The 57,671-nt window shown below is 47.2% G+C and carries 52 protein-coding genes (2 of these 52 cut by a window edge); all 52 read right to left on the bottom strand.

Translation table 11 applies throughout. The annotated features are described in order from the left end of the window. Nucleotides 1-554, bottom strand: the 5' portion of a protein-coding gene (locus CYJ37_RS00575; RefSeq protein WP_101547515.1) for a helix-turn-helix domain-containing protein. 352 nt of this gene lie to the left of the window's left edge; only the first 554 of its 906 coding nucleotides appear in the window; the start codon lies at nucleotides 552-554; its stop codon lies beyond the left edge, outside the window. Nucleotides 555-574: 20 nt separating this feature from the next. Beyond that, on the bottom strand, nucleotides 575-1,366 hold the full coding sequence (locus CYJ37_RS00570) for a YmfK family protein (RefSeq protein WP_022543732.1): 792 nt from the start codon (nucleotides 1,364-1,366) through the stop codon (nucleotides 575-577). Nucleotides 1,367-1,559: 193 nt separating this feature from the next. Then, entirely contained in the window at nucleotides 1,560-1,823 is a 264-nt protein-coding gene (locus CYJ37_RS00565) for a DUF3243 domain-containing protein (protein ID WP_094767417.1), read from the bottom strand. Nucleotides 1,824-1,899: 76 nt separating this feature from the next. After that, a complete protein-coding gene (gene ymfI / locus CYJ37_RS00560; RefSeq protein WP_101547514.1) occupies nucleotides 1,900-2,622 on the bottom strand; it encodes an elongation factor P 5-aminopentanone reductase in 723 nt (240 codons plus the stop codon). 60 nt (nucleotides 2,623-2,682) lie between these two features. Next, nucleotides 2,683-3,969, bottom strand: coding sequence for an EF-P 5-aminopentanol modification-associated protein YfmH (gene yfmH / locus CYJ37_RS00555; RefSeq protein ID WP_101547513.1), 1,287 nt, complete (start codon nucleotides 3,967-3,969; stop codon nucleotides 2,683-2,685). Next, a complete protein-coding gene (gene yfmF, locus CYJ37_RS00550) occupies nucleotides 3,970-5,250 on the bottom strand; it encodes an EF-P 5-aminopentanol modification-associated protein YfmF (protein WP_101547512.1) in 1,281 nt (426 codons plus the stop codon). It lies immediately after the preceding gene. Nucleotides 5,251-5,623: 373 nt separating this feature from the next. Further along, complete coding sequence (locus tag CYJ37_RS00545; RefSeq protein ID WP_101547511.1) at nucleotides 5,624-6,691, bottom strand: GGDEF domain-containing protein; 1,068 nt, start codon at nucleotides 6,689-6,691, stop codon at nucleotides 5,624-5,626. A 152-nt stretch (nucleotides 6,692-6,843) separates the two neighbouring features. After that, nucleotides 6,844-7,803, bottom strand: coding sequence for an ABC transporter permease (locus CYJ37_RS00540; protein WP_101547510.1), 960 nt, complete (start codon nucleotides 7,801-7,803; stop codon nucleotides 6,844-6,846). Continuing rightward, nucleotides 7,804-8,853, bottom strand: coding sequence for an ABC transporter permease (locus CYJ37_RS00535; RefSeq protein WP_094767420.1), 1,050 nt, complete (start codon nucleotides 8,851-8,853; stop codon nucleotides 7,804-7,806). It abuts the gene before it with no gap. After that, nucleotides 8,846-10,381: an ABC transporter ATP-binding protein gene (locus CYJ37_RS00530; RefSeq protein ID WP_094767421.1), complete on the bottom strand. Its 1,536-nt coding sequence runs from the start codon at nucleotides 10,379-10,381 to the stop codon at nucleotides 8,846-8,848. The genes CYJ37_RS00535 and CYJ37_RS00530 overlap by 8 nt, the downstream gene beginning before the upstream one ends. 270 nt (nucleotides 10,382-10,651) lie before the next feature. Further along, entirely contained in the window at nucleotides 10,652-11,749 is a 1,098-nt protein-coding gene (locus CYJ37_RS00525) for a BMP family lipoprotein (protein ID WP_009791682.1), read from the bottom strand. A gap of 89 nt (nucleotides 11,750-11,838) precedes the next feature. Next, complete coding sequence (locus CYJ37_RS00520; RefSeq protein ID WP_009791684.1) at nucleotides 11,839-12,564, bottom strand: GntR family transcriptional regulator; 726 nt, start codon at nucleotides 12,562-12,564, stop codon at nucleotides 11,839-11,841. A gap of 407 nt (nucleotides 12,565-12,971) precedes the next feature. After that, on the bottom strand, nucleotides 12,972-15,320 hold the full coding sequence (locus tag CYJ37_RS00515; protein ID WP_022543729.1) for a DNA translocase FtsK: 2,349 nt from the start codon (nucleotides 15,318-15,320) through the stop codon (nucleotides 12,972-12,974). A gap of 269 nt (nucleotides 15,321-15,589) precedes the next feature. Beyond that, the gene (locus CYJ37_RS00510) at nucleotides 15,590-15,808 is read right to left on the bottom strand and encodes a YlzJ-like family protein (RefSeq protein WP_009791636.1); all 219 of its coding nucleotides are present in this window, start codon (nucleotides 15,806-15,808) and stop codon (nucleotides 15,590-15,592) included. Beyond that, entirely contained in the window at nucleotides 15,805-16,557 is a 753-nt protein-coding gene (locus tag CYJ37_RS00505) for a ClpP family protease (RefSeq protein ID WP_022543728.1), read from the bottom strand. Before CYJ37_RS00505 ends, CYJ37_RS00510 begins: the two co-directional genes overlap by 4 nt. A 169-nt stretch (nucleotides 16,558-16,726) precedes the next feature. Next, nucleotides 16,727-18,400: a ribonuclease J gene (locus CYJ37_RS00500; RefSeq protein ID WP_101547509.1), complete on the bottom strand. Its 1,674-nt coding sequence runs from the start codon at nucleotides 18,398-18,400 to the stop codon at nucleotides 16,727-16,729. Nucleotides 18,401-18,902: 502 nt separating this feature from the next. Then, nucleotides 18,903-19,772, bottom strand: a complete 870-nt coding sequence (gene dapA / locus CYJ37_RS00495) for a 4-hydroxy-tetrahydrodipicolinate synthase (protein ID WP_094767423.1) — start codon at nucleotides 19,770-19,772, stop codon at nucleotides 18,903-18,905. 17 nt (nucleotides 19,773-19,789) lie between these two features. Further along, a complete protein-coding gene (dapG, locus tag CYJ37_RS00490) occupies nucleotides 19,790-21,034 on the bottom strand; it encodes an aspartate kinase (protein ID WP_009791641.1) in 1,245 nt (414 codons plus the stop codon). A 29-nt stretch (nucleotides 21,035-21,063) separates the two neighbouring features. Next, nucleotides 21,064-22,113, bottom strand: coding sequence for an aspartate-semialdehyde dehydrogenase (gene asd, locus CYJ37_RS00485; protein ID WP_009791642.1), 1,050 nt, complete (start codon nucleotides 22,111-22,113; stop codon nucleotides 21,064-21,066). A gap of 259 nt (nucleotides 22,114-22,372) precedes the next feature. Then, nucleotides 22,373-22,972, bottom strand: coding sequence for a dipicolinate synthase subunit B (locus CYJ37_RS00480; RefSeq protein WP_009791644.1), 600 nt, complete (start codon nucleotides 22,970-22,972; stop codon nucleotides 22,373-22,375). Beyond that, complete coding sequence (gene dpaA / locus CYJ37_RS00475; RefSeq protein WP_022543727.1) at nucleotides 22,962-23,870, bottom strand: dipicolinic acid synthetase subunit A; 909 nt, start codon at nucleotides 23,868-23,870, stop codon at nucleotides 22,962-22,964. The genes CYJ37_RS00480 and dpaA overlap by 11 nt, the downstream gene beginning before the upstream one ends. Before the next feature lie 293 nt (nucleotides 23,871-24,163). Continuing rightward, nucleotides 24,164-24,409 (bottom strand): YlmC/YmxH family sporulation protein, encoded by a 246-nt coding sequence (locus CYJ37_RS00470; RefSeq protein WP_022543725.1) that lies wholly within the window; start codon nucleotides 24,407-24,409, stop codon nucleotides 24,164-24,166. 852 nt (nucleotides 24,410-25,261) lie between these two features. Then, nucleotides 25,262-26,500 carry a M16 family metallopeptidase gene (locus CYJ37_RS00465; protein WP_101547508.1) on the bottom strand — a complete coding sequence of 413 codons (1,239 nt, stop codon included), beginning with the start codon at nucleotides 26,498-26,500 and terminating at the stop codon, nucleotides 25,262-25,264. Nucleotides 26,501-26,593: 93 nt separating this feature from the next. After that, entirely contained in the window at nucleotides 26,594-27,547 is a 954-nt protein-coding gene (locus CYJ37_RS00460) for a polysaccharide deacetylase family protein (protein ID WP_101547507.1), read from the bottom strand. A gap of 226 nt (nucleotides 27,548-27,773) precedes the next feature. Beyond that, complete coding sequence (gene pnp / locus CYJ37_RS00455) at nucleotides 27,774-29,894, bottom strand: polyribonucleotide nucleotidyltransferase (protein ID WP_009795994.1); 2,121 nt, start codon at nucleotides 29,892-29,894, stop codon at nucleotides 27,774-27,776. Between the two features lie 240 nt (nucleotides 29,895-30,134). Beyond that, the gene (rpsO, locus tag CYJ37_RS00450) at nucleotides 30,135-30,404 is read right to left on the bottom strand and encodes a 30S ribosomal protein S15 (RefSeq protein ID WP_009795996.1); all 270 of its coding nucleotides are present in this window, start codon (nucleotides 30,402-30,404) and stop codon (nucleotides 30,135-30,137) included. 118 nt (nucleotides 30,405-30,522) lie between these two features. Continuing rightward, nucleotides 30,523-31,479: a bifunctional riboflavin kinase/FAD synthetase gene (gene ribF, locus CYJ37_RS00445; RefSeq protein WP_009795997.1), complete on the bottom strand. Its 957-nt coding sequence runs from the start codon at nucleotides 31,477-31,479 to the stop codon at nucleotides 30,523-30,525. Nucleotides 31,480-31,511: 32 nt separating this feature from the next. Next, nucleotides 31,512-32,429: a tRNA pseudouridine(55) synthase TruB gene (gene truB / locus CYJ37_RS00440; protein ID WP_101547506.1), complete on the bottom strand. Its 918-nt coding sequence runs from the start codon at nucleotides 32,427-32,429 to the stop codon at nucleotides 31,512-31,514. A gap of 91 nt (nucleotides 32,430-32,520) precedes the next feature. Continuing rightward, entirely contained in the window at nucleotides 32,521-32,892 is a 372-nt protein-coding gene (gene rbfA / locus CYJ37_RS00435) for a 30S ribosome-binding factor RbfA (protein WP_022543722.1), read from the bottom strand. A 14-nt stretch (nucleotides 32,893-32,906) separates the two neighbouring features. Continuing rightward, on the bottom strand, nucleotides 32,907-33,188 hold the full coding sequence (locus CYJ37_RS00430) for a DUF503 domain-containing protein (protein ID WP_009796000.1): 282 nt from the start codon (nucleotides 33,186-33,188) through the stop codon (nucleotides 32,907-32,909). Beyond that, the gene (infB, locus tag CYJ37_RS00425; RefSeq protein ID WP_022543721.1) at nucleotides 33,188-35,434 is read right to left on the bottom strand and encodes a translation initiation factor IF-2; all 2,247 of its coding nucleotides are present in this window, start codon (nucleotides 35,432-35,434) and stop codon (nucleotides 33,188-33,190) included. Before infB ends, CYJ37_RS00430 begins: the two co-directional genes overlap by 1 nt. 19 nt (nucleotides 35,435-35,453) lie before the next feature. After that, the gene (locus tag CYJ37_RS00420) at nucleotides 35,454-35,756 is read right to left on the bottom strand and encodes a YlxQ family RNA-binding protein (protein WP_009795854.1); all 303 of its coding nucleotides are present in this window, start codon (nucleotides 35,754-35,756) and stop codon (nucleotides 35,454-35,456) included. Then, nucleotides 35,756-36,037, bottom strand: coding sequence for an RNase P modulator RnpM (gene rnpM, locus CYJ37_RS00415; RefSeq protein ID WP_035403514.1), 282 nt, complete (start codon nucleotides 36,035-36,037; stop codon nucleotides 35,756-35,758). Before rnpM ends, CYJ37_RS00420 begins: the two co-directional genes overlap by 1 nt. 16 nt (nucleotides 36,038-36,053) lie before the next feature. Then, the gene (gene nusA, locus CYJ37_RS00410; RefSeq protein ID WP_094767427.1) at nucleotides 36,054-37,238 is read right to left on the bottom strand and encodes a transcription termination factor NusA; all 1,185 of its coding nucleotides are present in this window, start codon (nucleotides 37,236-37,238) and stop codon (nucleotides 36,054-36,056) included. Between the two features lie 42 nt (nucleotides 37,239-37,280). Further along, on the bottom strand, nucleotides 37,281-37,754 hold the full coding sequence (rimP, locus tag CYJ37_RS00405) for a ribosome maturation factor RimP (RefSeq protein WP_170939423.1): 474 nt from the start codon (nucleotides 37,752-37,754) through the stop codon (nucleotides 37,281-37,283). A gap of 338 nt (nucleotides 37,755-38,092) precedes the next feature. Next, nucleotides 38,093-42,415 (bottom strand): PolC-type DNA polymerase III, encoded by a 4,323-nt coding sequence (locus tag CYJ37_RS00400; protein WP_101547505.1) that lies wholly within the window; start codon nucleotides 42,413-42,415, stop codon nucleotides 38,093-38,095. A gap of 940 nt (nucleotides 42,416-43,355) precedes the next feature. Beyond that, on the bottom strand, nucleotides 43,356-45,062 hold the full coding sequence (locus CYJ37_RS00380; protein ID WP_009795862.1) for a proline--tRNA ligase: 1,707 nt from the start codon (nucleotides 45,060-45,062) through the stop codon (nucleotides 43,356-43,358). A 128-nt stretch (nucleotides 45,063-45,190) separates the two neighbouring features. Next, on the bottom strand, nucleotides 45,191-46,468 hold the full coding sequence (gene rseP, locus CYJ37_RS00375) for an RIP metalloprotease RseP (protein ID WP_094767430.1): 1,278 nt from the start codon (nucleotides 46,466-46,468) through the stop codon (nucleotides 45,191-45,193). A 242-nt stretch (nucleotides 46,469-46,710) separates the two neighbouring features. Further along, nucleotides 46,711-47,853 carry a 1-deoxy-D-xylulose-5-phosphate reductoisomerase gene (locus CYJ37_RS00370; protein ID WP_101547501.1) on the bottom strand — a complete coding sequence of 381 codons (1,143 nt, stop codon included), beginning with the start codon at nucleotides 47,851-47,853 and terminating at the stop codon, nucleotides 46,711-46,713. 43 nt (nucleotides 47,854-47,896) lie between these two features. Next, the gene (locus CYJ37_RS00365) at nucleotides 47,897-48,694 is read right to left on the bottom strand and encodes a phosphatidate cytidylyltransferase (RefSeq protein WP_009795866.1); all 798 of its coding nucleotides are present in this window, start codon (nucleotides 48,692-48,694) and stop codon (nucleotides 47,897-47,899) included. A gap of 19 nt (nucleotides 48,695-48,713) precedes the next feature. Then, entirely contained in the window at nucleotides 48,714-49,490 is a 777-nt protein-coding gene (locus CYJ37_RS00360) for an isoprenyl transferase (protein WP_009795867.1), read from the bottom strand. Nucleotides 49,491-49,777: 287 nt separating this feature from the next. Beyond that, complete coding sequence (gene frr, locus CYJ37_RS00350) at nucleotides 49,778-50,335, bottom strand: ribosome recycling factor (RefSeq protein ID WP_009795869.1); 558 nt, start codon at nucleotides 50,333-50,335, stop codon at nucleotides 49,778-49,780. Further along, the gene (gene pyrH, locus CYJ37_RS00345) at nucleotides 50,335-51,060 is read right to left on the bottom strand and encodes a UMP kinase (protein ID WP_009795870.1); all 726 of its coding nucleotides are present in this window, start codon (nucleotides 51,058-51,060) and stop codon (nucleotides 50,335-50,337) included. The genes frr and pyrH overlap by 1 nt, the downstream gene beginning before the upstream one ends. Nucleotides 51,061-51,164: 104 nt before the next feature. Beyond that, nucleotides 51,165-52,046, bottom strand: coding sequence for a translation elongation factor Ts (gene tsf / locus CYJ37_RS00340; RefSeq protein ID WP_009795871.1), 882 nt, complete (start codon nucleotides 52,044-52,046; stop codon nucleotides 51,165-51,167). Nucleotides 52,047-52,135: 89 nt separating this feature from the next. Then, entirely contained in the window at nucleotides 52,136-52,837 is a 702-nt protein-coding gene (gene rpsB, locus CYJ37_RS00335; RefSeq protein ID WP_009795872.1) for a 30S ribosomal protein S2, read from the bottom strand. 144 nt (nucleotides 52,838-52,981) lie between these two features. Further along, nucleotides 52,982-53,596: a hypothetical protein gene (locus tag CYJ37_RS00330; protein WP_101547499.1), complete on the bottom strand. Its 615-nt coding sequence runs from the start codon at nucleotides 53,594-53,596 to the stop codon at nucleotides 52,982-52,984. Between the two features lie 9 nt (nucleotides 53,597-53,605). Further along, nucleotides 53,606-53,911, bottom strand: a complete 306-nt coding sequence (locus CYJ37_RS00325) for a hypothetical protein (RefSeq protein ID WP_009795874.1) — start codon at nucleotides 53,909-53,911, stop codon at nucleotides 53,606-53,608. Nucleotides 53,912-53,979: 68 nt separating this feature from the next. Then, on the bottom strand, nucleotides 53,980-54,741 hold the full coding sequence (locus tag CYJ37_RS00320; RefSeq protein WP_009795875.1) for a FliA/WhiG family RNA polymerase sigma factor: 762 nt from the start codon (nucleotides 54,739-54,741) through the stop codon (nucleotides 53,980-53,982). A gap of 264 nt (nucleotides 54,742-55,005) precedes the next feature. Further along, nucleotides 55,006-55,503, bottom strand: a complete 498-nt coding sequence (locus CYJ37_RS00310; protein ID WP_009795877.1) for a chemotaxis protein CheD — start codon at nucleotides 55,501-55,503, stop codon at nucleotides 55,006-55,008. Beyond that, entirely contained in the window at nucleotides 55,496-56,152 is a 657-nt protein-coding gene (locus tag CYJ37_RS00305) for a chemotaxis protein CheC (protein WP_101547497.1), read from the bottom strand. Before CYJ37_RS00305 ends, CYJ37_RS00310 begins: the two co-directional genes overlap by 8 nt. Continuing rightward, nucleotides 56,145-56,609, bottom strand: a complete 465-nt coding sequence (locus CYJ37_RS00300; protein ID WP_009795879.1) for a chemotaxis protein CheW — start codon at nucleotides 56,607-56,609, stop codon at nucleotides 56,145-56,147. Before CYJ37_RS00300 ends, CYJ37_RS00305 begins: the two co-directional genes overlap by 8 nt. 43 nt (nucleotides 56,610-56,652) lie before the next feature. Beyond that, on the bottom strand, nucleotides 56,653-57,671 hold the 3' portion of the coding sequence (locus CYJ37_RS00295) for a chemotaxis protein CheA (RefSeq protein ID WP_101547496.1). The gene runs 1,006 nt beyond the window's last position; only the last 1,019 of its 2,025 coding nucleotides appear in the window; its start codon lies beyond the right edge, outside the window; its stop codon occupies nucleotides 56,653-56,655.

Raw genomic sequence — 57,671 nt, 5'->3', positions numbered from 1 at the left:
TCTTCTTCAGCCGGCTCTTCTTCCTCAGCAGCACCGCCGCCTTCTTCCTGGCCTTCCTCTTCCTTAGGCTCTTCTTTTGCAAGATCATCCGACTGGCCATACTCAACACCCTGCGTATTGCCATTATCGGCCGGCTCACCCTCATCTTTCCCGTTGTTTGCCATAACGATGAAATAATAGAGAAGCGCAATAACGCCGACAACAAAGACGCCAATCAGTATTTTCGGGAGCAGGTCCGCCAGCTTGGAGCTGCTGCCTGAAATATTTTTCCTGGTCTGAACCCTTGATAGCTTTTCCGGTATGTCATCACTTGCAGCGGTGACAGGGATGTCATCCTTATACTGCTCAAAAAGTTCTTCCGGGTCTATGCCGACAGCCTCGGCATATTGCTTGATGAATGCCCGGACATAGAATTTGCCCGGCATCATGCTGTAGTTTCCTTCTTCAATGCCTACGAGATAGCGCTTCTGAATCTTTGTCGCTGTCTGAAGATCATCAAGGCTCATGCCTCTTTCGATCCTCGCCTCTTTTAAATGATTGCCTAGTTCTGTCAATACAAACACCTTCCACCTTACTAAAAATCAAATCCTCCAAAATCAGTCCCGGAGAACATATCATTATTCTCAACCACATCATACTTGATCTCTTCATTGTGATCATGGCGCAGTTCAATAATATAATCAAAATCCTCCATCGAATATTCTGTATTCTGCACAAAAATATCCGGATGCTCAACGACCTTGACTGCCGGAAGGCGCATGATCTCCCTCACCAGCTGCCAATGCCTTTCATTTGCCCTTCTGGTTGAAACGATCCCATCAATGATAAACAGATTATTTTCGTTGTATTCATCCTGAATCAGCTGATTCCGGATCGTCTGCTTAAGCAATGTCGATGACATAAACAGCCATCTCTTGTTGGCGCAGACACTTGATGCCACGATCGATTCTGTTTTGCCGACGCGGGGCATGCCCCTGATGCCAATCAGCTTATGTCCTTCCTGCTTGAACAGCTCTGCCAGGAAATCGACGAGCAGCCCCAGCTCATCCCGGACGAAACGGAACGTTTTCTTATCGTCTGCGTCCCTCTGTATGTATCGGCCATGGCGTACCGCCAGCCTGTCCCTCAGCTTCGGTTCCCTGAGCTTTATTACCTTTATTGTGTCCATTGTATGTAAAATAGACTCTAGTCTTTGGATTTGTTCATGATCTTTTGCAAGGATCAGCAATCCCCTTCGCCCTTCATCCACTCCATTGATGGTGACGATATTAATGGAAAGCATTCCAAGGAGCGAAGAAATGTCACCAAGCAGCCCAGGCCGGTTTTTTTGAATTTCATATTCCAGGTACCATTCCGTTTTTTCCATAGGTAAACCTCCCAGATCGTGCCAAATCCGACATTTTCCTGCATAATTTTGTCTAGCTTCTATAATAAATGATTTTCCCTGAAGATGAAAGAAAAAACCAATGTCTTTCGAATCATTCCTCAATTTTTTCATTGACTGCAAAGAAAAAAAGAGAGGGTTGGCCTCTCTTTGGAATGAACCTGTATGGAAAGTTCTATTGCTGCTGTGTTCCGTCGTTCTGAACAAGCTTGACCATCATATTGGCAATGGCATGCTGCTCTTCCTGGCTTGCCACTGACCATAGATCAGCCAACACCTTTTCCTGATCATTTTGCGGATCAACCTGTTTTGCAAGATAGTCGCCAATCTGATAAGCAAGGTCATTGACTACATCTTTGTTCATGCCTTCATTCTGGGCATGGTGAAGACGGTCTCCCAAGAAATCCTTCCAATGATTCCAGTTATCCAATACAGACATTGTTCGTACCTCCTTGTAGTATAGTACAAAGTTATTTTGCTTACAGGAGGGGCAAAATATGCATCTGTCTGTAATTTTACGTGTACCAGCCGCCATTGATTCCCAGCACCTGGCCAGTGATATAGGAAGACCCTTCAGAAAGCAGGAAAGCTGCTGCATTCGCAACCTCTTCTGGTGCTGCCATCCGCCCCATCGGTATTTCTTCCTCTATCTCCATTATTTCTGATTCACTGAATGATTCCATCATCGGTGTTTTTACAGCACCAGGGGCTATCGCATTCACTCTCACCCCATTTAGGGCGACCTCCTTGCTCAAGGCTTTCACAAACGCGATCTGCGCACCTTTTGCTGCTGAATAGGCTGTTTCACAGGCGGCACCTGCCTGGCCCCAGATGGACGAAACCATGATTATGCTGCCCTGGCGCTTTTGGATCAATTTGGGCAGCAGCTCCCTGGTAAGCGCATAAGGAGACAGCACATGCACCCGCATCAGCTGTTCGAGAATCTGGTCGTCTGTATCTTCCAGTAATCCATAAAAGCCTGCCCCGGAATTATGGATAATCGCATCCAGGGAAAAGATGCTGCCGGCGATTTTCTTATAGCCGAGAGGACCTGCCAGATCACCCTGGACCGGGATATATTCCCCTTCGAATTGTGCAAGCTCTCCCAGCAGCTTCTCTATGGCCTCTATGTTCCTGTTATAATGCAGGTAAAGCGAGTGCCCCTCTTCAGCAAGCTTGAGGGCAATTGCCCTTCCTATGCCTCCGCTCGCACCGGTCACCAACGTAAATTTCTTCATTTTCTGTTCCGCTCCCTTTTCCACAATGACAGAAAGCGCCGGAAACCGGCGCTTTCCTTTTTATTTGGGAACAACCTGGCAGACAGTAAATCTGTCCTCGGACAGAAAAACATTTGCTGTCTCTTTCAGCTGTTCTAAACTGATTTTCTCGATTTCAGGCACCACTTCGAACAGGTCCATTTCATTGAAAGCATAACGGGTGAACTGGTTGGCGATATATTCGGGCGAATTGACGGAACGGAGGAATGCTCCGATTTTTTTCTTTTTCGTTCTGTCCAGCGCTTCCTGGCTGAATACATCGCCAGTCTTTGCTTCAAGCAGCATGCTCCTCAATGTGCCGGCAAGCTGATCCGGATCGCTTGTGTCCCCTCCAAGCATCGCAAAGCCGAATCCCTGCTCTTGTGTATAATCATACGAGAAGGTTTCATCAATAAGCCCTTCCCTGTACAGCGTTTCGTAATTTTTGGAGCTTTTGCCGAACAGGATATCCAGCATAACATTCAGCGTCAGCTCATTCTTCAGCATTTCAGCGCCTTCCTGCTTCACATTAAGCGCTTTGACGCCCAATAAGCATTTAGAGCTTTGCACATTCATCTTCAGAACCTGCTTCTTCTCCACAACACCGGTCATTTCCTGCTCAAACCTGCGTTCGATTGCCGGCTGGTCACTATATTCCTTTTTCTCCTGGTTGCTCCTGATCTGCCCCATAATCGCTTCAGGATCAACCGGACCGGTAACAAACAGCAGCATATTGCTCGGGTGGTAGAAGGTGTTATAGCATTCATACAATAGATCCTTGGTAATATGGGAGATTGATTCCACTGTTCCGGCAATATCAATTTTTACAGGATGATTCTGATACATATTCTGGATGAGGCCGAAATAAAGGCGCCAGTCCGGATTGTCATCATACATGGTGATTTCCTGCCCGATGATGCCTTTCTCCTTTTCTACGGTCTTTTCCGTAAAATAAGGATCCTGGACAAAGTCAATCAGTGTCTCCAGGTTCCGTTCAACGTCTGAGGTGCTGGAAAACAGATATGCTGTCCTTGTGAAAGAGGTAAAAGCATTGGCAGAAGCGCCCTGTTTGCTGAACTGCTGGAAAACGTCGCCGTCCTCTTTTTCAAACAATTTATGCTCAAGGAAGTGGGCGATGCCATCAGGAACCTTCACAAACTCCTCCTGTCCAAGCGGGACAAAGTGATTGTCCACTGAGCCGTATTTGGTTGTAAAGGTGGCATAAGTTTTGTTAAAGCCCTGCTTTGGCAGTATATAGACATCAAGGCCATTGGCCATTTTTTCGTAATATAATTTTTCTTTCAATTGGTCAAAAACGATCGTTTCCATTTATTCGCCCGCCTCCGTTCCTGTTAAGAAATATACGGTATCCATGCTGATTTTTTTTGCTGCGGCGACAATATCTTCTTTCGTGGCTTTGTCCATCTCATCCATCCACAGGTCAAGGGAAATTTCCTGGCCGGCAACTACGTTATGATAAAGGATCTCTGTCATCCCCCTGGCAGTGTCGATCGTTTCAAGCAGCTGATTCTTGATCACTGCCTTTGTCTGTGCCATTTCTTCTTCCGTAAAGTCGCCGTTTACCATGGCTTCCATCTGGTCTTTTATTATGCCGACTGCCTGGTCATAGTTTTTATTATCGATGCCGGACATGACCATCATCAATCCTTTATGACTTTCAAGCCTGCTGGCGACGTAATAGGCAAGGCTTGCTTTTTCCCTGACATTGATAAACAGCTTCGAATGTGAAAAGCCGCCGAAAATGCCGTTGAAAACCTGGAGGGCGTAGTAATCTTTATCTCCATAGAGGATATTGGTCCGGTAGCCTATGTTGAGCTTCCCTTGTTTTACATCCTGGATTTCTTTGACTTCATTTACATCCCCAGCTTCAGCGGAAGAACCGCGCGGAAGCTGCTTAGGCTCTCTCGGAGAGAACTTGAGATACTCCCCTGCCATCGCTTCAACTTCGCCAGGATCAACGTCACCGATCACATAAAAATCGAGCTGATCTTCTGCAAATGCCCGTTCATAATATTGATAAAGCTTTTCAGGGGTGATGCTGTCGACTTCGTCCATTTCTCCGTTTACATGGAGGGCATAAGGCTCCCCTTTGCACATTTCTTCAACAAGCCTGAAATTGGAATATCTCATTTTATCATCAAACACAGATTGAATCCGCTGCTTTTGCGTCCTTTTTTCCTGTCTGACTGTTTCCTCATTGAATCTCCCATCCTGCGCATTTGGCTTCAGCAGGATTTCAGCAAGGAATTCAAAAGCCTTCCTTAACAATGGTGCAGGATCCGAAAGAAATTTCTCATTGGCGATATCCATTGAAAAAGTAACAACATGGTACTCGCCCTTTTTTGCCAAATCCACATACAGACTGGCGCCGTATAAATCATCAAGATGCGAGCGGAGAAGCCCTGTGGCTGGAAATCTGCTTGAACTGCTCTGCAGGACATACGGGAAAAGTGCTCTTAGAGTCGCATCTTCTTTTTGAAGAGGAGCTTTCATTTTCCAAATCAGTGTATTGGTTTTGAATTTGCCGGTCTTGACTATATGGAGGTCATACCCTTCCATCTTTTTTACGATTTCATCCATAACGGCCATATACATCCTCCTAAATTCCTGCTTTTCCAAAAGATAAGATAGTATATTTTTTTCTAATTTGATTACTGTCTAGCTCCAGCGCCTACCCCCTCGAGGTCACAAGCCAATCCTCCCAAAAAGGCAAAGAACGCCTTTCCGGGAGGATCGTCTTGTGCTTGTCGGGGGTGAGCAAGGCGCTTGCGCTTTTCTTATCTTATGTAGACGCTGCTCAGGTTATTTTTTAATCTTCTCCATAAAAATAAAACATATTCTAACTATAACGTTTCCTTAATTGAGATAGCAAATGATTGATGCGCTGGGAAGGTATGCCAAAGAGGGTATTTTTGTGATAAACAAAGCAGCCCCTTTTATGGAGACTGCTCTTTGATTATACTTATCCGCTATTGGCACTCATGATTTTTTTTGATGGCAGCGTATTCTTCATGATAAGGCCGCTGCTGAAAATGGCCCTGCTTTTCCCGCTGGTTTTGGCCTGGTAAAGCAGGGCATCGGCTTCTTCAAGTGCAAGCTTTGTATTTCCGCTGCTTAAGAAACTGGCGCCAAAGCTCATTGTGACAGGCTGTTTCCCTCCGGCCATAACCTCCTGAGCCACACTGTCCAGAAGGCCCGTCAGGATGTTGATGACCTTTTCCTCGCGGTTCCCAGGGATAAGGAAGGCAAATTCTTCTCCTCCATAGCGGTAAATTCTGCAGCCGTTCAGCTTTTCAGCCCTCATGAAAGTGCGGCCCAGCTTTTTCAGCACTTCATCGCCTTCAAGATGGCCGTAATAGTCGTTGATACCTTTGAAATTATCTACATCAGCTAAAAGGATGAAGCAGGGTTCCGCTGTTTTTTCTATAAGGTTCAGGTGCTCATGGAATGCTCTTCTATTGGCAAGCCCGGTTAGGAAATCTGTGTACACCATTCTTTTTAATTTTTCGATCTGAGACTTTTGCCTCGTTTCCCTGACAGCGGCACCACCGGCCAGAATTCCGGTTATCCAGAGGCTCCCCAATGGAAGAAGAAGGTGTTCTGCATCTTGCCCTAAATCTGTCCCGGCCAGAATAGAAGCTGAAAAGAACAATGCTGAAAACAGTGCACCTTTAGTGCGCATCCTGATGGCTGCAGTCACGGTAAGCAGGATGGCCAGTGGATAAAAGACGGCAGCCCCGTCTCCAGAAATCATAAACAGGACAGCTGCAGCAATATGGTCGCAGCCAGTCCATACAGCCGCAAGGCGCCTGCTTGCTTTTCCGTTTTTCATAAAGCTTGTACATATATGGGCAGCTGTAATATAGATGAAGGAAAATACGGCAAGGACTGCAGGAAGCGCTGTCTTCTCTGCCTGAAATGGAGCAGCTGGTGAATGGCTTATGAAGAGGACCAGAAGGAGAAAGAACCATCTGCTATAGGAAACAATCTTATCTGTATGATAATCATAGAATAACAAGGATTTTGGCATATGACGGCCCCGATCAGAAATGATAGAATATTAACTATTTAATTTTAAGGCAGGTTTTTCCAAGAGTCAATCTATTCAGTTAATTTTTTCCTTAAATGGCAATCTATCAAAACAATTGAAAAACCCGGCCTGCATGACCGGGTTCAGTATGATTATCTTTTTCCTTTTATATATGGAGTACCGAGTGCCTTCGGTGCATCTGCGCGGCCGATGAAGCCTGTCAATGCCAGGATGGTCAGGACATAAGGCGCAATCAGCAGATAAACATTCGGAATGTTCTCAAGCAGCGGCAGGCTGGAGCCTACAATGCTCAAGCTCTGGGCAAAGCCGAAGAACAAAGCAGCGCCCATTGCTCCAAGCGGATGCCATTTACCGAAGATCAGTGCTGCCAAAGCCATAAAGCCCTGCCCGCTGATGGTAGCGTGCCCGAAGTCAGAAGAAATCGACTGTGCATAAACTCCGCCGCCGACACCTGCAAGCGCACCTGAGATGACTACGCCGATATAACGCATTCTTGTTACATTGATGCCCATCGTATCAGCAGCCATCGGATGTTCACCGACTGATCTCAGACGGAGGCCGAATGGCGTTTTGAACATCACATACCATGCAATGAAAGCGATGATGATAGCAACAAAGGATGTATAATAGGTATTGGAGAAAAGGATTTCCCCTATGATTGGTATATCGCTTAATAATGGTATATCGACCTTGCTGAAGCCCACCTGGATGATATCTGTCTGGCCTTTATCATAGATGAACTTGACAAGGAATAATGCAAGTCCGATTGCCAGCAGGTTGATGGCTACCCCGGAAACAGTCTGATCAGCCCGGAATGTGATGGAAGCTACCGCATGGATGAGGGCGAACAGTCCGCCGACAACCAGCGCTGCGACCAAAGCGAGCCATGGAGTTGCTTTTCCCAGTGAATCAACAAATGTCAGGTTAAATACGATTGCAGTGAACGCTCCTATAACCATTAATCCTTCGAGTCCGATGTTGACAACACCGGAGCGCTCAGAGAAATTTCCGCCCAATGCAGTGAAAATAAGCGGTGCCGCCCATAATAGCGTGGAAGGAACAATGATCAGCAAAATTTCCATAAAGCCCACTTATTTCACCCCCTTCTTGCCAAACTTATCAATGACGATGCGAATCATGTAGCTGGCTGCTACAAAGAATACAATCAGCGCGATGATGATATCTACCAGTTCATTCGGCACTCCGGCCTCAAGAGGCATATTCAGTGCCCCTACTTTAAGGCCGCCGAACAGGATAGCGGCAAACACGATTCCGATCGGACCGTTTGCCCCTAGGAGCGCAACTGCGATTCCATCAAAACCGACGCCGGTGAACCCGCCTTTGATTGCTGCATAGCCAAAGGTGCCCAGACCTTCCATTGCACCGGCAAGTCCTGCAAAAGCACCTGAAATGACCATTGATAAAATAATATTAGAGCTTACATTCATTCCGGCATACTGGGATGCATGCTGGTTAAAGCCTACTGCCTTCAGTTCATATCCTTTGGAAGTCTTCTCCAGCAGGAACCACATGATGAACACACAAACGAGTGCAATCAAAATTCCCCAGTGAAGCCTTGAATAGTCAGTGATGCTTTCAAAGAATGGTGATCTCAGAGAAGCTGACTCTGCGATATTTTCAGTTCTGTCCGCATTGTCAGTCAATACTGAACGAACAATATAGTTTGTTACATGCAAGGCAATATAGTTCATCATGATGGTCACGATAACTTCGTGAACCTTGAACTTAGCCTTCAGCAAGCCAGGGATGAATGCCCAAAGTGCACCTGCTGCCGCTGCTGCCAGTACAGCAAGCGGAAGATGAATGAACTTAGGGAGGTCATCGAAGGCAAGCCCGACCCAGACAGCCGCAAGCCATCCGACAATCAGCTGCCCTTCGACACCTATATTGAACAGCCCTGTCCTGAATGCAAACGCTACAGCCAAACCGGCCAATATATATGGCGTTACCTGGCGGACGACCTCACCAGTGTAATACACTTCGCCAAATGCTCCGTTCCACAATGCTGTATAACCGGCAACCGCATCATAGCCTGTCGCAATCATGATGATGGTGCCGACAATAACTCCCAGCAGAACCGCTATTAAAGGAATCATTATATTTTTCAAACGACTAGACATTAGACTTTTCACCCGCTTCCTTTCTTTTCGACCCTGCCATCAGCAGCCCCAGTTCCTGCTCTGTCGTTTCAGCCGGATCTACGACCGCTACAATCTCACCTTCATAAATAACGGCAATCCGGTCGCTGACATTCATGATTTCATCCAGCTCGAAAGAAAGAAGCAGAACGGCTTTGCCGTTATCACGCTGCTCAATCAGGCGCTTATGGATGAATTCAATGGCCCCTACATCAAGGCCCCTTGTCGGCTGGGCAGCGATGAGCAAATCAGGGTCGCGGTCAATTTCACGGCCGATGATCGCTTTTTGCTGGTTTCCGCCTGACAATGCCCTTGCCTCTGTATACTCAGTCGGCGTTCTGACATCATATTCTTTTATCAGCTTGCGGGCCTTATCGTAAATCTCTTTAAAGTTTAATACACCATACCTGGAGAAAGGCTTTTTGTAGTATGTCTGCAGCACGATATTATCGCCAATCGGAAAATCCAGCACCAGTCCGTGCTTATGCCTGTCCTGAGGAATATGGCCGATCCCGCTTTCAGTGATTTTCCTTGGAGACAGATTTCTGATATTTTTTCCGTTCAGGCTGATGGTGCCGTCCTCTGCTTTTCTCAGTCCGGTGATCGCTTCGATCAGCTCTGTTTGTCCATTGCCGTCAACACCGGCAATTCCGACAATTTCGCCTGCTTTTATCTTTAAATTGAGATTGTTTACAACAGGGACGCCCCTCGAATCTTTAACCGTAAGCCCATTGATTTCAAATGCAACCTCTTTTGGATCTGCAGCCTTCTTATCTGTCTTGAACGTGACTTCACGTCCGACCATCAGGCTTGCCAGCGCATTCGGGTCTGTCTCGCTTACGTTGACTGTTCCGATGCCGACACCTTTGCGGATGACTGTAACCCTGTCGCAGACCTCCATGATCTCTTTCAGCTTGTGCGTGATCAGGATAATAGATTTGCCTTCTTTGATCAATGTCCGGAAAATCTGGATCAGCTCGCCGATTTCCTGCGGAGTCAGAACAGCGGTCGGCTCATCAAAAATCAGGATTTCAGCTCCCCTGTATAACGTCTTCAGGATTTCAACACGCTGCTGCATCCCTACAGAAATATCGGATATCTTTGCCTGGGGATCTACGGATAAGCCGTAGCGCTCAGAGATTTCCCTTACTTCCTGTTCAGCTTTTTTAATATCGATTCTCCCGGCGGTTGTTGTTTCTTTTCCGAGAATGATATTTTCAGTGACAGTAAACGTGTCGACCAGCATGAAGTGCTGATGGACCATGCCGATGCCAAGGTCATTGGCTATGTTCGGGTTAGTGATGCTGACCGGCTTTCCGTTGACGCGGATTTCACCTTTTTCAGGCTGATACAGGCCAAACAGCACGTTCATCAGCGTTGATTTTCCTGCCCCGTTCTCACCTAAGAGAGCGTGGATCTCACCCTTCTTCAATTGAAGAGTAATATTGTCGTTTGCGACGATGCCCGGAAATTCTTTGCGGATATTGAGCATTTCAATAACGTATTCCATTCTTCCACTCCTCGCACAAATTAATAGAAAATATAGTAGTAAGAGGTCATACCTTAGAAGCTGTAAAAAAATCCGGCAGGTGCCGATTCCTCCGGCCTGCGGCTTTGCATTCCGGTTTTCAAGGTTTCTTAAACATCTATATTTCAGAGAAGATATCTAAAACACTAAGTGAAAGGCAGAATCATTCTGCTCTTCAATTAATGTTCCAGCCTGCAATTTGCATTAAAAAGGAATAAGTGGGCCTTACAACCCCCTTATTCCCTTTTTGTATTATTCAGCCTTGAAGTTTTCAAGCTCAGCTCTTGTACCAGGTACAACAACATCGCCGCTCTTGATTTTATCCTGCCACTCAGTTACAGCAGCTTCGATGTCGGATTTCACAGAAACTTCGTCATTGATTTCTGCAAGGCCTACACCGTCTTCAGCTAAACCGTAAGTAGTGATTTCGCCGCCAGGGAAGTTGCCTTCCATAGCTTTTGTTGAAAGGTCTTTCACTGCATTGTCAACGCGCTTAAGTGCAGAAGTGATGATGACGTTATGGTCGCCGACAACACCTTCAGCTGTCTGGTCGGAGTCAACGCCGATTGCCCAGATTTCTTTAGAAGGATCTTTCTGCTTAAGGTCGCGTGCTTCTTTGAATAGTCCGTTACCAGTTCCTCCGGCAGCGTGGAAAATAACATCTGCTCCAGAAGAGTACATCTTAGCAGCAATTGTCTGGCCAAGTTCAGCTTTATCAAATGCGCCAGCGTACTGTACATCTACTTGTGCTTCAGGGTTGATCGCCTGTACACCTGCAAGGAAGCCGGATTCGAAGCGCTCGATAACTGCTCCTTCAATACCGCCGATGAAGCCGATTTTGTTTGATTTAGTTGTTAGACCAGCTGCAATCCCAGCAAGGAAAGAAGCTTCCTGCTCTTTGAAAAGGATGCTTGCAACGTTAGGCTGCTGTACTTCTGCATCAACGATCGCGAAGTGGGCATCTTTCTGCTGCTGAGCGATTTCATCAACAGCTCCCTGCATCATGAATCCAATACCGAACACAACATCAAAGTCCTGGCGAACAAGGTTGTTCAGGTTTGTTGCGTAGTCAGCGTCTGATTGTGACTGAAGATAGTCAAAGCCGCCTTTGCCTTTTTCCAGGCCGTTTTCTTCACCAAATGCCTGAAGACCTTCCCAGGCAGATTGGTTGAATGATTTATCATCAACACCGCCGACATCAGTTACCATTGCAACAGAGAATGCTTTTTCTTTGTCTGTGCCGCCTTCACCAGCTGCATCGTCTTTTTCTTCACTGTTTCCGCAAGCACCAAGAATCGTGCCGGCTGCAAGAACAAGTGACAGCGCCAAACCAAATTTACGCTTTTTCAAGGTTTGTACCCCCCAAGGAATTTGTTTGAAATTTTAGCAGGAATATTCTGAAAAACAGATTTGTTTTCGCTTTCACTTCCGCAAAAAAATTATATTCTCCTGCGAAGGACATGGAAGCTGAACTTGTCGGCCTTAAAATAATTCACCGAGTAAAGGACTGGTTCATCCATTTCGTCGTAATGCATCTGCTTTAACACAAGCAGTGCAGTTTCCGGTTCACATTCAAGAATCGGGGAAATCTTCTCGTGGTAGCCGATCGGTTCAATCTGGGCAACGGCATAGGTGATTTTTTTATTGGCTTCTTCTTCGAGCACATTAAAAATCGATTCCTGGTCATGCGTGAAGCTTTCCGGGAGTATCTTTTCCGGCAGCTTGTCCACACAGTAGACTACAGGCTCCCCATTCGCTGTCCTGACCCTTTCGATAACCACAATCCCTTCCTCCGCGGAACATGAGAAACGGCGCACATCCTCTTCGGTCGGCCCCTGAGTGACTGAGCTTAAGAATACGGTTCCTGGTTTCATCCCTGCCTGCAGAATCATATTGGTCACGCTGTTAAGCTGCTCGATTCCTGAAGTGAAGAGAGGCTTTGCATTCACAAAGGTTCCTACACCATGCCTGCGGATAATCACGTTTTCTTCTTCAAGAATACGGAGCGCTTCACGCAGTGTAGCTCTGCTTACTCCAAGCTGCTTTGCAAGGTCAAATTCAGAAGGAAGCTTTTCTCTTTCTTTATAGAGCCCTTCTTCAATGTCCTGCTTTAATCGATCGATGACTTGCAGGTATAGATGCCGGTTATCTGACTTAATTGACATGCAGGGTTCCTCCAACCTTTTTTCTCAAGACATCAGACCTCTGATGTTTAATGATTCCTACTAATCGAAAATACTATAACACTTTTTATTTAATAAATAAATAGAATTTCGAGAATTTGTCGAAAAAAGGTGGTTTAGATCCCTTTATCAGAAAACACTTAAAAATCACCCGATTCAGAAACGGAAATACTAGGGAAAACCATTCTTTTTTAAGCGCTTTCCTGTTATTTATTCCCTAACTAAATTGAAAATCCTTCCATAACGCAAGACTCGCTGACTATAAAAATAGTGCCGGCCCTCCAATACTATGAAAGCGCTTTTAATAGTATAACCTTATTCACTTCTGTTCTGCTATCTTTTTTTCAGCTCAAAAAAAAACCGGTCTCCCTGGACCGGTTTTCTTCCGATTATGAACTTGCTTCCTCTGATGCCTTGGCAACCAGGACCGCCCTAGGCTTGCTGCCTTCGTATGGTCCTACAATCCCCCTCAGCTCCATTTCATCAATGAGCCTTGCCGCCCGGGTATAGCCGATCCTGAAGCGCCTCTGAAGCATGCTGACGGATGCAGTCTGCATCTCCACTATTAGCTCCACCGCTTCTTCGTAAAGGTCGTCATCAACCTCTGACGCCGTTTCCGGCACATCATCGGGGATCATCTCTTCCTGATACTGCGCTTTCTGCTGGGAAATGACGAAATCGACTACCTCTTCAACTTCTTCGTCGGAAAGAAAAGCGCCCTGGACCCTGACCGGCTTAGAAGCGCCGACAGGAAGGAACAGCATATCCCCCCGTCCAAGGAGCTTTTCTGCTCCTCCCATGTCCAGGATGGTCCTGGAATCAGTCATGGAGGATACTGCAAAAGCGATCCTTGAAGGAATATTCGCCTTGATGACACCAGTGATGACATCTACAGATGGACGCTGGGTCGCGATGATCAAATGGATCCCTGCGGCCCTCGCCATCTGTGCGAGCCTTGTAATGGCATCCTCAACGTCCGAGGATGCCACCATCATCAGGTCTGCCAGCTCGTCCACAATGACGACGATATAAGGCAGGAGGGGCTGCTGTGCCTCTTCTTCTGCATTATGCCGTTTAACATGCTCATTATAGCCTTCAATGTTCCGGGTCCCTGTATGGGAAAATAATTCGTAGCGCCTTTCCATCTCACTTACCACTTTTTTCAGCGCCTGTGACGCTTTCTTTGGATCGGTGACAACAGGTGCCAGCAGATGGGGCGCACCGTTATACACATTTAGCTCGACCATTTTCGGGTCGATCATCATCAATTTCACTTCATGCGGCTTGGCGCGCATCAGGATGCTTGTGATAATGCCATTGATGCAGACACTTTTCCCGCTGCCCGTTGCCCCGGCAACAAGCAGATGGGGCATCTTATTCAGCTCAGCCAGGACAGCTTCACCTGTGATATCGCGGCCAAGGCCGATCATCAGCTTGCTGTCCGGCCTGTCGTTCTGTTTGGACTCCAGCACTTCACGCAGAGACACCATGGCAACCTCTGTATTCGGCACTTCAATCCCCACCGCCGATTTGCCAGGGATCGGGGCCTCGATCCTGATTCCCTTTGCTGCAAGGGCAAGGGCCAGGTCATCACTTAAACTTACGATTTTGCTTACCTTCACGCCCACATCGGGATGGACCTCATACTTGGTTACTGCCGGCCCCAAATGGACCTGAGTAACCCGGGCCTTGACCCCGAAGCTCTGGAAGGTGCGCTCAAGCTTGGCGGCATTGGCATGTATCTGTTCATACTCACCGCTTTGATCCGCCTGCCTCGGCAGAGTAAGAAGGCTCAGCGGAGGAAGCTCATAGTCCACATTTTCCACCTCTGTAAAAGTGATGGCTGGTGCAGACTCTTCCTCTGCTGCCTCTTCGCCGCCCGGCTTGGACTTCCGTTTTGCTGCTTCCGGCACGGGTTCGGGCTGCTGCTGGTAAGCCCGCTCAGCGAAGCTTGAAATGATCGGTTCAGGCGAAGGCTCTTCTTCAGCCGGCAGCGGCGGCTGGGAAATATTGACGGACGGTTCAGGCTCCCGCTCTTCGGCTGACTGGCGCAGCTCTTCCTGCCTCTGCCTCCGCTCATCGCTTCTTTCACGGAATTTACGCTTCGATTCCTTCATATCTTCCAAAAACGCTTCCCATTGCTTTTTGATGAAGCCCCAAATGGAGATAAACAGCTTGCCTGCGGCTTCCCCAAAGGTCTTTCCGGTCAGCAGCACAAGCCCGATTATAATCAGTAAAGCAGCAATCAGCTTTGTGCCGGCTTCATCAAACAAGAAGTAAGACATCGCAAACAGCACCGAGCCAACCATGCCGCCGCCGAGATCGGTCGTGCTCGTTTCGCCGCCTGCCTCCATCCAGAATAGCTCCCATGTGTTGCCGATGACACTTGGATCTTCAAACTTGCCGCCGTTTGAAAGCAGCTGGAAAAGTGTCACATGGCTGAGAAGCAGCATGGACGCGATGACCAGGTACAGCCCCATCAGCTTAGTATGGAAAAGATACGGCCGTTCCCTTTTCCACATCAGATATCCTCCATACACAGCCATCCCCAGAAGTCCCAGTATGTACCATTCGCCCATGAAAAAACGGAAGAACATGACGATCGATGTCCCGACCGCACCGAGTTTTGCTATTGAAATCACTGACAGAGCAATCATTATCAATCCAGTCAGTTCATATTGCACAGTTTTTTTCAGCTTTTCTTTGCTCTTCGATTGCCTTCTTTTTCTTTTTGCCATTTCATCACCCTGTACTGCAGATTTCTATCCTGATTCATTATTGCCTCAGCCGGCATGCGGCAGACGCCCGCCACTCATCTTAAAACAAAGAAAACCCGGCAGACTGCCGAGCCCTAAAAAGGCGGAGCATAAACGGAACTGCCCTTTCTCCATCCCGGCAATCAGGCCGCAACGCTGCTTCCTTGAAAGCCGCAGCATGACAAGGAAAGCAGCCATATGGCTGCTCTTAGTAGTATAACAATATTATAGCATATAGCCCGGATTTTGGGTTATACTATTGTAATTTTAGAACCGGGCATGCATCTATCATCCAGGAAATGATTCGGGTCTGTGCTCATGACCCTTATCACTGTATATTGCTGAGGCATATCACCGACAGCTTCGGCAAGCACAGGTATCCCTTCAAAAGAAAGGAATTTTTGTCTGGCAAATGCGCTTTCTTCCGGCTGGAAAATCAGCTCCTGGGGCATCGATGTGTATAAAATCATTGCACCAGCCCCTCTTCCTTGCCTTTGTTCAGGTCAATCAGCTCATTCAGCTTCTTAAGGGCCGGCCCGACACCGCCGACTGCATCAATCAAGCCATAGGATACCGCATCTGCACCGACTACATTCGTTCCAATATCCCTGGTCAGATTTCCTTTTGCAAACATCAGGTCCTTGAATTGCTGCTCAGACACCTTTGAATGCCCTGTCACAAAATTGATGACCCTATCCTGCATCTTGTCCAGATATTCAAAAGTCTGCGGGACCCCGATGACCAATCCAGTCAGGCGGATCGGATGGATCGTCATTGTTGCCGTTTCCGCTATAAAACTATAGTCACAGGATACAGCAATCGGAACACCGATGCTATGCCCGCCTCCAAGTACGATTGATACGGTCGGCTTAGAAAGGGAAGCAAGCATTTCAGAAATGGCCAGCCCGGCCTCTACGTCTCCCCCCACTGTATTCAGGATCACCAGCAGCCCTTCAATTTTTGGGTTTTGCTCTATTGCTACAATCTGGGGGATCAGATGCTCATATTTCGTCGTTTTATTTTGCGGCGGCAGCTGAAGATGCCCTTCGATTTGTCCGACGATCGTCAAACAATGAATGGTTGTATCCTGTGAAAGCTGGGGCACATTCGTCTGGCCCAGCTGCTGTATTTTTTCCATCAGTGCAGATGGTTTATCTTCCTTGGGCTGTTCCGGGCTTCCTCCGCCCTCATTGGCATTTTGAAAAAAATTCTCATCCATCCTGTATTCTCCTTTCAAGGCTTAATATCGTTAGTATGGACGCCAATGCCTTTTTCATTCCGGCACAGCCAAAAAACGGGCAATTCTTTCGCGCGGGAAGATTTACAGTTTTAATCAAAATAAAGGCCATGAAGCAGCTGCTTCATAGCCTCTTAACATATGCTGTAATCTATTGCTTCACTTCCATGATGATCGGCAGGATCATCGGACGGCGCTTTGTTTTTTCGTAGAAGAATTGATTGAGCTCATCGCGCATATCCTGTTTGACAGCAGCCCAGTCAAAACTTTCTTTCTGGGAGCCGCGATGGACGATTTCCTTGACCATATCGGCTGCCTGAACCAGCAGCTTTTCAGATTCCCGCACGTATACAAAACCGCGTGAAATGATTTCAGGCCCTGCCGCTATCTGCTTATCATGGCGGTTCAGCGTCACGACAACAATCAAGATCCCGTCCTGTGAAAGCAGCCTTCTGTCCCTCAGGACGATATTCCCGACATCACCAACGCCGATCCCGTCAATGAGTACATTTCCAGCCGGCACCCGGCCGCTTTGCTTGATTCTGCCATCCTTGATTTCAAAGACATCCCCTTTTTCAGGAATGAGGATCGAGTCCTGGCTGATTCCGCATTCTGCTGCTAGCTTTCCATGCGATTTCAAGGTTTTATATTCTCCATGCACAGGGATGAAATGTTTCGGCTTCATCAGATTGATCATGAATTTCAATTCTTCCTGGCTTCCATGGCTTGATGCAGTGGCACTGTTCTTTCCGGTGATCACGGTCGCTCCGGCCCTGTAAAGCATATCCATCGTCTTATAGATGAACACTTCTCCCCCTCTGATCGGGGCAGCAGCGAGGTAGACGGTGTCACCTTCCTGGATCGTCACCTGCCTGTGGGTCCTTTTCGCCATTTTCTGCAGCGCCTCGATCGGCTCGCCCTGGGAGCCGGCCGTCAGGATGACCACTTCATGGTCCCTGAAGCTGCCAAGCTCTGATAAAGGTATGAGGATATCATCTTTGACAGCCAAATAACCGAGCTGGACTGCCAGGTCATATACCTTTTGGATGCTCTTCCCTGCCACGGCAACTTTCCTGCCGCTTTCCTCTGCCGCATCGAATATATGCTGGATCTGAATTAAATCAGAAGCAAAGCAGGCTGCGATGACCCTTCCTTTTGCGCTGTAGAATGCATGTGCCATCGCTTTTTGCACGACTGCCTCGGATGTTGAGTATCCGGGCCTTTCTGCATCTGTACTGTCTGACAGAAGGCATAATACCCCATTGTCGCCGATTCCGGCCATTTTTCCAATCTCCGCTTTGTACAATTCAGGAGCAGCCTGGTCAAACTTAAAGTCGCCGGTGTAGACGATGCTTCCCTCTGAAGTATGGATGCATATTCCGACTGAATCAGGGATGCTGTGATTGGTCCGGAAAAAAGATACACTCGAATGTTCAAATTCAAGCACTGAATCGGAATTGATTTCAATCAGTTCTGCTTTGCCCCTGTAGTCCTGCTCCTTCATCTTCGCCTTGGCCAAAGCAAGGGTCAGCTTTGTGCCATAGACAGGGACAGATACCTTTTTAAGCACATAAGAAAGAGCCCCAATGTGGTCCTCATGTCCATGTGTCAGGAAAATGCCCCGGATTCTGTCTTTATTCTGTACCAGATAGGAAACATCGGGAATCACAATATCAATCCCAAGCATTTCGTTCTCCGGAAACATTAGCCCTGCGTCGATGACATACAGATCTTCATCCACTTCTGCAAGGTACATATTTTTGCCGATTTCCCCGACGCCGCCGAGGGCGATCAGCCTGATGCTTTCATTTTTTCTAATATTCACCTAAAAGCTCCTCCAATGCTGTTTCGGCTGTGCCCCGGACAGGGGCGAGCCTTTTTAATATATATAGCTGTATAGCTTAACACGCTTATAAACAGAAAACGTCCTCAAAACTTTTATGTATACTGACTGCATGGTTCAGCAAAAAAGCATGATGGCGGCCTAAAGCCGGGACCGGCTTAGGAACGGATCTGACAGGCAAACCTATTTCCTAGGATAAGCCATCACTCTTCCTTCCTGAATCCGGAGCAGCCCACACTGGTTTCTGGCCTTCCTCACAGCTGGCCTGCTTTATGGCAAAGCAGCCCCTATTCAAGGCCGCTTTTATCTATGAAAGAATATTCAAAAAATGTATTGCATAATCGGACGAGTTCAGTTACACCCATTATACTTGATTAATGAATTTTATGACAACCAATTTTATTTATTCGTATTGGGGGCAGCGGTCATCTCTATAGGAAAAGACCGGGAGCAATGCTCTCCGGCCTGATAGAAATCGTTTTATTTAGTTTTGGAACAAGTTGAGCAGTGCGGCTCTTTCCTGTTCTGTAAGAGGAACAAGCGGCAGCCTTACTGAACCTGTGTCGATGCCCTTCAGCTGAAGCGCAGTCTTGACTGGGACCGGACTTGGTGCGGCAAAGAGGCCTTCCATGAGCGGAAGGAGCTTCTGATGCTTGGCAGCAGCTTCTCCGACATTTCCCTCAAGGAAAGAAGAGATCATGCTCTGCATTTCAATCCCGATCACATGAGAAGCTACAGAAACCACTCCTGCTGCGCCTATCGCCATCGCTGGAAGCGTCAATCCATCGTCTCCAGAATAAAGAAGGAAGTCTTCATCAGTGCCGGCAATGATCGCTGTCATGCTGTTCAAATCGCCGCTCGCTTCTTTGACAGCCTTGATGTTAGGAATCTGTGATAATCTGATCACTGTTTCCGGCGCGATATTGACTACAGACCTTCCCGGGATATTGTAAACCATGACAGGCAGGGATGTGCTTTCAGCAACCGTTTTGAAGTGCTGGTACAATCCTTCCTGGTTTGGTTTATTATAATACGGAGCAACGACCATAACGGCATCCACACCGATCTGCTCCGCTTTCTTTGTCATCTCAACAGAAGCATACGTATCATTGCTGCCTGTTCCTGCAATGATAGGGATTCTTTTGTCGACCACTTTAACGACATGCTTGAACAGAGCCAGCTTTTCTTCTTTTGTCAGTGTCGGCGATTCCCCTGTTGTGCCGGCAACCACGAGGGAATCTGTTCCGTTCTCGATTAAATGGTTGATAAGCTGCGTTGTTTTTGTAAAATCCACATGGCCTTTTTTATCAAAAGGCGTCACCATTGCTGTAGAAACTCTTCCAAATAGAACCATTCTTTACAACTCCCTGCCTATATATCTGTCTGTTCGAATTCTAAGGACTCATGCTCAAGCTGAAAGGCATCATGAAGGGCATTGACTGCCTTGACAAGATCCTTCTGCTTGACCAGCACCCAGATGGTTGTATGGCTGTCCGCTGACTGGAGGATCCTGATGCTTTCCTCTGAAAGTGCCGTGACAATCTTTGAAGTGACACCCGGTACTCCCGCCATTCCTGCTCCCACAACGGAAACCTTGGCACAATGCCGCTCAAGCACCGGCTCATGGCCCAGCTGCTCAAGCGTTTTGACCGCTTTGTCAGCCATATCCTCAGAAACGGTATATACAACGCCATTCGGCGAAATATTGATAAAATCGACGCTGATCTGTTCATTGGCCATTGCTTTGAAGACCTCTGCCTGCAGGTTGTACTGGTCCTTTTTGGCAAAGACCTTGATCTGCGTCACATTGGACAAATGCGCGATGCCGGTTACAGGGCGCTCTTTAATATCGCTGCCGCGGCTGTTTTTATTGATGCTTGTGACCAGTGTTCCAAGTCCGTCGGAATAAGTGGATCTGATTCTGATCGGCACCTTGGCCTGCATGGCGATCTCCACCGCACGGGGATGGATGACCTTGGCTCCCTGATAGGCAAGATTGCAGACCTCTGTATAGGTGACCACTGAAAGCGCCCTTGCATTTTCGGCGATGCGCGGGTCGGCCGTCATGATGCCTTCTACATCTGTAAAGATATCAATCCACTCTGCCTGAAGCGCAGCCCCGAGAGCAGCGGCTGATGTATCGCTCCCGCCTCTGCCGATGGTCGTGATATCGCCATTCTTGGCTGCTCCCTGGAAGCCTGCCACTACGACGACATCGGATTCCTCAAGCTCCCTGAGCAATCTGTCGCATTTCATTTCAATGATCTTCGCGTTCGTGAAATCGCTGTTGGTCCTGAAGCCGGCCTGTGCACCCGTCAATGCGGATGCCTCGATGCCTTCTTCCTTCAGCATATTGGTGAACACAATGCTCGAAATGGTTTCGCCGCATGATAAAAGAAGATCATTTTCCCGTTTGCTGATTTTGCTGCCGCTCCCGCCGATCAGCGATAAGAGGGTATCAGTTGCGTACGGATCTCCCTGCCGCCCCATTGCGGAAACGACAGCCACTACTTTATAGCCTTCCGACAAAGCTTTTTTAATATGCCTTTTTGCGTGCGCCCGGCTGCTGTCATCCCGTACGGATGTGCCTCCGAACTTCTGGACGATTATCTTCATCGTAACACCTCAAAAATATCCGTTTCCACTTATTTCACCAATTCCAGTTTGATTAAGCTTTCAGCGATCTGCACAGAATTCCAGGCAGCGCCTTTCAACAGGTTATCAGAGACTACCCACATGTGGAAGCCTTTGTCATTGTCAAGGTCCTTGCGGATCCGGCCGACAAAGATATCGTTTTTGCCTACACAATCTGCAGGCATCGGGTAGATTTGGTTTTCAGGATCATCCTGAAGCACAACACCAGGGGCATCCTTAAGGATGTCTTTGATTTCCTGTGCATCCACACCTCCGGCTTCCAGCTCAAAGTATACTGACTCCGAGTGGCCGGTTGCTACAGGCAGGCGGACACAGGTAGCCGCCACCTGAAGATCAGGCATATCCATGATTTTTTTTGTTTCGTTGATCATTTTCATTTCTTCAAATGTAAATCCATTATCCTGGAACATATCAATTTGAGGGATGGCATTAAAGGCAATCTGATAATGCTTTTTGTCGCCTTTGACCGGAAGGATCTTCGGCTCATGCTCTTCATTATTAATGATCGCCTTAGTCTGGCTGTACAGCTCTTCAACTGCCGCAGCGCCAGAACCGGAAACAGCCTGATACGTAGAAACAATGACCTTGCTCAAGCCATGCTTCTTCCGCAGCGGTTCAAGGGCTGCAACCATCTGAATGGTAGAGCAGTTCGGATTGGCGATAATCCCATTATGCTTCTTAAGGTCTTCTTCATTCACCTCAGGGACAACGAGCGGCACGTTTTCCGACATGCGGAATGCGCTTGTATTATCAACCACAATGGCGCCATGCTCAACAGCATGCGGAGCGAGCTCTTTTGAAACGCCGCCGCCTGCTGAGAATAATGCGATATCTACACCGGCAAAGCTCTCCGGCTTCGCTTCTTCCACTATATATTCATTTCCTTTATAACTTACCTTTGTGCCGGCTGAGCGGGCAGAAGATAGTAAAGTTAATTTCGATACAGGGAAATCTCTGCTTTCTAAAGTCTGCAGCATCTGCTGTCCAACAGCTCCGGTAGCTCCGACGACTGCAACGTGAAATCCTTTTTTGTTCTCCATCCAAAACTTCCCCTTCCAGCATACAAAATGATTAATCGATTTTAGGCTGCTTTTTCTTTTACAGGCAATATAAGAGGACGGCAGCTGTTGATTTCTTCGCCACCGCCATTCTTATTGTAGTATAGCATTCACTATGCTTCCAGTATATGAGATGATGGTCCAATGATTGAATAGCTGGACAAACTCATATTTAATATTTTCATTTTAACATATTCACCCGTTAAAGAAATAAACTTTTTTATGATGGAAGGTGCAGAGATCAGTTGCCGTCTTTATAGCGTTCAACAATGACCGGCTGGAGCTGTTTTCCCGTGATGGCCGCTTCAATCGTTTCTGAAAGCAGGGTCATTCTGGCAACCATGGAATTGGGCTTCTTAACTGGATCATCCTGTCCGAATGGGATGAAGTAAATATTCTTCACTGCCATCAGCCTCATCAGATTCATTCCGTTCAGCCCAAGGGCATCATTTGTGGAGATGCCGACTACAACAGGACTCTGGTTCCTGAGCGTTGCCTTTGCCGCCATCAGGACCGGGGAATCTGTCATCGCATTGGCGAACTTGCTCATGGAGTTTCCTGTCAATGGCGCAATGACCATGCAGTCCAGCGGTATCTTCGGTCCGAGGGGTTCTGCCTTTACAATCGAATCGATCACCTTATTGCCAGTCAGGTTCTCGATTCTCGCAATCCAATCCTCCCCCGCACCAAATCTCGTTTCAGTATTCTGAACAGTGCCGGTGACAACCGGGAGCACCTCTGCTCCTGCATTGACAAGCTTTTCAATCTCAGGGAATACAGCATCATAAGTACAATGTGAACCAGTAAGGCCAAACCCGATCTTTTTACCTTTAAGCGTCATGGTATTGCCCCCTTTTATTTTGAAAGTCATCGGCCAGCAGAAGGGCCAGCACATTGGCCAGAATCTGCCCTGCTGTTTTCGGGGCAACAATTCCTGGAAGTCCCGGGGCCAGCAATGCCTTGATGCCCCTCTTTTCGGCATAGCGGAAATCTGTCCCGCCAGGCTTTGATGCCAGATCAATGATCAAGGTATGGACCGGCATCTTGCTGATGACCGAAGCACTGACAATCAGATGCGGTATGGTGTTAATGCAAATGTCCGTATCTTTGACAAATGACTGAATATCATCCAAATGGAACGGAGTGAGCCCCATTTCAGTAATTCTCGCAATATGCTCGCTTTTTCTTGCGCCAACCTTTACCTTTGCCCCTAAAGAGTGAAAGGTTCTTGCCACACTCATACCGACTCTGCCCAGGCCAAGCACCACCACATTGGATCCGTGAATGGTAAAATCAGTGTGCTGGATGGCCATCATGATCGTCCCTTCAACAGTCGGAATCGAATTATAGATGGCAATGTCGTCCCTCTCAAACAGCTGCACCAGCCTTCTGTCATTCTGACTGGTGATAGCATCCAGATAGGAATTTGTAATGCCGGAATATATGGTGCAGTGCGGCTGTGTTTGGGCGATCATATCTTCTGTTAAAAACACTTTCTCATTTGAAAATATAGTCTCAACCTGCCCTTCCAGATTGGTGCCTGGCACAGGCAGGATTATGCTATCCAGAGCTGAAAAATCTACTTCATCCACTTTCTCCTTCGATGCTCCGGTAAAAGCATGATCCAGCTGCTCAAAGCCAATCAGCAAGAGCCTGGCATCCAGTTCTGTCAGCTTCCTGATGATCTCCAGCTGCCGGGCATCCCCGCCCATCACTGCTATTTGCATCCCTGTCAGCATGAAATATTCACCTTCTTCTAAAGAATCTTACAGGAATCTAAAGTCTCATACATAACTACTCCAACATCCTATGACAGCAACCCAGATAAGGTGAGTTTTTTAAGGCAGAAATATGGGCGGACAGATAATGCTGAACATAAACCTAAACCAATGCGGAGGACGCTTGTCTGAGAGAACACTATCAAAAGTCCATAATGGCAAAACAAAAGGGGTGCAGAATGAAAGATCATTCCGCACCCCTTTTGCCAGCAGCCGCATGCTTCACTAACGGCCGCCACGCCTTGTTCTGCTGATCAGCTGTCATCATCAGGCATATCAATGATAATCATATCATTGCCGATTTTCTTGATATGCTGCCAGGGCACTGTAATTTCCCCTCCCTGACGCTTCAGGCCGAACCATTTCAGCGACGGAATGAGGAGGGCCTTGATTTGTCCGTCCTTTTCATTTATTTCAAGGTCAGTCTGGCCCAGCACTCCGAGGCGCTCAGCTTTTTTCGCATCAACTATTTCCTTCCCGCTCAGCTCACTGAGTCTCACGCAAATCCCCCCAGTCTTTGTCCTCAATATATATTTACGGCAGGAAATTGATTTTAGAAGCATTCCATCTTTTCGATTGATAAAAACATAGGGGGGCAAGGTTGAGGGTTTTTGCTGGAGGCACTGGCACCCTCTATTCTGAAAAATGACTTTCAGAGGGGGTTAGTTGGATGGACTAACACCCTCTATTTTGTAAATTGACTTTTAGAGGGTCTTAGTTGGATGGACTAACACCCTCTATCAGGCATTCTGGCTCTCAGAAGGCCTTAGTCGGCCGGACTAACACCCTCTATCCAGCCAAACTGGCTCTCATAGGGCCTTAGTTGACCGCACTAACACCCTCTATCAGGCATTGTGGCTCTCAGAAGGCCTTAGTCGGCCGGACTAACACCCTCTATCAGGCATTCTGGCTCTCAGAAGGCCTTAGTCAACCGCACTAATACCCTCTATCAGGCATTCTGGCTCTCAGAAGGCCTTAGTCAGCCGCACTAACACCCTCTATCAGGCATTCTGGCTCTCAGAAGGCCTTAGTCAACCGCACTAACACCCTCTATCCAGTCAAACTGGCTCTCAGAGGGCCTTAGTTGACCGCGCACTAACACCCTCTATTCCGCAAAATGACTTTCAGAAGGCCATAGTCGGTCCCACTAACACCCTCTATCCAGCCAAACTGGCTCTCAGAGGGCCTTAGTTGACCGCGCACTGGCACCCTCTATTCCACCACACACTCATAGGGGCTCAGCTGCAGCAGTTGATGCCTCCTCTATCCAGTTTCCCCAAAGTTCCATCTGAGCTTTGGCCAAAACATAACAAAAACCCGGCACTCACGCCGGGTTCAAGTCACTTCTCTATTTAAGCCAGATTCTTTGGCAGTACGCCGTCAGGGCTGATCAATGAAACAGAGAATTGGTCTGAGAAGATGGAGTTTGCCATTTCGTTGACTCCCGCTTCTGAGACTTTATCAATTTGTTCGACTATCTCATCGAGTGAACGGTGCCTTCCGAGCAGCAGTTCGTTCTTGCCATTGCGGCTCATGCGGCTGTTTGTGCTTTCAAGGCTCAGCATCAGGCTTCCCTTCATCTGTTCCTTGCTGTTTTTCAGCTCTTTCTCAGTGATGCCGTCCCTCTTCAATGTAGCAAGCGTTTCCTGGATTGTTTCAAACAGTACATCCAGCTGCTTGGCTCCGGTTCCGCCGTAAATCGTAACCATTCCCGTATCCTGGAATGAAGAGTGATAAGAAAAGACAGAGTATGCCAGTCCTCTTTGTTCTCTAACGTCCTGGAACAGGCGGCTGCTCATGCTTCCGCCAAGGATATTGTTCAGAAGAATCAGACTGTACATATCTTTATGGCCGACTGGAAGCCCTTCATAGCCTAAGCATAGATGAGCCTGTTCAGTCTCTTTTTTCCGTGAGACCCGGTTTGAATGAAAAACAGGCATTTCCTGATTTCTTTCCTGCTTCCCGGCTTCATAGGAGCCGAACAGCTTCTCCACTTCCTGGATGAAAGAATCGGAGATATTGCCGGCAATGGAGATGACAACATTTTCAGGCGTATAAGTTTCATGCATGTACTCCCTTAATGTGTCCCCTTTAAAGGTCTCCAATGTTTCCTCAGTCCCGAGGATCGGGTAGCCAAGCGGATGGCTCTCATATATAGCCTTGCCGAGAAGATCATGGACGATATCATCTGGCGTATCTTCATACATCTTGATTTCCTCGAGCACAACATTTTTCTCTTTATTTAATTCTTCATCCACAAAGGTGGAATTAAAGAACATATCTGCCAGTACATCAAGTGCAAATTTTGAGTGTGTATCAAGGACCTTGGCATAATAGCATGTGTATTCCTTTGATGTGAATGCATTAACCTGGCCGCCAATGCTGTCAAAGGATTCTGCTATCTCCCTGGCTGTCCTTGTTTTTGTCCCTTTAAAGAACATATGCTCCAGAAAATGAGAAACTCCGTTATTGCCGGGATGCTCATTCCTTGAACCGGTCCCGATCCAGACACCGATTGCAACTGAACGGACCGTCGGTATATTTTCCAGAACTACTCTTACACCATTTTGGCATGTATATTTCTTTATCAAAGCAACTCCTCCTGTTCTCTATCCTGGTGCATTTAGCGCGGTTTAGTTAGTATAGCTCATTATTGTTATTTTTTCCAAAATCCTGTTTATCTATCACTTTTTATCCATAATACGCTCTTCGCTTAACAATCTTGAAACTGAGGCAATTTCAAAGTCTTTTCCTTTGATTTGCGTGATCATACTGTCGAGTGACTTAGCTGTAGAATCGGTTGGATGCATTAAAATGATTGCTCCATTATGCACCTTTGGGACCACTCTGTTCAGCAGCTCTTCCGGGGAAGGCTTCCGCCAGTCGACTGTATCGAGGCTCCACATGACCGTCTTCAGTTTCTTTTCAGCTGCAATCCTGACCGTTTCATCCCGGTAGCTTCCGCTTGGGGGAGCAAACCAGGTGACTTCCTGTCCGGTTGTTGCTTTAATGACCTGGTTGGTCTTTTCAATCTCTTCCCTGATGCGGGCCGAGGATATGGTTTTCATATCCGGATGGGTAAAGGAATGATTCCCGGCTTCATGCCCTGCTTCGGTAATCATCTTGGCAAGCTCAGGATTCTGCTGGACCCATCTTCCTTCAAGAAAAAAAGTGGCTGTTACCTTATGTTTCTTCAAAGTGGCAAGCATCCCCGATAAGTACTCGTTTCCCCATGCAACGTTTATGATGAAAGATACCATAGGTTTGTCGGGATTTCCTTTATAAATGGGGGCAGGAGGCAAATCACCCAGTTTCTTTTCTGGTTCAATCTGCTCCAGCACCAATTTGTCGGGATCGAATTTCTTCTCGCCCTTCATTTTTTTATACGATGCCTCTACATCAACCTTTACCCCATTGTAGCCGGGTATAGCCTTCCAGACCGGGTCGATCCTGGCATCTTGTGGAGCTATGTAATAGTTCTCAGATTCCTTCTCTATCCTTTGTATAAGAGAATCTGACTCTGCTGTGACAGCAAGGCTATCCATTTTCAGCTGCGATACATAAAGATCTGTAAAAGGGTTATTGACCAGCATCAGTGAAAAAGCACCGATCAGCAGCATACCAGCTAATTTCTTCATTTTCTCAGCCCTCCTTCACTAATTTTTATGTGAAGGGTGGACAGGGTAGAACAGCGGCTGGAAATATACTGAGGGCTTCAGATGCCATGGTTCTGTATGTATAGAAAAAGCCAGGGATCTCCCTGGCTTTAAAATCCGGCTGAAGCCAAAGCCGGCAGGAAGCTGCAATTCGTCTGCGTCCCCGGCATGCCGGCCAAGCCTTCATCTTATAATGAACCGGTAAAAATTAATCCTGTGCCTTCTCCTGCTTTTCGCGCTGTTCCTTCAGAACTGCTTTGCGGGAAAGGTTGACTCTGCCCTGCTTGTCGATTTCTGTTACTTTTACAAGCAATTCGTCTCCAAGTGACAGGACGTCCTCCACTTTGCCTACGCGCTCTTCGGCAAGCTCGGAAATATGAACCAGTCCATCTTTTCCGTTGAAGATTTCAACAAAGGCACCGAACTTTTCAATTCTCTTGACCTTACCAAGGTACATCTGGCCGACTTCAACCTCGCGGACAATGTCTTCGATGATCTTCTTGGCCTTGTCGTTCATTTCCTGGTCTACAGAAGAAATGAAGACAGTTCCATCCTGCTCGATGTCGATCTTAACGCCAGTTTCTTCAATGATCTTATTGATCTGCTTTCCGCTTGGCCCGATAACATCGCGGATTTTGTCCGGATTGATTGTCATCGTCAGGATCTTAGGTGCATATCTGGAAAGTTCCTTCTTCGGCTCTGCAATGGTTGCAAGCATAGAGTCGAGGATTTGCATCCTGCCTGCTTTCGCCTGCTGGAGCGCTTCTTCAAGGATTTCGCGGGAAAGCCCCTCAATCTTGATATCCATCTGCAGAGCTGTTACACCCTTGGATGTACCTGCCACCTTAAAGTCCATGTCTCCAAGATGGTCTTCCATCCCCTGGATATCAGTAAGGATTGAGTAATAGTCGCCTGACTTGATAAGCCCCATGGCGATGCCTGCTACAGGAGCCTTAATCGGAACACCGGCATCCATCATCGCAAGTGTGCTCGCACAGATGCTTGCCTGGGAAGTAGAGCCGTTCGATTCAAGAACCTCTGAAACCAGGCGGACTGTATAAGGGAAATCCTTTTCATTCGGGATAACCGGCTCAAGAGCACGTTCACCAAGAGCTCCATGCCCGATTTCACGGCGTCCCGGACCTCTCATCGGCCCAGTTTCCCCTACGCTGAAGTTAGGGAAATTATAGTGGTGCATAAAGCGTTTCTCTTCTTCGATGCCAAGTCCGTCAAGGATCTGGACATCACCGAGTGCGCCAAGCGTACAGATGCTCAGAGCCTGTGTCTGTCCCCTTGTAAACAGCCCTGAACCGTGTGTGCGCGGCAGCAGGCCGATTTCAGAAGACAGAGGACGGATTACATCAAGGCCGCGGCCGTCCGGGCGAACCTTTTCTTCAGTGATCAGTCTGCGGACTTCAGCTTTGACAAGCTTGTCCAGCACCTTTTTCACCTGTTTGATGGTCTCATCGTCTGCTTCCTGCTCTTCATATTGTGCCAATACTGCATCTTTCACCGTTTTAATGGCCGCTTCACGCGCATGCTTTTCCTGCACCTGAATCGCTGAAACCATGTCCTTCTCGGCTGCTTCGCGAACCTTGGATTCAATGTCAGCATCTATTTCATATAATTTGATTTCTGTTTTTTCTTTTCCGACTTCGGAAACGATCTGTTCCTGGAAGGAAATCAGGCGTTTGATTTCTTCATGGCCATACATAATGGCTTCAAGCATTGTTTCTTCCGGAACTTCATCTGCACCGGCTTCAACCATGTTGATGGCATCCTTTGTACCTGCTACAACAAGATGCATATCGCTCTCATTCTGCTGCTCCACAGTCGGGTTAATGACAAACTCGCCATTGATGCGCCCTACTGTGACACCCGCAATCGGGCCGCCGAACGGGATATCAGAAACACTCAGTGCCAAAGATGAACCAAACATAGCGGCCATCTCGGAAGAGCAGTCCTGATCAACGCTCATTACCATACTTACAACCTGGACCTCATTGCGGAAACCGTCAGCAAACAGCGGGCGGATCGGCCTGTCGATCAGGCGGCTGGCCAGAATGGCCTTTTCACTTGGGCGGCCTTCACGTTTAATGAAGCCTCCAGGTATTTTCCCAACTGCATACAAGCGTTCTTCGTAATTGACTGTCAGCGGGAAGAAGTCAAGGTTTTTTGGCTCTTTTGATGCTGTTGCTGTACTGAGGACTGCTGTATCTCCATAACGGATCAGCGCTGCTCCATTGGCCTGCTTTGCAAGCTGCCCGATTTCCACTGTAAGCGTACGTCCGGCCCAGTCCAAGGAATAAATCTTCTTATCTTGTCCCATTGCTTTATAAACCCCTCTCTGCGTGTAAACTTTTTAGAGGTTTAGCGAATTATTGTATTAGCCTAAACCATCGTAAAATTCTTTTATAAATCAAAAAAAGACATAGTTGTATTTAGTATGCACAATTTCTATGTAAAAAATCAATCTATGTATACAGAAAGCCTGCTTTTTTATAAGCCGGCTTTCTGTAAATATCACTTAAAGACGATAAAAAAGCGGGAAAAAATCCCGCTTTCAATACTATCGGCGTAAACCAAGCTTAGTGATTAACTCACGGTAACGAGTAACATCCTTGTTACGCAGGTAAGTCAATAGGTTACGGCGTCTACCTACCATCTTAAGAAGACCGCGGCGTGAATGGTGGTCTTTCTTGTGAGTGCGTAAGTGATCGTTTAAGTTGTTGATTGATTCTGTAAGGACAGCGATTTGAACTTCTGGAGATCCAGTATCGTTCTCATGAGTTTTGTACTCATTGATCAGTTCATTTTTACGTTCTTGAGTGATTGCCATCCTGTTCACCTCCTAATGTTTATCCCCTGTCACTGAGCAAGCGTCGGTGACTCGACTTGCCAAGCAAAGGTTCTTATTTTTGGTACGTTTATAAGAATACAGCTTTTCAGGACAAAAATCAAGTTAAACCTTCATTATTTTCAAAGTAGCCGACAGCTGCGTCTTTATCCCTCGAAATTTGGGCAACCAGTTCATCTACGCCTGAGAACTTCCTCTCTGAACGCAAATAGCGGTGCCATTCTATCTCTACTTCAGAGCCGTAAATTTCCCTGCTGAAATCGAAGAGGTGGACCTCTATTGAGGGCCGGTCGGCAGCCGGCTTATTGAATGTCGGTTTATAGCCGACATTGCAGACGCCTTCTACCCAGCTCCCATCAACGCGCATCCTGGCGGCATACACCCCTGTCGGCGGATAGATATAGCTGGTTCCGATGTCGATGTTTGCGGTTGGAAAGCCGATCGTCCTGCCCCGCTTATCTCCATGGATGACAGTGCCGCGCGTGGTATAATATCTGCCCAGCAGTCCCGGAAGTTCTTCTGTATGCCCCTCTCTGATTTTCTGGCGGATGAGGGTGGAACTGATTTTTTCCGTGCCGTCTGTGAGCTTGTCGACCACGGTGTATGTAAATTCTTCCCTTGAATGAAACGGAAGGGTCTCCATCGTGCCTTTGCCCATCCTGCCATAGCTGTAGTCGAAACCAGCCACTATATGCCTGGCATTGAGGCCGATCAGGTATTGGTCAGCAAACTCCTGGGGAAGCAGGCTGGCAAAGCTGCTGCTGAATTCGACGACAAATAAATAATCGGCGCCAAGCTTCGATATCTCTTTGATTTTATCTTCAAGAGGCGTTATATACTCTATATGCTGTACGCTTTTCCCCAGTACGACAGAAGGGTGGGGATCAAAGGTCATGACTGCGCTTTTCAGCCCTTTTTGCTCTGCCGCTTTTTTCGCTTCAAGAATGACTTTCTGATGTCCGAGATGAACCCCGTCAAAATAACCCAGGGCCATGGACAGCCCGGGAAAATCCGTTCTGGCAAATTGATGGGGATGTTTAATAGCAATGACTTCCATTGATGATACTCACCTTTTTCTATTGCTGGATACTATGCTTCGTTTCTAAGCACTTTTGACGGCTTCATAAGTCCGGGCTTTGCCGGATGGTGAAGATAGATGGCCAGGGCAGTCCCTGCCTCTGTCTGGACGACAATCGGGCCTGTTTCTTTCTCCAGGAAATCCGGTATATTCAGAAGTGCTCCATTTTTTACTTTCTCTGCAACTGTATCACTAATCGTGTATTTCGGCAAATGAGAAATCCCCTCTTCGAGCGGCCTGATTTTTGCTGCAAGCTCACCGCTTTCCTGTAGAGCTTCAATGTCTTCGAATGTCAGGCACTCTTCTTTCGTAAAAGAGGCTGAGCGGATTCTTTCAAGGCCCGACATATGGGCAGGATAACCCAGCGCTTCACCGATCATTACAGCAAGCGTACGGATGTAAGTCCCTTTGCTGCATTCGACCCGGAAGCGGAAAGAAGGATTGGGCCCTTCAAATTCCTGCTCCTCGCTCAGCAGCTCGATTGAGTAGATGCTGACCTTTCGTGTCGGCCTCTCTACCTCGATTCCTTTTCTGGCATATTCATAAAGCCTTTTGCCATTCACCTTTACAGCAGAGTACATAGGCGGCGTCTGTGTGATCTCACCCTTTAGATTCTCAAGGACATCGATGACTTGTGCTCTTGTAACTCTACCGGCAACAGGTTTTTCTTCAATTTTTTCACCAGATGCGTCTTCTGTTGAAGTGGAAAAGCCTAGTGTGACTTCGCCCTCATAAGCCTTTCCGGCATCGGTGATATATTCCGCGACTTTTGTGGCCCTGCCAATGCAGATGGGAAGGACTCCCGTCACATCCGGATCAAGTGTGCCGGTGTGGCCGATCCTTTTCATCCTCAGGATTTTGCGCAGCTTGAATACACAATCATGGGATGTCATCCCTTTAGGTTTAAATAACGGTATGATTCCTTCCATTTCCATACCCCTCCAATACTATATGTACGCTGGCTCCCCGGCCTGGACAGCCAAAAAAAGGATAGACCAGAGTCTATCCTTTTCCGGAAGCTTATTCTTTATCCTGTTCTTCTTTAGATTGGCCTTCTTCCTGGATTTTATGAAGAAGTGTATCAATGCGATTTCCATAATCGATTGATTCATCAAACTCAAAGATGATTTCAGGTGTTTTGCGAAGCCGGATGCGCTGTCCAATTTCTGAACGGATGAACCCTTTTGCTTTGGCAAGTCCTTTGAGCGTGTTTTCCCTTTTCTCTTCATCGCCGAGAACCGAGATATACACGGTTGCCTGCTGCAGGTCTCCGGTAACAGCAACATCAGTTACAGTCACAAAGCCAATGCGGGGATCCTTGATCTTTCGGCCAATGATCTCGCCAAGCTCTTTCTTCATTTGTTCTCCAACTCTGTTTGCTCTATGGCTCATATGATCACCTCTTGTTAAAGCCACTCTATATCTGTGATTGTCCGTTCTATTTCCGGAAACGAATCGATTAGCTTGAGAGCGTTCTGCAGCTCCGCTTCAGCGGAGACACGGGCAGAAGCAACTGCCGCAACGGCAATTTTGGTCCTCTGCCACGTATCCTGGAAATCAACTTCAGCAACAGACAGATTATGCCTCTGCCTGAGCCGCATGATGATTCTCTGCAGAACAGCCCTTTTTTCTTTTAAAGAATGTGCATCATAAATCATGCATTCGCAGGCTGCAAGGCCAACTACCATTAACGTTCCACTTCTTCCATGATATATGCTTCGACAACGTCGCCTTCTTTTACATCATTGAAGTTTTTGATGGTAATTCCGCACTCGTAACCCTGGCTGACTTCTTTCGCGTCATCCTTAAAGCGTTTGAGGGCATCGATTTCGCCTTCAAAAATGACCACTCCGTCTCGGATGAGGCGAATGCCGCTGTCACGTGTGATTTTTCCATCTGTAACATAGGAGCCGGCAATCGTTCCAACCTTTGATACCTTGAAGGTTTGGCGGATCTCAGCCTGGCCGATGACTTTCTCTTCGAATTCCGGATCAAGCATGCCTTTCATGGCTGATTCGATCTCGTCGATCACTTTGTAGATGATTCTGTGGAGGCGAACATCCACTTCCTCAGTATCTGCTGCACGCTTCGCATTATTATCAGGCCTTACGTTAAAGCCGATGACAATGGCATTTGAAGCAGCGGCAAGGGTGATGTCTGATTCATTGATCGCACCGACTGCTGTATGAATGATCCTTACATTGACACCTTCAACATCTATCTTATTCAAGGCAGCTGCAAGCGCCTCGGCGGACCCTTGAACATCCGCTTTGATAATGATGTTTAGATCTTTCATTTCCCCTTGTTTCATATGTTCAAACAAGTTATCAAGGCTGACGCGCGTCTTTTCGCTTCTCTGGGCCTGGATCGCCTGCTGTGAACGCACTTCGCCGACCTGGCGGGCTGTTTTTTCATCCTTGAATACGACAAAGCGGTCGCCTGCAAGCGGCACATCATTCAGACCAGTGATTTCAACCGGTGTGGATGGACCTGCTTCTTTGACGCGGCGGCCAAGATCATTGACCATTGCACGCACACGTCCAAACGTCGTGCCGACTACGATTGGATCGCCGACCTTAAGTGTTCCATTCTGGACAAGAAGGGTAGCAACTGAACCCCTGCCTTTGTCAAGCTGTGCTTCAATGACCGTTCCGACTGCATTGCGGTCAGGGTTGGCTTTGTATTCTTCAACCTCGCTGACAAGAAGGATCATCTCAAGCAGGGAGTCGATTCCATCTCCTGTCAGGGCTGAAAGCGGAACAAAGATCGTTTCTCCGCCCCACGCTTCAGGCACAAGTCCGTGCTCTGTCAGTTCCTGCATCACGCGGTCAGGATTGGCAGCAGGCTTATCCATTTTGTTGACGGCAACGATGATCGGCACCTCGGCTGCCTTTGCATGGTTGATTGCTTCTACAGTCTGAGGCATAACTCCGTCGTCAGCTGCAACAACCAGGATTGTAATATCCGTGATCTTTGCTCCACGGGCACGCATAGTCGTAAACGCGGCGTGTCCCGGTGTATCAAGGAAAGTGATCTTCTTGCCGTTTTCTTCTACCTGATAAGCACCGATATGCTGGGTGATTCCGCCGGCCTCGCCTGCAGTCACCTTTGTGTTCCTGATGCTATCAAGAAGAGTCGTTTTACCATGGTCAACGTGGCCCATGATCGTTACGACAGACGGCCTTTCAGACAGTTCAGCACTTTCATCTTCTGTGAAGTAAACCTCAAGGTCAGTTGTATCGATGAGGATTTCTTCCTCTACTTCCACGCCGTATTCACCGGCAATCAGCTCGATGGCATCTTTGTCAAGATCCTGGTTGATCGTAGCCATTACGCCAAGCATAAAGAGCTTTTTGATGATTTCTGAAGGTTCACGGTGAAGCTTCTTAGCGAGCTCCGCCACAGTCAATGAATCACTGAAGGTGATTTTAGCCGGAAGTTCTTTTTCTTTGCGGGGCTGAGGAGCATGGTTAGTATGCTGCTTCCCTTTATTCTGGTTATTGCGGTTGTTGCGGTTTTTATTATTGTTATTGTTGTTGTTCTTATTGCGGTTATTGTTGTTATTGCCGCGGCTGCTGTTATTGTTGTTATTGTTTCCAAATGACTTGGATTGATTGCCGCCGCCTGAACGGTTTGCCGGTGCAGATGGCCTTGCTTTGTCGCGGCTGCCGCTATTGCTGTTCTGCTCGCCTGAAGCTTTTGGCCTTGGCTGGCTGTTCTGCTGCGGCTTTTGATTTCCTGCTGACTGATTAGGCCTGGCTGGTTTAGTGTCGGCCTTTTTGCCGAAAATTTCATCCAGCTTTTTAACAGCATCGTTTTCAATCGTTGTCATATGGTTTGAAACTTCCACGTTCATGTCTTTCAATTTTGTAATAACGTCTTTGCTTGAAATATTGAATTTCTTTGCATATTCATAGACGCGCATTTTACTCATATTTTCACCCCCGGTAGAATTAATCGAGCAGCGTCAACAGTTTTTTTGCAAACCCGCTGTCAAGGACAGCCACAACTACACGTGCTTCTTTTCCGATCGCTTGACCAAGAAGGTGACGATTTTCCACTATTTTATATGGAACGTTATAGGATTTACATTTGTCTGTCACTTTTTTTGCTGTATTCGCAGACGCATCTGCTGACAGCAGCACGAGCTTCGCCTTGCCGCCCCTTATTTCTTTGACGGAGAGCTCTTCACCCGATATGATCTTGCGTGCTCGATTGGCCAAGCCAAGCAATGACATCCATTGATTTGAGTTCATCAGGATAGTCGTTTCTCCTTCTCTATGAGCTCTAAAAGCTCTTCATATATAGAATCATCCACTGCTGCATCCAGATGATTTGAGAGTATGTTTTTCTTTTGTGCTGATAAGACTGCTTCTTTATCTCTGGAAAGATAAGCTCCCCGGCCTGACTTTTTCCCGGTCAGATCCAAAGAGACCTCGCCTTCCTTAGAGCGAACGATGCGAACCAGTTCTTTTTTCGGCTTCATTTCACCGGTAGCGACACATTTACGCATGGGAACCTTTTTATTCTTGTTCACGATCATTCACCCTTTCTTACTCCCTGTCTTCATCTGCGTCATAATCAGATTCAAAATCTGCCTCTTCTTCCGCAGTGAAGTCTGTATCAGTATCATAATCCGCATCATCAGCGTAATCTTCTTCATCAAAAGTAAGAAGTGACTCTTCACGAGGGAAAATGCCTGATTCACGGGCTTCAGTCTCAGATTTAATGTCGATTTTCCAGCCGGTCAGCTTGGCAGCAAGGCGCGCATTCTGCCCGCGCTTCCCGATTGCAAGCGAAAGCTGGTAATCCGGCACGATTACCGTTGTTGCCTTATCTTCTTCATTCACAATAACATCCAGCACCTTGGAAGGGCTCAATGCATTGGCTACAAAGACAACCGGATCCGGCGACCATTTAACAATGTCGATCTTCTCGCCTTTCAGCTCATTGACGACTGCCTGTACACGAGTCCCTTTTGGACCTACACAGGATCCAACCGGATCGACTTCGCTGTTGTCAGCATGAACTGAGATCTTGGAACGGTCTCCCGCTTCCCTTGAAACCGATTTAATTTCAACAGTGCCGTCATAAATTTCAGGCACTTCAATTTCAAACAGGCGCTTCAATAAGCCAGGATGCGTCCGGGAAACAAAAATCTGCGGCCCTTTAGTCGTTTTCTCAACTTTCGTGATAAAAACCTTGATCCTGTCATGAGGCTTATATTGTTCATTCGGCATCTGCTCATTGGCCGGAAGGATGGCTTCGATCTTGCCGAGGCTGACGTAAATGAATTTAGGGTCCTGCCTCTGTACGATCCCGGTCATGATGTCTTCTTCGCGGTCGATGAATTCTGAATAGATGATCCCGCGCTCTGCCTCACGGACACGCTGTGTTACAACCTGCTTGGCAGTCTGTGCAGCGATTCGGCCGAAGTCCTTCGGAGTGACTTCTAATTCAACCACATCTTCAACCTGATAATTCGGGTTGATGCCCTTGGCTTCATCAAGGCTGATTTCAAGACGCGGGTCAAAGACCTGCTCTACTACTTCCTTGCGGGCAAAAACCCTCATCGTTCCGCTTCCAAGGTTCAAATCGATGCGGACATTTTGCGCCTGGTTGAAGTTTCGGCGGTAAGCTGAAATCAAGGCTGCTTCAATGGCCTCAATAATGATATCCCGAGAAATTCCTTTTTCTTTTTCCAGCAACGTCAGAGCATCCAGCAATTCACTGCTCATGAGATTGTATCCCCCTTTAATCTCCTAAATCTCGTTTCTTCCTTATGAGAAAGTAACTGCCAAACGGGCATTGGCCACTTTTTCATAAGGAATGGAAATTGTTTTTATTCTTGTTTTGACCCTGACTTCCACAGTCACTGTCTCACCATCAAATTGAGTGAGCTTACCTTCAAACGTTTTTTCGCCATCTATTGGTTCATACGTTTTAATGAGGACATTTTTTCCGATTGCACTTTTATAGTCCTTCTCTTTTTTCAGAGGGCGTTCAGCACCCGGCGATGAGACTTCCAGGAAATAGTTATAAGGAATAGGATCGAGTTCGTCGAGCTTTTCGCTGAGCCTTTCGCTGACAAGGCCGCATTCTTCAATGTCGACACCCTGCTCCTTATCAATAAATACGCGAAGGAACCACTCTTTTCCTTCTTTCACATATTCAATATCAACCAGCTCCAGATTGAGTTCATCCACAATAGGGGTGACCAGCTCTTCGACGGTTTCAGTCACTTTGCTCATAATTTCCCTCCTTTGGTGTTAAGGCATCCTTAAACCCGTATGTAATATCCCGGGATGCTCAGGCCCATGCCTGTAAAAAGCCCGGCCCCGGCATTTAAAGAGACCCCCCTCTAAGGGGGGGCTTTCAGCCGGAACATGCTTCTTTCACAGAGCAGATGCCTGGAGAAGCGTTCAGAAATTAGCGTACACAACACGAAAGAGTGGGTTGCCCCACTCTTTTTCGAGAGTTATCCTTAGTATTTCCAATAAAACTATACCATAACCAAATTTTTTATGCAAATGGAATAGCCGTGCTGGCAAGGGTTTGCCATGCCAGCAGAGTCAGCAGCCAAACGTCTGGTTTAGAATAATGACAGCTGGTTTTGATCAGGGAGCGACTCCAGGCAGCCGTGATTATCCAGGTACTCAAGGATTGTCTTGGAAATCCTTCCTCTTTGCTGGAGATCTTCTTTAGAAAGAAACTCCCCTTCTCCCCTTGCCTTTACAATGTTAAGGGCTGCATTTGTGCCAAGCCCCGGTATTGCATTGAATGGCGGGATGAGAGAATCGCCGTCGATGATGAAATCAGTTGCATCCGAACGGTATAAGTCCACTTTCGAGAATTTATAGCCGCGTTCGTTCATTTCCAGGGCAAGCTCCATGACGGTAAGAAGGTTCTTTTCCTTTGGAGATGCGTCAAGTCCTTTTGCGTTGATTTCCTCGATTTTCGCCCTGATCGCCTGGGATCCGCGGACCATTGCTTCCACATCAAAGTCTTCAGCCCTGACCGTAAAGTAGGCCGCATAGTAAAGGAGGGCATGGTGGACTTTGAAATAAGCGATCCGTACAGCCATCAGCACATAGGCGGCAGCATGTGCTTTCGGGAACATATATTTAATCTTTTTGCAGGAATCAATATACCATTCCGGCACTTCATTTTTTCGCATTTCTTCTTCCATATCATCAGAGAGTCCCTTTCCTTTACGGACCGACTCCATGATCTTAAAGGCGAAGGCAGGCTCCAGCCCCTGATAGATCAGATAGACCATGATGTCATCACGGCAGCCTATTACTTCACTCAGAGTACAGATGCTGTTATGGATAAGCTCCTGTGCATTGCCGAGCCATACATCCGTCCCGTGCGACAGGCCTGATATCTGGACAAGCTCAGAGAAGGTGGTCGGCTTTGTATCCTCAAGCATCTGGCGGACAAAGCGCGTCCCGAATTCCGGTATGCCAAGCGTCCCTGTTTTACACATGATCTGATCTTGAGTAACGCCCAATGATTCAGTCCCGGAGAAAATCTTCATGACCTCGGGATCATCAGTCGGTATTGTCTTAGGGTCGATCCCGCTCAGATCCTGGAGCATCCTGATGACAGTCGGGTCATCATGGCCGAGTATATCGAGCTTCAGGAGATTATCATGAATTGAATGGAAGTCAAAATGGGTCGTCTTCCATTCAGATGTTCTGTCATCGGCCGGAAACTGGATCGGCGAGAAATCGAAGATATCCATATAGTCAGGGACAACGATGATACCCCCCGGATGCTGGCCGGTCGTTCTTTTTACGCCTGTGCATCCTGATGCAAGGCGGTCAATCTCTGCACCGCGGATCTGCAGGTTGTTGTCCTGCTGATATGCCTTAACATATCCGTAAGCTGTTTTATCTGCTACAGTGCCGATCGTTCCAGCACGGTAAACATTGTCTTCACCGAACAATACCTTTGTGTAATTATGTGCCCTCGGCTGATATTCGCCTGAGAAGTTCAAGTCAATATCAGGGACTTTGTCCCCTTTGAATCCAAGGAACGTTTCAAACGGGATGTCATGGCCGTCTTTGCGGTAGGGTATATCGCAGGTCGGGCAGTTTTTGTCAGGAAGATCAAAGCCCGATCCGACAGAGCCGTCGTTAAAGAACTCGGAATGCTTGCAGGCCGGGCAGACATAATGCGGCGGCAGCGGGTTTACTTCCGTAATCTCGGTCATGGTTGCGACAAAAGAAGAACCGACCGATCCCCGCGAACCAACGAGATACCCATCATTCAGCGATTTTTTTACTAGCTTATGAGAGATGAGATAAATAACGGCAAATCCATGTCCAATGATGCTCTTAAGCTCTTTTTCAAGCCTGGCCTCGACGATTTCCGGCAGTTCATCCCCGTAAATCCGCCTTGCCATGTCATAGCTCATATTGCGCATTTCTTCATCCGCACCATCGATTTTCGGAGTGTACAAGTCGTCCTTGATCGGTTTAATGGAATCTATCATGTCGGCAACTTTATTCGTGTTTTCGACAACAATTTCCTTTGCCTTTTCCTTGCCGAGGAAGGAGAAGGCGTCGAGCATTTCATTGGTTGTCCGGAAATGTACATCCGGGAGCTGGTGGCGGTTCAGCGGATTGGCGCCGCCCTGTGAATTGATCAGGATCTTCCTGTATATTTTATCAACAGGATTCAAGTAATGGACATTCCCGGTAGCTGCGACAGGGATGTCCAGTTTTTCACCAAGCTTCACGATATTCGAAATGATTTCTTCCAGTGCTTTTTCATCCCTGACCAGCTCCAATTCAATCAGGTGTGCATAGACAGCTTTTGGATGGACTTCAAGATAGTCGTAAAAGGAAGCCAGATCTTCAGCTTCTTCCGGCCCCTTCTGCATCATCGCTTCAAAAACCTCGCCGCGGTCGCAGCCAGAGCCGACAAGGATACCTTCCCTGTACTTCTCAAGCAATGAACGGGGAACCCTCGGAACCCGGTAAAAATAGTTCATATGTGAAATGGATACAAGTTTAAATAAATTCTTAAGGCCCGCCTCTGTTTGGGCCAGCAGTGTGCAATGGTACGGACGCGCCCTTTGGTAGGCATTGCCCTTGCCCATATTGTCATTAAGCTGATTATGATATTCAATGCCTTTTTGCATAACCTCTTTGAGCATCTTGATCAATAGATAACCTGTAGCTTCAGCATCATAAATGGCTCTGTGATGCTGTGTGAGCTCAACATCGAATTTCTTTGCCAATGTGTTCAGGCGGTGGTTCTTCATCTCAGGAAGCAGGAATCTTGCTAGTTCCAGAGTGTCGATGACAGGGTTTGCGGCTTTGCCGAGACCATATCTTTTATACCCTGTATTCAAAAAGCCCATATCAAATGAAGCGTTATGGGCAACCAGGATATCATTCTGGGACCACTCTTTAAACCTGCGGAGCACCTCTTCTACCTCTGGGGCATTCCTGACATCGTCATCCGTGATGCCTGTTAAATCTATCGTTGTCGCTGACAGAGGATGATGCGGGTTCGCAAATGATTCGAATCTGTCTATGATTTCGCCGTCATGTATTTTGACAGCCGCAAGCTCGATGATCGTGTCATAAACAGCGGAAAGCCCTGTTGTTTCGACGTCAAAGACGATATACGTACCTTCTGCCAGAGGGATCGGGGCAGAATTATAGGCAATCGGAACGCCGTCATCAATCAGATTGATTTCGACTCCGTAAAGGATTTTAATATCATTTTTCTTTCCTGCACCAAATGCCTCAGGGAATGACTGCGCCACGGCATGGTCTGTAATGGCAATCGCCTTATGGCCCCATTTTTTCGCCTGTGATACCAGCGCACTTACCGATGAAACTGCGTCCATCTGGCTCATAGGCGTATGAAGGTGAAGCTCGACCCGTTTCTCGTCTTCCGGTGCCGTGTCTTTTCTCAGGACCGGCTTAATCTCATTAATGTCGTTTCCGATCATGACCAGGTCACGAACAAAAGTATCGTTCTGAATGCTTCCGCGCACCTTCACCCACATGCCTTTTTGGACATGCTGGAACAGGGCTGCATCTTCTTTATCGCGCGAGAACATTTTGACCATGATGGAGCTTGTATAGTCTGTGACCTTAAAGGTCAGCAAGGTCCTGCCGCTTCGGAGCTCCTTCGTTTCAGCTGCAAAAATAAAGCCTTCAACCGCAACCCTGCGCTCTTCATCGACAATTTCCTCAAGACGCCTGAAGTCGGCATCGTCCTTGATGGTAAGGCCGATAGAAAGCGGTCCCTGCAGTTCGCCGGAGCCTGAGTCTCCCTCGGCTTCTTTTTTCTGCATATCGATCATTGCCTGGCGGCCCCGTTCCTGATCTTCCTGCTGCTTTGCCTTCAGGAATTGCTCATATTCGGCGTTTGATGAGGAATCGGCATTTATTTCTGTATCGATTGTCAGCATGGGAAAGCCAAACGTCTGGAAGACATTCGCTATCATGCCGGCATACTTCCGCTTGATCGCCAGCCCTTCCATTTCATTGCGGACATTCAATATGACTTTCGTTCCCTGAACCTTCGGCGTCTGTTCATTCAGAAGCTTGATCAGCGGAGGTGATATCCCCTCGATTTCCTGGATGCAGCTTTTCCAGTAATCCAGGAGAAGCTCTTGTGTGAAGTTCTGGTCTGCCACTTCTATCGTAAAAGATGTGTTTGCTATATGTGAAAATGTTTTTTCCAGCTGGACAGAAAACCGGCTGAAGACACTGCATGGCAGGATGCTGTCAAACATGAAGTAGAAATGCCATTTCTTCGCTTGCTTTTCTATTACTACTTTGTCTATTTGTGCATTTTCGAAATGCTTTACAAAGGCATCTTCTGTGAGTTGAAGCTGCTGGAGCAAGAGGTGGAATCGCTCTTTTTTGCCTGTGGCATCGCTCATCGTTCTCTCTCCTATCCTTAAAATCTATTTTCTATTTGTGATTGTTTTTGGGTTAGAAACATTAGTCATTATACCATAAAGAGTGGGTGTGCTTTGAAAAAGAAATAGTGTGAAAATGAAGTTGGTTTTAATTTGGCATGTCTACTTTTTAAAGTGTTTTACATTATCAATTAGAACAATGATATCTAACCCCTGGAGTAATTTGGTTGTGATTTGCAGAATAATATTCTGCTGTAAATGAGCCTGTTGATTTCCGTTGCAGGCACTTCGCTTTCCGTGGGGCGACGCTGAGCCTCCTCACGCTTGCGCGCTGCGGGGTCTCAGCCTTGCCGCTATTTCCCACAGGAGTCTTCGTGCCTTCCACTCCAATCAACAGGGGCTTTGAATTTTTTTTTGCGTATTAAATTTCTAAAAACCAAATTCCTATGCTCTTTTCCTGCAAATTATTTCTGCTTTTATATGGGGTGTTGATTTCCGTTCCAGGCACTTCGCTTTCCGTGGGGCGACGCTGAGTCTCCTCATGCTTGCGCGCTGCGGGGTCTCAGCCTTGCCGCTATTTCCCACAGGAGTCTTCGTGCCTTCCACTCCAATCAACAGGGGCTTTGAACTTTTTTTGCGTATTAAATTTCTAAAAACCAAATTCCTATGCTCTATTCCTGCAAATTGTTTCTGCTTTTATATGGGGTGTTGATTTGCGTTGCAGGCACTTCTCTTTCCGTGGGGCGGAGTTTGAGCCTCCTCGCGCTTGCGCGCTGCGGGGTCTCAGCCTTGCCGCTATTTCCCACAGGAGTCTTCGTGCCTTCCACTCCAATCAACAGGCTTTTATATTTTTTTTTAGTTCTAATAACTTTTTAAATATCCTACATAGAAATGAATCTTTCACTAACTGTTTTCCCCAAATGAAAACGGACCCCGCAGCGGGATCCGTTTTTAGTCTAAATTACTTTTGTGAAGTAAGGATGGACGCAATATGCTCTAATAGCTGATCTTTGTGGATTTCTTCCATTTCGCCTGTGCTTCTTACTTTTACTTCGACGATGCCTTCGGAGGCTTTTTTGCCGGCTGTTATTCTGACTGGAAGTCCGATGAGGTCGGCGTCGGCAAATTTTACGCCGGCTCTTTCGGGCCTGTCGTCAAAGAGTACTTCATAGCCATTTCCACGGAGTTCTTTGTAAAGCTCTTCTCCGAGGCCTGCCTGAGCTTCGTCCTTCATGTTTACGGCAATGACGTGAACCTTGAATGGCGCGAGATCTGCCGGCCATATGAAGCCTTTGTCATCGTTGTACTGTTCGGCGATTGCTGCAAGGATACGGGATACCCCGATGCCATAGCAGCCCATGATCATCGGCTGGGTACGGCCGTTCTCGTCAAGGTAAACGGCATTCATTGCTTCACTGTAGCGGGTGCCAAGTTTGAAGACATGGCCGACTTCAATGCCCTTTGCAAAAAGGATTTTGCCGTTTCCATCCGGCGAGAGGTCGCCTTCCTGGATAAAGCGGAGATCGGCAAATTGAGAGACTTCAAAATCGCGTCCGGCATTGACATTGATATAGTGGAATCCTTCTTCATTCGCACCGCATACGCCGTTCACTACTGCTTCCACAGCATGGTCTGCAACAATTTCAACATCTTTAGCGCCGATTGGGCCCAGTGATCCTACAGAACAGCCAAGGATGCTGCGTGTTTCTTCCGGAGAAGCCAATTCAGCCGAAGCAGCTGAGAAGAGGTTCTTCAGTTTAATATCGTTTACCTCGTGGTCACCGCGGACAAGAACCAGCACATATTTGTCATCAACCTTGAAAAGAAGGGATTTAATGCATTCCTCGCTTGACACATTCAGGAATGAAGACACTTCTTCAATCGACCTTTGATTTTCCGTCTGGACCTTTTCCAATTCCTTTGGAGCGGCATCACTTTTCGCATATGCGTTGATGACTGGTGCCATTTCAACATTGGCAGCATAATCCGAAGCATCGGAATAAGCAATCGTATCTTCCCCGATATCGGAAAGCACCATGAATTCATGGGTATCTTTTCCGCCCATAGCGCCAGAATCAGCAATAACTGCCCTGAAGTTCAGTCCGCAGCGTGTAAAGATATTAGAGTAGGCTGTAAAGAGCCTGCTGTAAACTTCATCAAGGCTTTCCTGTGAAGAATGGAAAGAGTACGCATCTTTCATGATGAATTCGCGCCCGCGCAGAATTCCGAAACGCGGCCTCTGTTCATCCCTGAATTTTGTCTGGATCTGATAAAGCGTCAATGGCAGTCTTTTATATGATTTTACTTCGTCACGTACCAGGCTGGTGATTACTTCTTCATGGGTTGCACCCAAAGCAAACTCCCGGTCATTACGATCCTTTAATCTCATAAGCTCTGGCCCGTATGTATACCATCTTCCTGATTCCTGCCACAGCTCAGCCTGCTGGAGCGCAGGCATCAACAGTTCGCTCGCCCCTGCGTCATCCATTTCTTCCCGGACGATTGCCTCGATTTTCTGCAGCACTTTTCGTGCCATTGGCAGATAGCTGTATACACCCGCTGCGTTCTGGCGGATGAATCCTGCCCTGAGGAGAAGCTGGTGGCTTCTGACCTCGGCATCTGCCGGTACTTCTCTTAAAGTTGGGATAAGTGTCATGCTTTGCTTCATAATCAGCACCTCTTCGTTTCATATATTGATTCTTAATCAGTGTAAGGGCTTGTCCTGTTTCCCGGGTATCCGGAGAAAAAACTGGGCTATCGCCGGTTCTGGAGATAGCCGCAGATGTTTATTTTATTCTATTGCAGGAAGAAACGCTGGATATCATTCCATGTGACAACAAGCATCAGCAGCATAAGGAGGGCGAATCCGATAAAATGGACCATCCCTTCCTTGTTGCGGTCGATCGGCTTGCCCCGCAATGCTTCCACTGCAAAAAACATAAGCCTTCCGCCATCAAGTGCCGGAATTGGGAGCAGATTCATGATTCCAAGGTTGATGCTCAGTATTCCTGCCCATTTCATCAGATAATAGATGCCTGATTTAGCCACTGTATCTGTTGATACATAAATGCCGACAGGGCCTGATAAAGCATCAATGGAGAACTGGCCTGTGACAAGCTTACCAAGCATGACGAAAATTTCTTTCGTCCATGTGTATGTTTCTTCTGCACCATAAGCGATGGCTTTCAGCGGAGATTTCTCCATCGGGCTGTAGACGCCGATTATGCCAATGGTTTCTTTGCCTTTTTCCCCTTCAACTTCCCTTGCCTCAGGAGTTACAGGGATTTCAAGCTCTTCTCCGTCGCGGCTCAGGATGAAATCCAGCTCTTTACCTGGACTCTTCTGGATGATTTCCACCACATCGTTCCAGCTAGAGATTTCAGCGCCATTGATGCTCTGGACCTGATCTCCTTCAAGGAGGCCAGATTCCTTCGCAGCTCCATCAGGCGTCAGCCGGCCAAGCTCAGGTTCGTTTGTCGGCATCCCCTGAAGAAGACCGATCAGTACAAATACGACAAATGCAAGGATGAAGTTCATCATCGGTCCGGCAAATATGGCCATGGTCCTCTGTCCGAGCGTCTTGGAAGCAAACTGCCTGTCATACGGGGCGATGAGCGTTTCCACACCATCCTCGACAAGGAGAGCATCCTTGTTGATCGGATATGAAACAAGCCTTTCTTCCTCTTCACCCTCGGCATAGCCGCGGATGACAAGATCATGCTCGATGTCGGCATATTCCACTTCAATCGGCCTTGCATCCGGATATTTATCTTTATTATTAAGGATGATTTTGCTGACCCGTTCGTCATTATCCAAAATCAAACCAACACGATAGCCCGGTTTGATTTCCACCATTTCAGGATCTTCCCCTGCCATCCTGACAAATCCCCCAATCGGAAGCAGACGGATGGTGTAGACAGTTTCTCCTTTTTTATGGGAGAACACCTTGGGGCCGAAACCTATGGCAAATTCACGGCAAAGAATGCCGGCCCTTTTGGCGAATACAAAGTGCCCCAACTCATGGAAAAAAACAAGGGCTCCGAAAATGATAATAAAGGCTATCACAGTATCCAAAAATATAACCACCTTTTTTTAGAGGTTGTTCAGTAAGAAAAGCGAAAGCTGCCCGCGCCGTGCGGGATAGTCTGCCTGGCCCTCATCCTGCAGGCTTCAAGGGTAACAGGCTGATAGGTTTTTATTTGACTTTTCGCCAGCCGGCTTTCCCGCAAGCGGATGGCGCATGGAGCCGGAAAGCCGGCAATCTTCAAGCGCCAAAACCCTCTTTGGATCTACTCTTTCCTGTACTGAACACCAGCTTATAGAAGCGAGTTTACCAGCTGCCTTGTCTGACGATCAACTTCCTGGATTTCCTCGAGGCCCGGGTTATCTGAAACAGCATGCTTTTCCATAGCCTTTTCGACTAAATCCTCTATCTGGAGGAAAGTGATTTTACCTTCCAGGAAAGCTGCAACCGCCGCTTCGTTAGCTGCGTTCAGGACAGCAGGAAGTGTGCCTCCCCGCCTGCCGGCATCAAATGCGAATTGCAGGCAGCGGAATCGGCTGTAATCCATCTCCTGGAAATGAAGCTGTCCGATTTCTGCCAGATTAAGCTTCTTGCCGGTCCGGTGGGGAAGGCGGTCCGGATATGTCAGGGCGTACTGTATCGGCACCCTCATATCAGGCGTCCCCAGCTGGGCGATGACAGAGCTGTCATGGAATTCCACCATAGAATGGATGATGCTTTCCTTATGAAGAAGGACCTCAATTTTTTCATATGCTATAGAAAACAGCCAATGGGCCTCTATCACTTCAAGACCTTTATTCATCATTGTTGCAGAATCAATGGTTATTTTAGCTCCCATAGACCAGTTTGGATGGTTTAAAGCCTGTTCAACAGTCACATCTTTGAGTTCTTCCCTTGTTTTATCGCGGAAGCTTCCCCCGGACGCTGTAAGGATGAGTTTATCGATATTCTTCTCTTTTTCCCCCTGAAGCGCCTGGAAGATAGCGGAGTGCTCACTGTCGACAGGAAGAAGCTCCACACCGTTTCTCCTGGCTGCATCCATGACGATATGGCCTGCAGTGACAAGTGTTTCCTTGTTGGCAATCGCAATTGTTTTCTTTGCTTCAATGGCCTGAAGTGTCGGCTGAAGGCCGACGCTGCCAAGGACAGCGTTAACGAGGACATCTGCTTTTGGATGTACGGCTGTTTCTATAAGCCCTTCCTGGCCATAAGCAAACTTAATTCCCGGGAACTCGCCTGCGAGTGTGTCTGCATCATTCTTCTCTGCAGCCGCTACCAGCTCAGGTTTGAATTCCGACATAATTTTCCTGCCAAGTTCAAGGTTTCTGCCGATGCTCATGCTGGCCAGCCTGAATTGCTCTGGATGCTCCCTTATAACATCAAGGGTCTGGGTGCCGATAGAACCGGTTGCCCCCATTAAACTAATATATTTCACTATTGTTCAACTCCTATTGTTTCAACAAGCTAGACTCTCCCGGCTAGTTAAGCAGCTGGAAGAAATGCAGAAGCGGCCATACGAATAAAAGGCTGTCAAACCTGTCCAGGATGCCGCCGTGCCCGGGAAGGATTGTCCCGGAATCTTTCACTTCATAATGCCTTTTAAGCGCCGATTCTGCCAGATCTCCTATTTGGCCGAAGATAGACAGAACAATCGTGATGAAAGTAAGCTGCATCAGTGTCGCGTCTATATCAGTCAGCAGGACGAACAGAACTGCAACGGCGACCGCACATACGACCCCGCCTATAAAGCCTTCCACCGTTTTATTCGGACTGATTTCAGGCCACAGCTTGTTTTTCCCCATGGCTTTCCCGATAAAATAGGCACCGGAATCTGTTGCCCATACAATGAATAAAGAGAAAAAGATAAATAAAATGCCTGCTTCACGTGTTTCAATAAAATAGTAAAAGCCAATCCCCACATATATCGATGCAAGAATTGAAAAGGCTGCATCATCAAAAGTAAATCTGTTCTTTGATGCCACGGTATAGGTCAGCAAAAGCAGGACAGCAAGCATCCCGATTTCTGTCTTTGATCCGGCAGCAAACTGCAATGCCGGCCATTCCTGTGCACCATCAGGAAGCATCAGCCCCCATAATAGAGCAAGTGTAATAATGCCGGGCACTGATAACATCTTAAGCCTGCGCATTTTCAATACTTCAAATAAAGCCGCTGCGGCAAGCACATAGGCAAGCAGCACAACCGGTGTCCCTCCGTATATGACAACAGGGATTAGTATAGCTCCAAATATGATCGCTGTTATGATTCTTTGCTTCATCTAGTTTTCAACACCTTTATTATACTCCTCCGAACCGCCTCTGACGGTTTTGGAACACCTCAATGGCCTCGAGCAATTCTCCCTCAGTGAAGTCCGGCCATAATACATCTGTGAACCAGAACTCCGTATAAGCCAGCTGCCACAGCATGAAATTGCTCAGGCGGATTTCTCCGCTTGTCCGGATCAGAAGATCGGGATCTTCCAGCCCTTCAGTCATTAGGTAGGCTGAAAAAACTTCTTCATTCAGTTCACTTTCTTCCATTATGCCACTTTGGCAATCATTTAAGACCCGTTTGACGGCTTCGAGTATTTCTGCCCGGCTGCCGTAATTGAGAGCAAAGTTCAGAATGAGGCCATCATTGTCCTTTGTTTCTTCCATTGCCTTTTCAATCGCTCTGAGTGTATGGCCCGGAAGCTTATCTTTATAGCCTATCATCTGGACACGGACATTTTCCTCAACCAGCTCTGGAAGGAAAGTTCCCAGGAATTCTTCCGGAAGCTTCATGAGATAATCGACTTCAAGCTTCGGCCGTTTCCAGTTCTCAGTCGAAAAAGCGTAAAGGGTCAGAGTCTTGATTCCGAGCTCGTTGGCAAGCTTAGTCGTCCTCCTGACCACCTTCATCCCTTCATGGTGCCCTGCTATTCTCGGCAGGGCCCGCTTTTTGGCCCAGCGGCCATTCCCATCCATTATTATCGCTACATGAGAAGGTACTTTTTGTTCCCTTATTTTTATTATGCGCTCTCGGAGATCGGAAGAAGGTGCTTGGTTCTTCCATTTTTTAATTTTATTTAACATAAGACGGCTCCTTCAAAATGCGTTTCTCTTATCCTCCGAAAAAAGATCTTTCCCCAAAATGTACGATTTGCCTGTTCCCAAAATCCGCACGTTCTTATCATACCAAAAATAAATGAAGATATCTCTATAAAAAAGAATATGTAAACATAATAAAAATAAGAATACAAGAAGCAGCACATTATGGCAGGATGCCATAATTATGCTCCATATCGCCATATGAGCAAAAAAACCCCCTATATACATAGAGGGTTCTTGTATATTTAGCTGATATAACACCGGAAAAAGAATTAAACCTCAAGAATTTCTTTTTCTTTGTCTTTTGTGATGCTGTCGACCTTTGTGATATGCTCATCTGTCATCTTCTGGATGTCATCTGAGTAGCCGCGAAGGTCATCTTCAGTAATCTCGCCGTTTTTCTCCAGCTTCTTCAGATCATCGTTGGCATCGCGGCGGATGTTGCGGATTGCGACCTTTGCATCTTCTGATTCTTTTTTGACTACCTTCACAAGCTCTTTCCTGCGTTCCTCAGTCAGGGCAGGGATGGCAAGGCGAAGCAGATTCCCGTCATTCGTAGGATTCAGGCCAAGGTCAGATTTAATGATCGCCTTTTCGATTTCTCCAAGAATGCTCTTATCATAAGGCTGGATGACGAGAAGGCGGGCCTCAGGCACGGAAATTCCAGCAAGCTGGTTGACCGGTGTAGGCGCCCCATAATAATCCACAGTGATTCTGTCAAGCAGCGAAGCGCTTGCCCGGCCTGCGCGGATGCTTGCAAGCTCCCGTGAATACGCCTGGATTGCTTTTGTCATACGTTCCTTCGAGTTTGAAATAACTTGTTTTGGCATTATTTATTCCCCCTGACGATCGTTCCGATTTTTTCACCGCATACGGCACGCTTAATATTGCCGTTATCCATAATTGAGAATACAATAAGCGGAATATTATTGTCCATGCATAAGGAGGAAGCTGTTGAATCCATTACGGCAAGCCCCTCTTTCAGGACATCCAGATAAGACAATTCTTCATATTTAACCGCATTTACATCTAGCCGAGGATCTGCGGAGTATACCCCATCTACATTATTTTTCGCCATTAAGATAACTTCTGCTTCGATTTCAGCAGCACGCAGTGCTGCTGTAGTATCTGTTGAAAAATACGGGTTGCCAGTACCGGCTGCGAAGATTACGACACGCTTTTTTTCCAGATGGCGGATTGCACGCCTGCGGATATAAGGCTCTGCAACCTGGCGCATTTCGATGGATGTCTGAACGCGTGATTCAACATCCAGCATTTCAAGGCTGTCCTGAAGGGCAAGGGAATTCATGACAGTTGCAAGCATGCCCATATAGTCTGCATTCGCCCTGTCCATCCCCATCTCTTCCCCGATCTTCCCGCGCCAGATGTTGCCGCCGCCTACGACGACCGCCACTTCGACCCCAAGATCGGAAACTTCCTTCACCTGCTGTGCAACCGACTTGATGACAGAAGGATTAATGCCGAAGCCCTGCTCTCCTGCTAAAGCTTCACCGCTTAATTTTAAGACAACTCGTTTGTATTTAGGGCTGCTCATAAGAACCTCCATATGTATTGGAATTACATGATTTCTTGAAAAAGAGGGAACACAATGTGTTCCCCGATTACCTTCATAAAAGCAGATTCAACGGCTTTTATCTATTATTTTTTCACCTGGTTCATAACTTCTTCCGCAAAGTTGTCTTCGCGCTTTTCAATGCCTTCTCCTACTTCATAGCGAACGAATTCGCTAAGAGTTCCGCCAGTTGATTTTACGAAGTCGCGAACCTTTTGGTCAGGATTCTTAACGAATGCCTGGTCAAGGACACAAACGTCTTCAAAATATTTGCTCAAACGGCCTTCTACCATTTTTGCAACAATGTTTTCAGGCTTGCCTTCGTTTAAAGCCTGCTGAGTCAGAACCTGGCGCTCGCGCTCTACTTCTTCAGCAGAAACTTCATCGCGTGACACATATTTAGGGTTCAATGCAGCAATGTGCATAGCTACGTCTTTAGCAGCCTGCTCATCAGTTGAACCTTCAAGAACAGTCAGAACGCCAATGCGTCCGCCCATGTGCAGGTAAGCACCGAATGCGTCGCTGTCAGTCTTGCTTTTCACTTCAAAACGGCGGAGGGAAAGCTTTTCTCCGATCTTAGCGATTGCAGCATTGATGTGCGCTTCTACAGTCGCACCGTTTTCCATTGTTTGTGAAGCAGCTTCTTCAGCAGAAGCAGGCTTGTTTTTTAGCAGGTGCTCTGCCAATTCTTTTACAAGAACCTGGAAGCCTTCGTTTTTTGCAACGAAATCTGTTTCAGAGTTCACTTCAAGGATGACAGCTTCATTGCCTTGTGCAAGGATGTAAGTTGTCCCTTCTGCCGCGATGCGGTCAGATTTTTTAGCAGCTTTAGCGATACCTTTTTCGCGAAGGAAATCGATTGCTTTTTCCATATCACCATCTGTTTCTTGAAGCGCCTTTTTGCAGTCCATCATTCCAGCGCCAGTCTTTTCACGCAATTCTTTAACGAGTTGAGCAGTAATTGCCATAGTGAAATCCTCCTTAAATATATGTAATTTTCATATTTTCTTTAAAAAAAGGTGATAAAGGGTGCTCCCTATTATCACCTTTACAGACATTAAGCAGTTGTTACTTCTTCCCCTTGCTTAGCTTCAAGGATAGCATCAGCCATTTTACCTGTCAGAAGCTTAACAGCGCGGATAGCATCATCGTTTGCAGGGATAACAACATCGATTTCGTCCGGATCGCAGTTTGTATCAACGATGCCGACGATAGGGATGTTCAGCTTGTGAGCTTCTGCAACTGCAATGCGCTCTTTGCGCGGGTCAATGATGAATAGAGCGTCTGGAAGAGTCTTCATATCTTTAATTCCGCCAAGGAATTTTTCAAGACGTTCTTGTTCTTTTCTTAACTGTACAACTTCTTTCTTAGGAAGCACTTCGAAAGTTCCGTCTTCAGACATTCTTTCGATGTCCTTCAAGCGAGTGATACGCTTCTGGATTGTTTCAAAGTTAGTTAAAGTTCCGCCTAACCAGCGCTGGTTTACAAAGTACATACCAGAACGGAGAGCTTCTTCCTTAACAGAATCCTGAGCTTGCTTCTTTGTACCAACGAAAAGGATTGTTCCGCCGTTACCAGCAAGTTCTTTCACGTAGTTATAAGCTTCTTCTACTTTCTTGACCGTCTTCTGAAGGTCGATGATGTAGATGCCGTTACGCTCAGTGAAGATATATTTCTTCATCTTAGGGTTCCAGCGGCGAGTCTGGTGACCGAAGTGTACACCAGCTTCAAGCAGCTGTTTCATTGAAATTACTGACATGTTAGTTCCTCCTAATGGTTTGTTTGCCTCCGCCCATATCATCTTCAGTCAAAAACTGTACAAAACAGCACCAATTGCCTGAATCCATAGGCGTGTGTATTAACACCATGAGTAAATATAGCACAAGTGACTTTTACAATCAAGTTATTCCTGCCGATTTTGACGAAATTTCAATAATAATGATATTTCAGTTTTCCCCCTGCCAAGTTTCCTGGCTATCTCCTCTTCGGCAAACCCCTGATCGTGAAGGGTTTGGGCCTGTTCCAGGATGGATCCGCCTGCCTGTCCGCTTTCTTCAGGTTCTGCCTGGGAAGGTTCAGCCCCGCTCTGGGAGGCTTCTCCGAGCTCGACAATATCCTCGGGGAAAAGCATATAATCCTCCGGCATCGGCTCCTTCTTTTGGCTGTACGCCTGGGCAGCCTTCTTCTGCATCGAGGAACCTTTTCTCAGATGGGGTGCGGGAGGACCTTTCACTCTGCCCGCACCGGCATCTGCAGCTTGGGCAGCCGCAGTCCCATTTGTTTTAGAATGAACATCCCCTGCAGGCTGTGAGCTTTTTTGAATGTTCCTCAGCAGCTTGTCGTTATCTTCTTTTATTTCTACTATGAAAGCGGCTATTGCATCTTCCACTTCCCTGAATGACTGCCCCTGCCTTTTCTCCATTTCAAAAAGGCGATTTTGGCGCATATACAATAGTGCTACTGCAAAAATGAGAATCAGATTGATAATCAAACTGACTGCCAGCAGAAAAATAGTCATTGAATCCCTCTATCTTCTAAAATCAATTGATGTTCCTTTGTAGGGATGAACCTCTTTTACGATTTCATCCTTTTCTTCCTTTTCCTTTTCAGGCAGCGATCCGCCGCTGTTTGGGCTCCGTTCCTTCTGCCAGCCGGCCTGAAGCCGGGAATGCTTCTTCACGACCGACTTCCTGTCCTTCTCCTCCTGCTTCTGCACAGCCCTTGCCGCCTGGTCGTTCATCATTTGTCCTCTCTGCTGCAGCTGCTCCTGGATCTTGGATGCATCCTGCATCCTTGGAAGGGCAACCTGCATTTCAATCAGCTTCAAACTCATATCGGACACTTCCCTTCAGATCGCTCCTGCTGTTATCAGCAGTGCATGATACCCTCGGGCCAAGCCATTTACATGATCTTTTGAAGTGTATGCCTCAAGCTGAATATGGCTTTCGTATGGATCTGGGATATCCTTGAAGTGGAAAGCCCCATCACCTGGCCAATCTCTGTCAGTGTCAGCTCTTCTTTATAGAAAAGGCTGATGACCAATTGTTCTTTTTCATTCAGGCAGGAAACCGCATCGGCCATCTCTGACAGGAGTTCATCTTTTGCCACCTTCTCCTCCGGGACCACTGCGCGATGGTCTTTAAGGATATAGGTTGCTCCATCCTTCTCATCCTGATCCTGAGGCTGTTCATCCATTGAAAGGACATTTGCGAAAAAATGCTCGCTCATGACCGTCTGCACTTCATCTTCGTGCAGGTCCACTTCTTTCCCGATTTCAGCCGCCGTCGCCTTTCTCATTAGATGCTGCTCCAGCCTTTCCGCTGCAGCTTCGATCTTTTTTGCTTTTTCCCTTGTGCTCCTTGGAAGCCAGTCCTCTTTTCTCAGGCCATCTATAATCGATCCTCTGATCCGGAAGGAAGCGTACGTATCAAACTTCAGGTCCCTTGTGGGATCGAACTTTTCAAGCGCATCATACAACCCCATCAAGCCGAGGCTCCTAAGCTCATCCCTGGAAACATTTTTCGGGAGGCCGGCAGAGATTCTCTGAACATGATAGCTCACTAGAGGCATATATCTTTTTACAAGGGAATTGCCGGCCTCAGCATCACGGCTTTGCTGCCATAATGCCCAATATGCTTGTTCATCAGATGATTGTCCATGCATTCGTACGTATACCTCCTTAAGCGCAAGCCCGGTTTAGTATTTGTAAATTATATCAAAATTGCTTTCCTATTAATATTGCAGCAGTTGAAATTCTCAGATTCAGGAAACATTTCCTATATATCCTCAGTCAGCTCATCCCGCTTTTTCACTGGGCCAAAAGCGGAAAAAAATCAGCCCCATTCAAATGGCTGACTTTTTTCTGGAGATGGATTGTGCCCGGGGATGAAGCTATTAGAATTGTTTTCATGTTCGAGCAGGGCTGCCCTACAGCTCAGTGACCCCTTTGTTGACCGTTTTGATCTGCAGCATGGACGTCTTCGTGTTGAATTCTATTGTCCTTCCGCTGTTTCCTCCGACATCCTCTGCAATCAGCCTGATATTATGCACTTGCAGGGCTATTTTGACTGCTTCCACATTTCTCGGCCCGATTCTCATAAGGTCGCTTCCTGAAGAAAATTGGAACATCTGCGCCCCTCCGGCAATCTTGGCCCTGAGAAATCCCGGACTTGCCCCGTGCCGGACCATCTGCCTTACAAGTTCTTCGATCGCTGTATCGGCGTACTTCAGCTTATTGATTGAACCGGCTCGCGCAAGGGAAGAATCAGGAAGCATGATATGTGCCATTCCCGCGAGGCCTGATGACTGGTCATATACCGCTGCTCCTACGCAGGAGCCAAGTCCCGAGGTGCGCAGTATGTCAGGCATAGATGCGATTTTTAAATCTGCTATACCGACCTTGATGATGCTGGCAATTTCATTCATCGCCCGATACTCCCAAAGAGCTGAAAATCACTTCAAAGGAGCAGGGGTCGGGCAGCAGAAAAAAATGGCCTTTTAATGTATGCGTGACAGCCGGTGCCACTTCAGTCAAAGTTGTCTCGATGACAATTGCACTGTCGCTCACCTGGGAAAGCTCTATAAGGCCGAAGCTGATGATCGCTCCTGCCATATCGATTCCGAGTGCAGGCACTGAAGGATAGAGTGAAAGATTTGTAAAATCAGAGAGTGAGGACAAATAGGAGCCTGCCAGAATATTGCCCATTTCCTGCAGAGCTGACAGCCCTATTTCATCAAAAGGCGGTTCTGCCAGCTGAAATCTGTCATCAGCAGTCATCTTCCGGATGAAGGATTCGGCCTGCTCCACCGGAAGGATGAAGAACATGCTTCCGGGGGCATCGCCCTCGATTCTCAGAAAAACGCTGGCCACTACATTTTCCGGGCCCCCGGCCATTTCCATCATTTCATCAAATGAGACGATCTTAACATTCGGGACTCTCATATCAATCTTTTTATCCAGCAAAGTCGACAGAGCGGTTGCTGCATGCCCTGCCCCGATATTGCCGATCTCCTTCAGCAGGTCCAGGTGCAGGGATGAAATGCCGTGCAGGAAGCTGCCGGTCTGCTTACTCATGGCCTGCCAGCTTCATTTCTCCGCCTTCCAGAATCTTTCCAAGGTCGATCAGGATCAGCAGGCGTTTTTCCACTTTGACGACGCCGCTTATGAACTCCGCCTCCTCGGCGCCGATCACGTTCGGCGATGGTTCTATAGAATCTTCTGATACGTCGATCACATCATTGGCCCCGTCAACCACGAGGCCGACTTCCATCTCATCGGCCGAGGCGATGATGACCCTTGTGCTGTCACTATACTCTTTCTGTTCAAGACCGAATCTTGTCCTCAGGTCAATGATCGGGGTAACCACGCCGCGCAGATTGATCACTCCTTTGACAGAGGAGGCTGCCCCGGGCACTCTTGTAATATGCTGTACTTTCTCGATTGATCTTACTTGAGAGACCGGTATCGCATATTCTTTATCTTTTAATAAGAAAATGATCAGTTTTAAATCTGCGGTCATTGTTTCACTCATTTCATACACTCCCTGAATTGGCAGTAGCTTTCATGCCAGTCTATTAATTTATTAAAGCATTGCAGTCAACAATCAATGCAACCTGCCCATCCCCAAGGATCGTAGCTCCGGAAATTGCAAAAATATCATTCAGATAGCCTCCGAGTGATTTAAGCACGATCTCCTGCTGTCCAATAAACGAGTCGACTACCAGTCCAGCCATCTTGTCCCCTTTGCGGACGATGACCACCGAATAATAACCATCTTCCTCCAAATGCACAGGAACATCGAACACATCCTTCAGGAACAGAAGCGGAACGACCTTGCCGCGGAAATCTATGACCTTCTGGTTGTGGGCATTCATGATATCCTCTTTTTTAATGATTGCCGTTTCAATAATAGACGAAAGAGGAATCGCATACTTTTCCTTCTGTACTTCAATCAGCATGACAGAAATGATGGAAAGTGTCAGCGGAAGCTGGATGGAGAAGGTTGAGCCTTTTCCTTCCTGGGAATCAATCGTGACTGTTCCGCCTAATGATTCAATGGTGCTTTTCACTACATCCAGGCCTACGCCCCTGCCGGAAACATCCGAGATTTTGTCTGCAGTGGAAAAACCGGATGCAAAAATGAGCTCGTACACCTGTTTGTCAGTTAATGAAGCGCCTGCCTGCTCCGTTATAATGCCGTTTTTGACAGCTTTTTGCAGGACTTTGTCACGGTTTATGCCAGCTCCGTCATCGATCAGTTCGATGAAGACGTGGTTGCCGCTGTGGTACGCTTTCAGAACGACTGTCCCTTCTTCATTTTTCCCGTTCGCCTTCCGTACTTCCGGAGTTTCAACTCCGTGATCCAGTGCATTGCGGATCAAGTGTACTAAAGGATCGCCGATTTCATCTATGACCGTTCTGTCCAGTTCTGTTTCTGCACCTACAATTTCAAGATTGATTTTCTTATTCAGGTCCCTGGCCAGCTGGCGGACCATCCTAGGGAAGCGGTTAAATACCGTTTCAACAGGCACCATCCTCATATTGAGAATAATATTCTGAAGGTCTCCTGAGATGCGGGACATTCTTTCAACGG

This window comes from Bacillus sp. UMB0728 (genome assembly GCF_002858875.1).
Taxonomy (GTDB): Bacteria; Bacillota; Bacilli; order Bacillales; family Cytobacillaceae; genus Bacillus_AB; species Bacillus_AB infantis.
Note: the sequence above shows the minus strand (reverse complement) of the source record. Positions and strands in the feature narration are given on the sequence as shown.

Bases quoted from the DNA above. Each gene is read 5' to 3' on its own strand.
- CYJ37_RS00570 (WP_022543732.1), bottom strand. From the start codon at position 1,366: ATGGAAAAAACGGAATGGTACCTGGAATATGAAATTCAAAAAAACCGG.
- CYJ37_RS00565 (WP_094767417.1), bottom strand. From the start codon at position 1,823: ATGTCTGTATTGGATAACTGGAATCATTGGAAGGATTTCTTGGGAGAC.
- ymfI (WP_101547514.1), bottom strand. From the start codon at position 2,622: ATGAAGAAATTTACGTTGGTGACCGGTGCGAGCGGAGGCATAGGAAGG.
- yfmH (WP_101547513.1), bottom strand. From the start codon at position 3,969: ATGGAAACGATCGTTTTTGACCAATTGAAAGAAAAATTATATTACGAA.
- yfmF (WP_101547512.1), bottom strand. From the start codon at position 5,250: ATGGCCGTTATGGATGAAATCGTAAAAAAGATGGAAGGGTATGACCTC.
- CYJ37_RS00545 (WP_101547511.1), bottom strand. From the start codon at position 6,691: ATGCCAAAATCCTTGTTATTCTATGATTATCATACAGATAAGATTGTT.
- CYJ37_RS00535 (WP_094767420.1), bottom strand. From the start codon at position 8,853: ATGTCTAGTCGTTTGAAAAATATAATGATTCCTTTAATAGCGGTTCTG.
- CYJ37_RS00530 (WP_094767421.1), bottom strand. From the start codon at position 10,381: ATGGAATACGTTATTGAAATGCTCAATATCCGCAAAGAATTTCCGGGC.
- CYJ37_RS00520 (WP_009791684.1), bottom strand. From the start codon at position 12,564: ATGTCAATTAAGTCAGATAACCGGCATCTATACCTGCAAGTCATCGAT.
- CYJ37_RS00515 (WP_022543729.1), bottom strand. From the start codon at position 15,320: ATGGCAAAAAGAAAAAGAAGGCAATCGAAGAGCAAAGAAAAGCTGAAA.
- CYJ37_RS00510 (WP_009791636.1), bottom strand. From the start codon at position 15,808: ATGATTTTATACACATCGATGCCCCAGGAGCTGATTTTCCAGCCGGAA.
- CYJ37_RS00505 (WP_022543728.1), bottom strand. From the start codon at position 16,557: ATGGATGAGAATTTTTTTCAAAATGCCAATGAGGGCGGAGGAAGCCCG.
- dapA (WP_094767423.1), bottom strand. From the start codon at position 19,772: ATGGTTCTATTTGGAAGAGTTTCTACAGCAATGGTGACGCCTTTTGAT.
- dapG (WP_009791641.1), bottom strand. From the start codon at position 21,034: ATGAAGATAATCGTCCAGAAGTTCGGAGGCACATCCGTACGGGATGAC.
- asd (WP_009791642.1), bottom strand. From the start codon at position 22,113: ATGGAGAACAAAAAAGGATTTCACGTTGCAGTCGTCGGAGCTACCGGA.
- CYJ37_RS00480 (WP_009791644.1), bottom strand. From the start codon at position 22,972: ATGACGCTTAAAGGTAAAAAGATCGGGTTTGGCCTTACTGGTTCACAT.
- dpaA (WP_022543727.1), bottom strand. From the start codon at position 23,870: ATGCTGACAGGGATGCAAATAGCAGTGATGGGCGGGGATGCCCGGCAG.
- CYJ37_RS00460 (WP_101547507.1), bottom strand. From the start codon at position 27,547: ATGAAGAAATTAGCTGGTATGCTGCTGATCGGTGCTTTTTCACTGATG.
- pnp (WP_009795994.1), bottom strand. From the start codon at position 29,894: ATGGGACAAGATAAGAAGATTTATTCCTTGGACTGGGCCGGACGTACG.
- rpsO (WP_009795996.1), bottom strand. From the start codon at position 30,404: ATGGCAATCACTCAAGAACGTAAAAATGAACTGATCAATGAGTACAAA.
- ribF (WP_009795997.1), bottom strand. From the start codon at position 31,479: ATGGAAGTCATTGCTATTAAACATCCCCATCAATTTGCCAGAACGGAT.
- truB (WP_101547506.1), bottom strand. From the start codon at position 32,429: ATGGAAGGAATCATACCGTTATTTAAACCTAAAGGGATGACATCCCAT.
- rbfA (WP_022543722.1), bottom strand. From the start codon at position 32,892: ATGAGCCATAGAGCAAACAGAGTTGGAGAACAAATGAAGAAAGAGCTT.
- CYJ37_RS00430 (WP_009796000.1), bottom strand. From the start codon at position 33,188: ATGGTAGTTGGCCTTGCAGCCTGCGAATGCATGATTTATGATGCACAT.
- infB (WP_022543721.1), bottom strand. From the start codon at position 35,434: ATGAGTAAAATGCGCGTCTATGAATATGCAAAGAAATTCAATATTTCA.
- CYJ37_RS00420 (WP_009795854.1), bottom strand. From the start codon at position 35,756: ATGAACTCAAATCAATGGATGTCATTGCTTGGCTTGGCCAATCGAGCA.
- nusA (WP_094767427.1), bottom strand. From the start codon at position 37,238: ATGAGCAGTGAATTGCTGGATGCTCTGACGTTGCTGGAAAAAGAAAAA.
- CYJ37_RS00400 (WP_101547505.1), bottom strand. From the start codon at position 42,415: ATGAGCGATGCCACAGGCAAAAAAGAGCGATTCCACCTCTTGCTCCAG.
- CYJ37_RS00380 (WP_009795862.1), bottom strand. From the start codon at position 45,062: ATGAAGCAAAGCATGACACTTATCCCAACTTTAAGAGAAGTACCGGCA.
- CYJ37_RS00365 (WP_009795866.1), bottom strand. From the start codon at position 48,694: ATGAAGCAAAGAATCATAACAGCGATCATATTTGGAGCTATACTAATC.
- CYJ37_RS00360 (WP_009795867.1), bottom strand. From the start codon at position 49,490: ATGTTAAATAAAATTAAAAAATGGAAGAACCAAGCACCTTCTTCCGAT.
- frr (WP_009795869.1), bottom strand. From the start codon at position 50,335: ATGCCAAAACAAGTTATTTCAAACTCGAAGGAACGTATGACAAAAGCA.
- pyrH (WP_009795870.1), bottom strand. From the start codon at position 51,060: ATGAGCAGCCCTAAATACAAACGAGTTGTCTTAAAATTAAGCGGTGAA.
- tsf (WP_009795871.1), bottom strand. From the start codon at position 52,046: ATGGCAATTACTGCTCAACTCGTTAAAGAATTGCGTGAAAAGACTGGC.
- rpsB (WP_009795872.1), bottom strand. From the start codon at position 52,837: ATGTCAGTAATTTCAATGAAACAGCTGCTTGAAGCTGGTGTACACTTC.
- CYJ37_RS00330 (WP_101547499.1), bottom strand. From the start codon at position 53,596: ATGACTATTTTTCTGCTGGCAGTCAGTTTGATTATCAATCTGATTCTC.
- CYJ37_RS00325 (WP_009795874.1), bottom strand. From the start codon at position 53,911: ATGAGTTTGAAGCTGATTGAAATGCAGGTTGCCCTTCCAAGGATGCAG.
- CYJ37_RS00320 (WP_009795875.1), bottom strand. From the start codon at position 54,741: ATGCATGGACAATCATCTGATGAACAAGCATATTGGGCATTATGGCAG.
- CYJ37_RS00310 (WP_009795877.1), bottom strand. From the start codon at position 55,503: ATGAATGAAATTGCCAGCATCATCAAGGTCGGTATAGCAGATTTAAAA.
- CYJ37_RS00305 (WP_101547497.1), bottom strand. From the start codon at position 56,152: ATGAGTAAGCAGACCGGCAGCTTCCTGCACGGCATTTCATCCCTGCAC.
- CYJ37_RS00300 (WP_009795879.1), bottom strand. From the start codon at position 56,609: ATGAGTGAAACAATGACCGCAGATTTAAAACTGATCATTTTCTTATTA.